Annotated in this window: 61 protein-coding genes, 1 pseudogene and 1 other annotated feature (2 of these 63 only partly in view); of the genes and pseudogenes, 12 read left to right on the top strand and 50 right to left on the bottom strand. The window is 44.7% G+C overall.

The genetic code is table 11. The features are described 5' to 3' along the window. Positions 1–264, top strand: partial view of a cation diffusion facilitator family transporter gene (locus OHJ21_RS05215; RefSeq protein WP_486019432.1) — the 3' portion only. 606 nt of this gene lie to the left of the window's left edge; the window shows 264 of its 870 coding nt (coding positions 607–870); the start codon falls outside the window, past its left edge; its stop codon occupies positions 262–264. A 330-nt stretch (positions 265–594) separates the two neighbouring features. On the opposite strand, the gene OHJ21_RS05210 is transcribed toward OHJ21_RS05215, so the two are convergent. From OHJ21_RS05210 to OHJ21_RS05190, 5 genes are all read right to left on the bottom strand, one after another. Then, complete coding sequence (locus OHJ21_RS05210) at positions 595–2145, bottom strand: hydantoinase/oxoprolinase family protein (RefSeq protein WP_326112674.1); 1551 nt, start codon at positions 2143–2145, stop codon at positions 595–597. Then, positions 2138–3241 (bottom strand): S-methyl thiohydantoin desulfurase family protein, encoded by a 1104-nt coding sequence (locus OHJ21_RS05205; protein WP_100536629.1) that lies wholly within the window; start codon positions 3239–3241, stop codon positions 2138–2140. The genes OHJ21_RS05210 and OHJ21_RS05205 overlap by 8 nt, the downstream gene beginning before the upstream one ends. 395 nt (positions 3242–3636) lie before the next feature. Continuing rightward, on the bottom strand, positions 3637–5169 hold the full coding sequence (locus tag OHJ21_RS05200) for a PucR family transcriptional regulator (protein ID WP_486019429.1): 1533 nt from the start codon (positions 5167–5169) through the stop codon (positions 3637–3639). 594 nt (positions 5170–5763) lie between these two features. Further along, the gene (locus OHJ21_RS05195; RefSeq protein WP_486019428.1) at positions 5764–5922 is read right to left on the bottom strand and encodes a DUF6809 family protein; all 159 of its coding nucleotides are present in this window, start codon (positions 5920–5922) and stop codon (positions 5764–5766) included. After that, complete coding sequence (locus OHJ21_RS05190) at positions 5919–6044, bottom strand: DUF6809 family protein (RefSeq protein WP_486019427.1); 126 nt, start codon at positions 6042–6044, stop codon at positions 5919–5921. Before OHJ21_RS05190 ends, OHJ21_RS05195 begins: the two co-directional genes overlap by 4 nt. Positions 6045–6114: 70 nt before the next feature. Here OHJ21_RS05190 and OHJ21_RS05185 point away from each other — a divergent pair, with 70 nt between their 5' ends. Then, on the top strand, positions 6115–6348 hold the full coding sequence (locus tag OHJ21_RS05185) for a helix-turn-helix domain-containing protein (RefSeq protein WP_481856485.1): 234 nt from the start codon (positions 6115–6117) through the stop codon (positions 6346–6348). A 411-nt stretch (positions 6349–6759) separates the two neighbouring features. Then, positions 6760–7629 carry a stalk domain-containing protein gene (locus OHJ21_RS05180; RefSeq protein ID WP_394056547.1) on the top strand — a complete coding sequence of 290 codons (870 nt, stop codon included), beginning with the start codon at positions 6760–6762 and terminating at the stop codon, positions 7627–7629. Positions 7630–7711: 82 nt separating this feature from the next. On the opposite strand, the gene OHJ21_RS05175 is transcribed toward OHJ21_RS05180, so the two are convergent. The 28 genes and pseudogenes from OHJ21_RS05175 to xerA all read right to left on the bottom strand — a co-directional run bounded on the left by OHJ21_RS05175 (position 7712) and on the right by xerA (position 26895). Next, positions 7712–7921, bottom strand: coding sequence for a GNAT family N-acetyltransferase (locus OHJ21_RS05175; protein WP_243390633.1), 210 nt, complete (start codon positions 7919–7921; stop codon positions 7712–7714). A gap of 293 nt (positions 7922–8214) precedes the next feature. Further along, complete coding sequence (locus tag OHJ21_RS05170) at positions 8215–8781, bottom strand: hypothetical protein (protein ID WP_486019426.1); 567 nt, start codon at positions 8779–8781, stop codon at positions 8215–8217. Positions 8782–8997: 216 nt separating this feature from the next. Next, positions 8998–9453, bottom strand: a complete 456-nt coding sequence (locus OHJ21_RS05165) for a YdcF family protein (RefSeq protein ID WP_486019425.1) — start codon at positions 9451–9453, stop codon at positions 8998–9000. A 416-nt stretch (positions 9454–9869) separates the two neighbouring features. Then, a complete protein-coding gene (locus tag OHJ21_RS05160; RefSeq protein WP_486019424.1) occupies positions 9870–10322 on the bottom strand; it encodes a VOC family protein in 453 nt (150 codons plus the stop codon). Between the two features lie 110 nt (positions 10323–10432). After that, a complete protein-coding gene (locus OHJ21_RS05155) occupies positions 10433–10600 on the bottom strand; it encodes a hypothetical protein (RefSeq protein WP_486019423.1) in 168 nt (55 codons plus the stop codon). A 9-nt stretch (positions 10601–10609) separates the two neighbouring features. Next, positions 10610–11116 carry a P-loop nucleotide/nucleoside kinase family protein gene (locus OHJ21_RS05150; RefSeq protein WP_100536621.1) on the bottom strand — a complete coding sequence of 169 codons (507 nt, stop codon included), beginning with the start codon at positions 11114–11116 and terminating at the stop codon, positions 10610–10612. A gap of 437 nt (positions 11117–11553) precedes the next feature. Next, positions 11554–11648, bottom strand: a pseudogene (gene comI / locus OHJ21_RS05145) (competence inhibitor ComI). Positions 11649–11997: 349 nt separating this feature from the next. Next, positions 11998–12108, bottom strand: a complete 111-nt coding sequence (locus tag OHJ21_RS05140; protein ID WP_486020995.1) for a hypothetical protein — start codon at positions 12106–12108, stop codon at positions 11998–12000. A gap of 32 nt (positions 12109–12140) precedes the next feature. Beyond that, positions 12141–12659 (bottom strand): DUF3885 domain-containing protein, encoded by a 519-nt coding sequence (locus OHJ21_RS05135; protein ID WP_486019422.1) that lies wholly within the window; start codon positions 12657–12659, stop codon positions 12141–12143. Between the two features lie 222 nt (positions 12660–12881). Beyond that, positions 12882–13544: a lysozyme inhibitor LprI family protein gene (locus OHJ21_RS05130; RefSeq protein ID WP_486019421.1), complete on the bottom strand. Its 663-nt coding sequence runs from the start codon at positions 13542–13544 to the stop codon at positions 12882–12884. Between the two features lie 274 nt (positions 13545–13818). Beyond that, positions 13819–14073, bottom strand: a complete 255-nt coding sequence (locus OHJ21_RS05125) for a hypothetical protein (protein ID WP_243390632.1) — start codon at positions 14071–14073, stop codon at positions 13819–13821. 236 nt (positions 14074–14309) lie between these two features. After that, positions 14310–15080: a nucleotidyltransferase domain-containing protein gene (locus OHJ21_RS05120; RefSeq protein ID WP_486019420.1), complete on the bottom strand. Its 771-nt coding sequence runs from the start codon at positions 15078–15080 to the stop codon at positions 14310–14312. Between the two features lie 432 nt (positions 15081–15512). Then, positions 15513–16058, bottom strand: a complete 546-nt coding sequence (locus OHJ21_RS05115) for a dihydrofolate reductase family protein (protein ID WP_486019418.1) — start codon at positions 16056–16058, stop codon at positions 15513–15515. Positions 16059–16342: 284 nt separating this feature from the next. Further along, on the bottom strand, positions 16343–16762 hold the full coding sequence (locus OHJ21_RS05110; RefSeq protein WP_486019417.1) for a hypothetical protein: 420 nt from the start codon (positions 16760–16762) through the stop codon (positions 16343–16345). Between the two features lie 287 nt (positions 16763–17049). Continuing rightward, entirely contained in the window at positions 17050–17517 is a 468-nt protein-coding gene (locus OHJ21_RS05105) for a GNAT family N-acetyltransferase (RefSeq protein ID WP_486019416.1), read from the bottom strand. Between the two features lie 151 nt (positions 17518–17668). Further along, the gene (locus OHJ21_RS05100) at positions 17669–18283 is read right to left on the bottom strand and encodes a hypothetical protein (RefSeq protein ID WP_341174323.1); all 615 of its coding nucleotides are present in this window, start codon (positions 18281–18283) and stop codon (positions 17669–17671) included. 323 nt (positions 18284–18606) lie between these two features. Then, on the bottom strand, positions 18607–18972 hold the full coding sequence (locus tag OHJ21_RS05095) for a hypothetical protein (protein ID WP_486019415.1): 366 nt from the start codon (positions 18970–18972) through the stop codon (positions 18607–18609). A gap of 225 nt (positions 18973–19197) precedes the next feature. Next, complete coding sequence (locus tag OHJ21_RS05090; RefSeq protein WP_486019414.1) at positions 19198–19674, bottom strand: hypothetical protein; 477 nt, start codon at positions 19672–19674, stop codon at positions 19198–19200. A gap of 191 nt (positions 19675–19865) precedes the next feature. Beyond that, complete coding sequence (locus OHJ21_RS05085) at positions 19866–20675, bottom strand: DUF6602 domain-containing protein (RefSeq protein WP_486019413.1); 810 nt, start codon at positions 20673–20675, stop codon at positions 19866–19868. Between the two features lie 264 nt (positions 20676–20939). After that, positions 20940–21209 carry a type II toxin-antitoxin system RelE family toxin gene (locus tag OHJ21_RS05080; RefSeq protein ID WP_394056568.1) on the bottom strand — a complete coding sequence of 90 codons (270 nt, stop codon included), beginning with the start codon at positions 21207–21209 and terminating at the stop codon, positions 20940–20942. Continuing rightward, positions 21193–21417, bottom strand: coding sequence for a hypothetical protein (locus OHJ21_RS05075; protein WP_394056570.1), 225 nt, complete (start codon positions 21415–21417; stop codon positions 21193–21195). Before OHJ21_RS05075 ends, OHJ21_RS05080 begins: the two co-directional genes overlap by 17 nt. A 345-nt stretch (positions 21418–21762) precedes the next feature. Then, entirely contained in the window at positions 21763–22194 is a 432-nt protein-coding gene (locus tag OHJ21_RS05070) for a GNAT family N-acetyltransferase (RefSeq protein ID WP_100536609.1), read from the bottom strand. Between the two features lie 214 nt (positions 22195–22408). Further along, positions 22409–22888, bottom strand: a complete 480-nt coding sequence (locus tag OHJ21_RS05065; RefSeq protein WP_044478964.1) for a DinB family protein — start codon at positions 22886–22888, stop codon at positions 22409–22411. 246 nt (positions 22889–23134) lie between these two features. Further along, a complete protein-coding gene (locus OHJ21_RS05060) occupies positions 23135–23704 on the bottom strand; it encodes a YdeI/OmpD-associated family protein (protein ID WP_486019412.1) in 570 nt (189 codons plus the stop codon). 249 nt (positions 23705–23953) lie between these two features. Continuing rightward, a complete protein-coding gene (locus OHJ21_RS05055) occupies positions 23954–24253 on the bottom strand; it encodes a cupin (protein ID WP_486019411.1) in 300 nt (99 codons plus the stop codon). A 335-nt stretch (positions 24254–24588) separates the two neighbouring features. Then, positions 24589–25050 carry an NUDIX domain-containing protein gene (locus OHJ21_RS05050; RefSeq protein ID WP_486019410.1) on the bottom strand — a complete coding sequence of 154 codons (462 nt, stop codon included), beginning with the start codon at positions 25048–25050 and terminating at the stop codon, positions 24589–24591. 272 nt (positions 25051–25322) lie between these two features. Then, positions 25323–25658 carry a ribonuclease E inhibitor RraB gene (locus OHJ21_RS05045; protein ID WP_486019409.1) on the bottom strand — a complete coding sequence of 112 codons (336 nt, stop codon included), beginning with the start codon at positions 25656–25658 and terminating at the stop codon, positions 25323–25325. Positions 25659–25782: 124 nt separating this feature from the next. Beyond that, positions 25783–26895 carry a site-specific tyrosine recombinase/integron integrase gene (gene xerA, locus OHJ21_RS05040; protein WP_486019408.1) on the bottom strand — a complete coding sequence of 371 codons (1113 nt, stop codon included), beginning with the start codon at positions 26893–26895 and terminating at the stop codon, positions 25783–25785. 780 nt (positions 26896–27675) lie between these two features. On the opposite strand from xerA, the gene OHJ21_RS05035 reads away from it, so the two are divergent. Together OHJ21_RS05035 and mraY are read left to right on the top strand one after the other, a co-directional pair. Beyond that, a complete protein-coding gene (locus OHJ21_RS05035) occupies positions 27676–28260 on the top strand; it encodes a TetR/AcrR family transcriptional regulator (protein ID WP_486019407.1) in 585 nt (194 codons plus the stop codon). A 140-nt stretch (positions 28261–28400) separates the two neighbouring features. Then, on the top strand, positions 28401–29351 hold the full coding sequence (gene mraY / locus OHJ21_RS05030) for a phospho-N-acetylmuramoyl-pentapeptide-transferase (RefSeq protein WP_486019406.1): 951 nt from the start codon (positions 28401–28403) through the stop codon (positions 29349–29351). A 94-nt stretch (positions 29352–29445) separates the two neighbouring features. Here the strand turns inward: mraY and OHJ21_RS05025 are convergent, their stop codons facing one another. Together OHJ21_RS05025 and OHJ21_RS05020 are read right to left on the bottom strand one after the other, a co-directional pair. Then, positions 29446–30381 (bottom strand): phosphotransferase enzyme family protein, encoded by a 936-nt coding sequence (locus tag OHJ21_RS05025; RefSeq protein ID WP_486019405.1) that lies wholly within the window; start codon positions 30379–30381, stop codon positions 29446–29448. 196 nt (positions 30382–30577) lie between these two features. After that, a complete protein-coding gene (locus tag OHJ21_RS05020; RefSeq protein ID WP_100536594.1) occupies positions 30578–30892 on the bottom strand; it encodes a DUF1904 family protein in 315 nt (104 codons plus the stop codon). Between the two features lie 237 nt (positions 30893–31129). Here OHJ21_RS05020 and OHJ21_RS05015 point away from each other — a divergent pair, with 237 nt between their 5' ends. Beyond that, positions 31130–32041 (top strand): aminoglycoside phosphotransferase family protein, encoded by a 912-nt coding sequence (locus OHJ21_RS05015; protein ID WP_486019404.1) that lies wholly within the window; start codon positions 31130–31132, stop codon positions 32039–32041. A gap of 108 nt (positions 32042–32149) precedes the next feature. On the opposite strand, the gene OHJ21_RS05010 is transcribed toward OHJ21_RS05015, so the two are convergent. Further along, on the bottom strand, positions 32150–32551 hold the full coding sequence (locus tag OHJ21_RS05010; protein ID WP_326112711.1) for a hypothetical protein: 402 nt from the start codon (positions 32549–32551) through the stop codon (positions 32150–32152). A 222-nt stretch (positions 32552–32773) separates the two neighbouring features. Between OHJ21_RS05010 and OHJ21_RS05005 the strand changes: the two genes are divergently transcribed. Further along, entirely contained in the window at positions 32774–33994 is a 1221-nt protein-coding gene (locus OHJ21_RS05005; protein ID WP_394056582.1) for an RNA polymerase sigma factor, read from the top strand. 211 nt (positions 33995–34205) lie between these two features. Here the strand turns inward: OHJ21_RS05005 and OHJ21_RS05000 are convergent, their stop codons facing one another. The 3 genes from OHJ21_RS05000 to nirB form a co-directional block, all read right to left on the bottom strand. Further along, positions 34206–34688, bottom strand: coding sequence for an HIT family protein (locus tag OHJ21_RS05000; RefSeq protein WP_100539328.1), 483 nt, complete (start codon positions 34686–34688; stop codon positions 34206–34208). Between the two features lie 47 nt (positions 34689–34735). Further along, positions 34736–34961, bottom strand: a binding site (T-box leader). Positions 34962–35037: 76 nt separating this feature from the next. Then, the gene (gene nasC, locus OHJ21_RS04995) at positions 35038–37176 is read right to left on the bottom strand and encodes an assimilatory nitrate reductase catalytic subunit NasC (RefSeq protein WP_486019403.1); all 2139 of its coding nucleotides are present in this window, start codon (positions 37174–37176) and stop codon (positions 35038–35040) included. A gap of 33 nt (positions 37177–37209) precedes the next feature. Further along, positions 37210–39378 (bottom strand): nitrite reductase large subunit NirB, encoded by a 2169-nt coding sequence (gene nirB / locus OHJ21_RS04990; RefSeq protein ID WP_100539327.1) that lies wholly within the window; start codon positions 39376–39378, stop codon positions 37210–37212. 442 nt (positions 39379–39820) lie between these two features. On the opposite strand from nirB, the gene OHJ21_RS04985 reads away from it, so the two are divergent. After that, positions 39821–41047 carry a nitrate/nitrite transporter gene (locus tag OHJ21_RS04985; RefSeq protein ID WP_486019402.1) on the top strand — a complete coding sequence of 409 codons (1227 nt, stop codon included), beginning with the start codon at positions 39821–39823 and terminating at the stop codon, positions 41045–41047. 154 nt (positions 41048–41201) lie between these two features. On the opposite strand, the gene OHJ21_RS04980 is transcribed toward OHJ21_RS04985, so the two are convergent. Together OHJ21_RS04980 and OHJ21_RS04975 are read right to left on the bottom strand one after the other, a co-directional pair. After that, the gene (locus OHJ21_RS04980) at positions 41202–41744 is read right to left on the bottom strand and encodes a VanZ family protein (RefSeq protein WP_486019401.1); all 543 of its coding nucleotides are present in this window, start codon (positions 41742–41744) and stop codon (positions 41202–41204) included. Continuing rightward, positions 41741–42643 (bottom strand): M15 family metallopeptidase, encoded by a 903-nt coding sequence (locus tag OHJ21_RS04975; protein WP_100536587.1) that lies wholly within the window; start codon positions 42641–42643, stop codon positions 41741–41743. The genes OHJ21_RS04980 and OHJ21_RS04975 overlap by 4 nt, the downstream gene beginning before the upstream one ends. Positions 42644–42829: 186 nt before the next feature. On the opposite strand from OHJ21_RS04975, the gene OHJ21_RS04970 reads away from it, so the two are divergent. Further along, complete coding sequence (locus tag OHJ21_RS04970; RefSeq protein ID WP_486019400.1) at positions 42830–44566, top strand: ABC transporter ATP-binding protein; 1737 nt, start codon at positions 42830–42832, stop codon at positions 44564–44566. Continuing rightward, entirely contained in the window at positions 44559–46403 is a 1845-nt protein-coding gene (locus OHJ21_RS04965; protein ID WP_486019399.1) for an ABC transporter ATP-binding protein, read from the top strand. Before OHJ21_RS04970 ends, OHJ21_RS04965 begins: the two co-directional genes overlap by 8 nt. A gap of 666 nt (positions 46404–47069) precedes the next feature. Here the strand turns inward: OHJ21_RS04965 and OHJ21_RS04960 are convergent. From OHJ21_RS04960 to OHJ21_RS04945, 4 genes are all read right to left on the bottom strand, one after another. After that, positions 47070–47882: a sugar phosphate isomerase/epimerase family protein gene (locus OHJ21_RS04960; protein WP_486019398.1), complete on the bottom strand. Its 813-nt coding sequence runs from the start codon at positions 47880–47882 to the stop codon at positions 47070–47072. 77 nt (positions 47883–47959) lie between these two features. Further along, complete coding sequence (locus OHJ21_RS04955; RefSeq protein ID WP_486019397.1) at positions 47960–48535, bottom strand: GNAT family N-acetyltransferase; 576 nt, start codon at positions 48533–48535, stop codon at positions 47960–47962. A 53-nt stretch (positions 48536–48588) separates the two neighbouring features. After that, the gene (locus OHJ21_RS04950; RefSeq protein WP_486019396.1) at positions 48589–48807 is read right to left on the bottom strand and encodes a hypothetical protein; all 219 of its coding nucleotides are present in this window, start codon (positions 48805–48807) and stop codon (positions 48589–48591) included. Positions 48808–48916: 109 nt separating this feature from the next. Continuing rightward, a complete protein-coding gene (locus OHJ21_RS04945) occupies positions 48917–49534 on the bottom strand; it encodes a LysE/ArgO family amino acid transporter (protein WP_100536582.1) in 618 nt (205 codons plus the stop codon). Between the two features lie 142 nt (positions 49535–49676). Here OHJ21_RS04945 and pdxR point away from each other — a divergent pair, with 142 nt between their 5' ends. Continuing rightward, positions 49677–51125 carry a MocR-like pyridoxine biosynthesis transcription factor PdxR gene (pdxR, locus tag OHJ21_RS04940; protein WP_486019395.1) on the top strand — a complete coding sequence of 483 codons (1449 nt, stop codon included), beginning with the start codon at positions 49677–49679 and terminating at the stop codon, positions 51123–51125. Between the two features lie 97 nt (positions 51126–51222). On the opposite strand, the gene OHJ21_RS04935 is transcribed toward pdxR, so the two are convergent. From OHJ21_RS04935 to OHJ21_RS04915, 5 genes are all read right to left on the bottom strand, one after another. After that, on the bottom strand, positions 51223–52326 hold the full coding sequence (locus tag OHJ21_RS04935; protein WP_165789610.1) for an ABC transporter permease: 1104 nt from the start codon (positions 52324–52326) through the stop codon (positions 51223–51225). Then, on the bottom strand, positions 52326–53606 hold the full coding sequence (locus OHJ21_RS04930; RefSeq protein ID WP_486019394.1) for an ABC transporter permease: 1281 nt from the start codon (positions 53604–53606) through the stop codon (positions 52326–52328). Before OHJ21_RS04930 ends, OHJ21_RS04935 begins: the two co-directional genes overlap by 1 nt. 16 nt (positions 53607–53622) lie before the next feature. After that, the gene (locus OHJ21_RS04925; RefSeq protein WP_394056602.1) at positions 53623–54555 is read right to left on the bottom strand and encodes an ABC transporter ATP-binding protein; all 933 of its coding nucleotides are present in this window, start codon (positions 54553–54555) and stop codon (positions 53623–53625) included. 189 nt (positions 54556–54744) lie between these two features. Then, positions 54745–55377 carry a response regulator gene (locus tag OHJ21_RS04920; RefSeq protein ID WP_100536577.1) on the bottom strand — a complete coding sequence of 211 codons (633 nt, stop codon included), beginning with the start codon at positions 55375–55377 and terminating at the stop codon, positions 54745–54747. Further along, positions 55374–56321 carry a sensor histidine kinase gene (locus OHJ21_RS04915; RefSeq protein ID WP_486019393.1) on the bottom strand — a complete coding sequence of 316 codons (948 nt, stop codon included), beginning with the start codon at positions 56319–56321 and terminating at the stop codon, positions 55374–55376. The genes OHJ21_RS04920 and OHJ21_RS04915 overlap by 4 nt, the downstream gene beginning before the upstream one ends. A 705-nt stretch (positions 56322–57026) precedes the next feature. Between OHJ21_RS04915 and qoxA the strand changes: the two genes are divergently transcribed. Further along, positions 57027–57671, top strand: partial view of a cytochrome aa3 quinol oxidase subunit II gene (gene qoxA, locus OHJ21_RS04910; RefSeq protein ID WP_486019392.1) — the 5' portion only. The gene runs 360 nt beyond the window's last position; the window shows 645 of its 1005 coding nt (coding positions 1–645); its start codon is at positions 57027–57029; the stop codon falls past the right edge of the window.

Genomic DNA, 57671 nt, shown 5'->3' with positions numbered 1-57671 from the left:
GATGCCTCTCATCATTTAACCGATGGCTTCGATGAGAACATTGTCAAAGACTATAAAGAAACCGTAAAACAAGTGGTTGGCGTTAAGGGAGTCAAAGACATCCGGGCAAGGAATTATGGCAGCAACACGGTTGTCGACATCGTCATCCTGGTCAGGTCGAATCTGGATATCCGGGTCGCCCATGATATTTCTGACCAGGTGGAGCATGAACTAAAAGAAACACACGGCGTTTATGACGTACATGTTCATATTGAACCGAGTTAAGCCTCCAACATTACCAAGTGACATAAGCAATGAAAAAGGTCCGGCCACATTCCTGTTGGCCGGACCTTTCACTTTATTCAATTTACTTATTGCTCCGCTATATGTTCTAGGATTGATTTATTCTTCAATTGAAGCTTTTATCATAAATCCTTTAACGTTCTTGTATTCATGGCGTCCGACACGGTCGGATGCGTCCGGCAGATTCTACTTCCCCGAAATTAGCGTTCATATAGAATGAGTGAAATCTCTTTTCCATTCATCACACTGCACCTCACCGATAACGAAAAAGAGCCTCACACAAGTTGTATAAACTTATGTGAGGCCTCTCTCCTACTTCATGTTTCCTACGACTTTCACTCTCAGTCTTGTCGCATTTCCCGGATGATAAGCCAGCGGGGTTTCTTCCACTTCCACGAGTTCCACCGTAGCCGGATCAGCGCCAGCCAGCACCGCCTGCTTCACGGCTTTTTCTTGCGCATCTCTTAAGGAATCCTCACGGGGCTCTGTAGAATAAATATAAATTTGTTCATATTGTCCACTGATTTGAGCAATACACGCACCAATGGCGTTGGCTACGCCCCCGTTCTCAGGTTTAATCATATGGGATACCCCGCGAATCGTGTCCGGTATAACGACACTGCCGCCGCCTACCAAAACAAGCTCAACGTCTCCCGACGATGTCTTCATTTTATCAATGGCCTGCTCAAGGATGGTTCCAATTTCAGTTTGCACCTTTTTAGCGAAGTCTTCATCCAGATGCGCTACCAAGCTCTTATCCCCGACATCCGCGAGTCCCAGCCGAACGGCAATGTCTGTTGTAGTCAGCGTATGCCCGCCAAAGACCAGCGCTTCCTGTCCAATCTTGTATCCTACGCTGTCAGGGCCAACCGTAATTTTGCCGTTCTCCGAGCGCACGATGCTTCCGCCGCCCAGCCCAACGGAGATAATATCCGGCATGCGGAAATTCGTGCGGATATCGCCAACCTCGACCGCAACCGAAGATTCTCTTGGGAACCCGTCCTGCAAAACCCCGATGTCCGATGTCGTCCCTCCCACGTCGAGAACCATCGTATCTTTGATCTTCGCCAAATAAGAGGCGCCGCGTATGCTGTTCGTTGGCCCGCATGCAATGGTCAGGATCGGAAATTGTTTGGCGTAATCAATCGACATTAAGGTACCGTCATTCTGGCATAAAAACACCGCTGCGTCTGTGATGCCTTCATTTTTTAACGCCTGCACAAATCCTTGGGTTGTCGTTTCAATAACCTTGCACAATGCTGCATTGAGTATGGTCGCATTTTCCCTTTCTATTAAACCGACCGAACCGATCAGGGAAGAACAGGAAACAGGGAATCCCGGTCCATATACTTGATGGATGAGATCGCGAACCTGAAGCTCCTGATCATTTTTAATGGATGAAAACACACCAATGACGGCGATGGACTCGACACTGCTCCCCCATTCCTCTAAAAGAGCTCTAATTTCAGCTTCGTCGACTTCTCCAAGCACTTGGCCGTCATATTCATAACCGCCATGAACGAGAGCATATTTACCCGACAGTTTCTGAACCATATCCTCAGGCCAGGACGTGTAGGGAGCAACGGAAGCCGTTGCCGGGTAACCCAGACGAATGACGCCGACTTGGGCCAGCTTTTTGCGCTCAACAATGGCATTCGTGCACTGGGTTGTACCTAACATGGCATGCGTGATTTGGGTTTTATCTCTATTCGATTCCTTTAGCAAATTCCGGAGCGAGGTTTCAATACCCGTTTTAATATCTATAGTTGTTGGTGTTTTCACCGCATGAATCAGATGATAATGCTCATCCAAAATGATGGCGTCTGTGTTGGTGCCGCCTACATCGATCCCGATTCTATACATTCTGAGCCACCGCCTTTTTCACCATTTCCTCAATAGGAACATAATCGTAATCATATCCGAAGCATCTTGGTCCTGCCGTCTGGATTCCCTTTTCCGTTCTCCACTTTTCATGAGCGGGCAGTCCAATAACACGTACGCGTTTACCGTATTTCAGGCTCTCCGTGGTTACAGGCGACAAGGTTTCGTAATCAACCAGACAGATCAAATCGGGGGTCATCGCTACCACTTGACCGTTCTTTACAGCAATCAGGTTTTCATTTTGAAAATGAACCTTCATCTCTCCGCCTTTAAACGCCTCGATTCCTTCGAGATGCATTCGACCGAGGTTAAATCCTCCCTTGGTTTCCCGGATGACATCCACGATTTTGCCTTGGAAAAGCTCATAGCCGGACACCAGCTTCAGCAGTTCTTGAAGCTTATCGCCCGCGTCCCGATTCTTCGATGTAATGATTTCTCCAATCTGTTCGGAGAGAGTCACAATATGATGAACGCCGCTTTGCTTCATTTGAGCACCCGTTGCCGGGTACAGGCTTACTAAAGCACTGGCGCCCATTTCAACCGTGGCCGCTCTGGCGAGCCGTTCCGTCCATGTATTATCAATGGTTTCAAAGATGCCGATGTTCCCTTTTTCATCCGAAATCGCCATCGGTGTCGCCGGAATGCCGTCCAGGTTAAACGTCACCATTTGAAGCTCCGGGAACGCCCTCCCCATACCGTCACAGTCGATCAGAGGCAATCCCAGCTGCGCCGCAACGACGATCGGAATCATGGAATTGACGCCTCCCGCTTCCATCGGAAACGTGCCGGCGATTTGTTCTTTTCCCAAGTAATTCGCTAATTTTTGAAAAACCTTAACAAACTCGTCCCCTTTAGGGAATTTCTCCACTAATACGGAAGGCGCCCCCATCATCGCGGCTGGAATGAAAAAGTCCTCATCCTGAATCTCATCGACAGAGCATAGTTTTACAGGTCCAAACTTCTCAATGGCCGAGAGAGCCATCAATTTCCCGATGTAAGGATCTCCCCCTCCGCCGGTTCCTAGAAATGCTGCGCCGACGGCGATGTTTTCAACAGCTGCTTTATCTAAATATCTCATTCATGATTCCTCCAATATAACGGTTTTCTGATCCGATAAACGATAGTCTGTATAATACACGACAAAAGAGATGACAATCCCGATCAACGACTGATTCGGTACCTGTGGCAAGCTTGGGAACAAGGATCACACACCGTCGTCCTTCCTTATTCAGTGCTTTAATTACCCCTGGAAAATCATGAGCAGCACACTCATGGAGCAACCTGCTAACGTAACAAGCAATGCCTTCGATAGCCCCATGCATGCAATAAGCACATTCCCTACCGACAAACTCGGGATGCTGATTATTCGAATACTTTTTCCTTATTGTAAAAGATGAAGGTGGTCAGCGTCTTTTTCAGAAAACAAAAAAAAATCCGATGTTTTTGTCTGATTGGACAAAACATCGGAACTTTTTAATTATGGATGAGACGGTAGACCATGCAGGCGGTATAAACATCGTACGATTCCGAGTTTATGGTCACATCATATCCGATGAGCTCACAAATTTTTTTAATGCGATATTTCACCGTATTTTTGTGGACGAACAACAGCTTGCTGCAGTCATCCATATTCCCCTTCGCATCCAGAAGAAAAGTCATCAGGGTTTTCAATGCGTCAGGGTCGTCCATAATCGGCTCGATGACGGACAAACATTCTTCCGTGATTTCTTCCCCTTGTTTACTGAGGTCTATGGCCCGTTTCATGGAACGGACTTCAGCCGCGGTAAATAGTTTGCGGTTATGATAGATGCGGTGAACCTCTTTAGAGACACCGTTGACGAGTTGGTACATTCGGCGTACGTCCTGTGTATTCCGCATCCTTGGAGAATAAACGATGCTTGATATTTCGGCGGTGTGACTCGTGGTTTCGATATATTCGGCTGCGATTTCAAACTCATTGTATTTATATGAACAATTCCCTAGCAACACGACAACGCAGTGATCGATCGTTTGAATGACCGCGGTTTTATAATATTGCGAGAGATGCGCTTTTAAGTCTTCCCTTATCCTTCTTTCCTCCGACAAATCCCGAATGTAAACAAGCCACATCATTTGGATGGCGGAAACGTCAATATAGAGCAAACTGGCCAATCTGCGCATTTTTTCGCTTTCATCATTCACGATGGCTTTAACCAAAGCGTATTCGCTGACCTCGTTATGCTTGTCTCCCCACAAATTAATGGCCACCTGCACCACCTCGCTGATTTGATCCATCGTCTTCGGAGGCAGCTTCGTATTCTCTTTAATGAGAAACAGGTAGAGGACCTCCCCGTTTTTTTGGTGAACACGTTTGTATTCAACAAAGCAGGACGAATCCAGCTCTTCTCCTTCTCCCACTCTACCGTTCAAAATGGAAGGCGCCATGGACCGGATTAGACTCGCAACATCGAGTGATGAATTACGCGGCCACATGACACGATTGATGATATCCAGGTTGCTGTTTGTCAGAACGATGTTCGCTTTCATCCGGTCCGACAGCAGTTTAAGGGTAATTTCCACGCTCCGCAAATGTTCCGGCAGCAGCGAGACCTTTTCCAGTGATTCATTCACGAAATGCTCATTCACATTCTGATTGCTTACGATTGCCTCCATGACTTCATAAATGACTTCATTATACCTAAGAGAGTAATCGTTTCTCGGCATGCAAATGATAATAAAATTCAGAGATTCGGCCAGCTCGAGCACTTCATCGGCTATATCTGGCATGACAATGCCAACATAGTACAAAATCAATCCCACTTCTCCAAGGTCATGCAAATATTGCACCGTTTTGCATTGCTGCTCCACGCTGTCCTTAATGGAATAAAAAGAGCTAATGACCATTTCTTCGGCATACCACTCTTCTTGAACGGTTTGAATAATTTGCGAGAAGAAATTGACATCCGCCACCTCTAACACAGATAAAGAGGAGACGGTCTGATGAAGCCTGCTTGTTCCAGTGACCACCTGAGCTCCTCGAAATGAAGGCAGCTGCAGTAAATCTTTAACGGTTACCCCAATTCAACCACCACTTTTTTGTTCGATTCATGCTGCTCCTATTGTTCAATCTGAACATAATTTATATCTATTATAGATTTTTTTTCATCCAGAAGGAGCTTCTCTTCGTAAGAGCTTGTTAAAACCAGGCTATGATGGCGGCATAACGAAGCAGCCTAAGATAGCCTTCATTATATATTAGTATAACCCTCGCTATGAAAAGTAACCAAACAAGTAAGTTCCTTGGCCAACGATGAAATTTTTTGCATACTCGGCCTGGCCTACTAAGATGCTGAGTCCCATTCGACTCGTACCCATATTCATCTCCTGTTAAGGATTTCTTATAACGTTCCTGTATTCACGAAATGACCCAGCCTTAGATAGCACTTATCTTAGGCCGGGTCGAGTGTTGCTGAGCTTCTTCCATGATTGATTATACATCTGACAACCAAAGGGCGTGCCGCAGCGTGAATGGATTGTTAACTGAAATCAACGACCTCTTTGAACAACTATATCCATGAACTAAAAAATACCCTTCATACAAACTTTAAATGTTTATAAATATCAATTAGACAATTCTCTATTAGCAAACACTTCAGTAATCATTTGAGCACCCATTTTAAAACCATAGATGAAAACTTCTGTTGAATATATTGAGACAGATCTGTTAAGTAAATCAAATGTTTTTTCAAGAAGTTCCATATCATTTTGTGATAGCTTCATCTAAGGTGATTCTTCGAGTTGGAAATTTCGTTATTTATAGATCTGTACTCAAGATTCTTTGGCACAATCATTTCTTCAGGTTTAATTTCTCCAAAATATAATTGCTCCAATATACTGTTCATTCCCTACCTCTCCCTCCAATAAGTTAATCACAGAATATTTTAGCGAATAACTCGCTAGATTATCTTGGTTATGGAGGTGTTAGGCATGTACCAAAGAATCCGAAGCCTACGCGAAGATAAAGACTTGACGCAGTCACAAATTGCTGCTTATCTAAACTGTTGTCAACGTATCTACAGCAATTATGAACGCGGTGAAGTTGACATCCCTACGGCAATACTAATTAAACTTGCCGATTTCCATCAAACCAGTACGGACTATCTTCTGAACAGAACCAACATCAAGAAGGCTTACCCTACTGATTGAAATAAGCGTCAATATGATTCTTAATACAACTTTCGTTGATTTTCGCTTAACGTTTTTGTATCTACGAACCCGAGAGGCTTAAGGCGAAAGCGCCGGGTCCGACGGACTTAGCCTCGCAGGGTTGTTCGCTGAGTCTTCTCCTATGCTCACTACATATTGAGAACCAAGGGCAAAGACCGCAGCGTAGATACAGTGTTATCTGGAGTCATAGCCCTCAACTCAAATAACTAAACATTTTTATGACAGAAATATGTATCTGCAGTATAAAAAATAGCCATCAGTTAATTCCCTATTATTCGATATGTGCAATTATACCTACTCAACACGTCAAGCCATATAAGACTATATACTCAGTCGGGTGAATATGTTACTATTGTAATTGTCAAATTTAACCTACGGGGGTTTATAAACATGAAGAAGAAGTTGTATCATTTTTTAAGTTTCGTATTATTGCTTTGCTTGGTCTTCCCTGCAACTGGACATGCAGCATCTAAGTTTCAAGTATTTTTAGATGGAATACTTGTTAATGCAGAAGTAATAGAAAAAAACAAAGTAAATTATTTAGATATCAAAGCTCTTGCAGAGTCATCTGGAATTACATACTCATATGATGCAAAAGCAAAGAATTATACGGTTAAGAAAAATGAAAATACTATTAAATTCAAATTGAATGATAAGACATACACCCTAAATGGAAAGAAAAAACAAACTACTTACCCTGCTTTCTCAAGTAAAGGTAAGACTATGGTATCCACGCAATTCTTCACGGCAATAACTGGTAAGGAATTCAAAGTGTCCAAAGAAGATAAAATTTTTAGTTTCGGTAACTACTCTCCAACGGAAACTGGTAACATCAAGGGCTCAATCACCTGGCAGTACAATCAGTACATTGGAACAAAACCGGATATCGGTGCTAAAGTGGCGCTTATCCCAACAACCACGAACAACAAAATAAATAGTCCTTTTTTTGCATTAACCAACAAACAAACTGAAGAAGACAACAACAATATTCATACAGCAGTTGTGGATGGCAATGGTTACTATAATATCGACGATGTACCAGCTGGTAAATATTTTTTATATATTTATTCCAACAACACAAATAGCGACATGACAGTCGATAGTTATGATTATGCTCAATTTAGTAAGATATTTGATCATGAAACCATGGAAATCCTTGAGAACCATCTGAAATTGCAGAAGTATAAACTTAAAGAAGTAACGATAAAACAAAACAAAACGATAACTGAAAGCCATGATTTCGGTTATACTTACTTCTGATTTACCTTCCCACTTAACCAGTGGGATTTTTCTTTGAGTGGGCTTTGATTATTCCAGCTTTCGTTTCTTGATTCTCTGTTGACTAGCAATGAAAACCGCATGTCCCGATACGTTCATTATTCTCTTTATTAAATAACCCATATCTACAGCCTGAATCGTGTATATGGAAAGCAATAATCTCCTCTGCCTCTCGCAAATCTTTACATACCTCAATGTCCATAAATCTTGTTACTTCTGGAAATGAAAAATGTTTATAAACTGCTTCAACATCATCTAAATTTAGTTCTCTCATGAACAGTCTTTCGGTTTCAATATTCGGATAAATCACTATAAACTACACCCTTTTTTTGGTTTATTCCTTTAGTTATTTATTAGATTTACGGTAAATTCATATAACGTTACTGTATTACCGACGTCCCACCGACTTAAGGACCCGCCTGGGTTGGATGCGATGCGGTTAGTCGGTGCGGATGTGTCCGCCTGAATCCACTTCCTTTCCAATCCCCTTCGGGCGGATCGAGGAGCCGTCAGGCTCCGAAGCGTGGATATAATGTTATCGGGAGTTTCCCGCTTCCTCGAATCACCCTAAAATGCCTTTATCTTATCTAATACATCTATAATAAAGAAAGACAAAACTCCATTAATAATACTTAGAAACAAAATTGATATTGATATAGAATTATCTTTTAAAAAGGTAGATGTTAAAAATTTAAACTTCGGCACTTTAAAATCATCCTTCACCTGAAATAAACAATCATTAATATCTATTAGAACCTCTAAGTATACAAAAAAGAATGCTGAAAGAATGATCCAGACATTCTGTTCGAGCTGTTCCATTGAAGAAAATTGAACAATTATTACAATCCAAACCGTAAACATTATCTTTAATAATGACTTCACTAAGACAATAAAAAACTTTAAATTCATATAACAAAGACCCATAAATAAACCAACAGCCATTAAATTTATTGTAATAATAGTATCCAGCAAATCGTAATAAACAGTTCCACTAAGTGACTTTGTCCATAATAAGATTGAAATCATATATGCAAAAAGGCTGATAATCAGGAAAAATAGCATTCTAGGTATACCTAAAATTTGCTTTTGCAATTCTTTTTTTCTTTTTTTATATTTTTCTACTCTTGTTTCCACGAACTAAAAACCTCTTTCATGGGAAATTTCCGATAACTTTTCAGTATTCACGACGTCCAACCGACTTAAGAGACCAACGGGAGCGGCCGCGATGCGCTTAGTCGGTGCAGGTTGTCGCCTGGTTCCACTTCCTCGAAATGCCTCTCGGCGCCATGGGGCAGCTTTCTGGCACCCAGCTTGAATGAGTCTTTTATGATGGGAATGCCTTCTTCGAGTTTAAGACAATTTCTTTACCCAGTTTGGTATGTGATGACCAAAGTATTTAGTAATTTTCTCAGCTTCTGTTAATACATACTTGATACCTTGGTCATTTAAAAACCAGTTATTCTTGCTTATTCTAAAATCATCTTGCTTTACTTGGAAAACGATATCTGACGGGAATACTGTTTGATAAGTCATTAATGCACGTCTTGAGAAAAATGATTTACAAACTATAATAGCTCGAGTGACACTAATGTTATGTTCTTTTAAGACTTGCCATGAGTTTCTTGCATTATCGAATGTGTTCTTAGCTTGATCCTCTTTAAGAATTGCCTCTTTAGGAATTCCAAGTGACAAACCAATGTCTCTTTGAAATTCCCATTCAGTGATTGCTAACTTAGGATTATGACCACCGGATGGAAGTATATATGGTGCTAATCCAGATTTATATAAATCACATGCAATCTTCATCGGCTTTGTATGACTTCCTCCGGGAACAAGGATGACATCTGCCGGTAAAAAGCTCTTCTTCTTTTACAAATACTAGTTGAGTAATGCAATCAAAAGGATATTGCTTCAAGGTGACACCTCCAAATATGCATTCCTTTCATATAACGTTCTTGCATTTACGCCCCCTCACTGCCTTAAGTGACCGAAGGGAACGGCCGCGAACCCGTTAGACAGTGCAGGGTTGTCCGCCTGATTCACTTCTTCGAAAACCCTCGGGAGGACCAAGGGGCGACAGCCTCGCAGCGTGAATCGGGTATTATATGACGTAATTGGCTTCTTCGAGTTACTTTCACACTGCTTATCTGTTTCAATTTATACTCCAGCCATGTATATTTCAGTAAAGGCTTTTATAATTATGAAACGTCATTTGCAGCTGCTTATTTGTTACCGAGTTGTTCCGCCAAACCGATTAGAAGTCCTTCGGTTCCACGAATGTAGCAGAGCCGATACGAATCTTCGTACTGAACCACTTCGCCAACGAGCTGAGCACCATGCTTAGTAAGTCTGGATACCATCTCGTCAATGTTTTGAACTGTGAACATGACGCGTAGATAACCAAGGGAGTTTACAGGAGCCGTCCGGTGATCTGATATCGTAGGTGGAGTGAGAAATCGCGAAAGTTCAAGTCGGCTGTGGCCATCCGGGGTTACCATCATAGCAATCTCTACACACTGAGAACCTAGTCCGGTTACGCGACCAGCCCATTCACCTTCGACAGTGTTTCGCCCTTCGAGGTTCAAGCCAATCTCCTCGAAGAAAGAAATTGCGTCATCAAGGGATTCTACAACGATGCCGATATTGTCCATTCTTAGTAATTTATTATTTTCCATAGTTTTTTCTCCTCGTGTACAAATTTCTCACCTGATTATGTTCAAGATTATTTCATTAAAGAATGGGTTTTCGGGTACATAACGTTCCCGTATTCATGAACCCGAGAACCTTAAGCCCAACGGGACGGCCGCGCGCGATTAGGTTCGCAGGTTTGTCCAGTCTGATCCACTTCCTCGAATGCTTCGGGCGGACCCAGGGACGGCGTCAGCCGGCCCGCCGCGTGAATATAATGATATAAGATGTACTTGCCTTCTTTGAGATGCCAACAATATTTCATTTAATTTTTTCAAGATTTCACTCTATCTTCTAATTGTTTAAATAATGTATTTAAGCTTTCTTCCACAGTTTGATGGGCTGTATCTATGACTATGCGATCTTGGTCCCAAACATCATACTCTCGATTTCTGACCTGCTCCCATGTCGGAAGAACAAAGCCTGGAATATCGGCTGCACGGGTTTCAATTCGATGCCTATGTTCATTATCGTCAGAGCAAATCACTTCTATTTCCACATAAGGAGTTCCAAGAGAATCCGCCACGTTGCGCCATGCATGGCGCGTAATCTGAATGGGGTTAACTGTGTCTGCAATCACGTCTAGGCCCAATTGGAGATTCTGCGATGCAATTGCATAACACACAATGTAGCCCTCAGGTCCTTCGATTCTCTTTCCCGAATCCCGCATAGCCTGCTCCACGACATCGACCCGAAGATACGTAGCACTTATTTCTCGTGCTAAAGCTGATGATAATGTGGTCTTACCGCTACCCGGCAGTCCACTAAATATATAAAGCAATAACCTCATCTCCTTTCGATTTTAATTTTTTTGTATTTGCGCTGATTTCTTATGACGCTTGTGTATCGACGAATCCGAGAGGCTTAAGGCGCGCCGCGCCGGGTCCAACGGACTTAGCCTCGCAGGGTTGTGAACTGATTCAGCTTCTCTGACTACCACTTCTCGCGAACCAAGGGCCGAACGGCCCGGAGCGTAGAGACGATATTATGTGATGGGGATGCCATCTTCGAATAACTTTCAATATCAGTCTATATGCCTCTTCAACAATGTTTTCTAACTCAATTAGTTCTTTGATTCTTTTCAAGTATGGTATTATATATTTAATAAAGACCAAGTGCGTTAACACTTGGTCCATACAATTGGCTTGGATGGGTAATCCCTTCTTAGTCATTTACGATCGGAAACCCACCTTCGGCGGTCAACCTTAGGGTGGGTTTTTACTTTCTCTTGTTATTATTATTAATGTAAGTTAAAAGTGCAAGAATGAATGATCCAAATAGGAACATATCGTTAGTGTATCTTTCACTTCCATGGCTTCACCTCCTTTCGAAGGGAAACCATGACCGCCCAAGATTCAATTGTAGTTATATTTTACCTTTATTTACATCTGCGTACAAGCGTTCTTATTATGAGTTTGGTTTTTCGATTCTAAATATGGATTTAATACAATTGGCTGCCCTTGCATATAACGTTGTTGTATTCACGACGTCCCACCACCTTAAGCCACAAGGGCGGGCGCGATGCGCTTAGTCAGTGCGGAAGTGTCCGGTTGAGTATGCTTCCCCGTTACTGAAATACCTCTCGAATCACATCTAACTTCTGCGGACCGAGGGCCGAACGGCCCGAAGTGTGAACATTGTGTTATATGCTGTGGCTAGCTTCTAGAGTTTTCCTTCAAATATCTTCTTTATTTCTTCTCTATCATAGTCTAGGATCCATTCATTGAACTTAATGTATATATCCTTTAACTGTAAAATTGAGCTTGAAATCACATCACATCCACGATCATCATAAATATGAAAAATCAAACCTTTGTTAATACTTTGTTAATATTGATGAAAAAAACATCATGATGTATTGAAGGTTTTATTCCTACATCTTGATTGCAGATAGCTTTGAGTAAACTTAAGTTGTCTACATCGCTTACTTTACAATTTATAATATATCGGTACGTATTATTTTCTTCGTTAGGCTCTTCATCATCTTCAGCATAAATATCAGGAATTATAGTCAGTTTTAAATTCTTTAATACCTGTTTGTTTCTAATGTATCTACTATAAAGTTTCAACTTCTTAACCTGATATTTATATCTATAAGCGAAAATGGCATTGGTAACAATAAAGATATCATCATCTTTCATGAACAGTGCTCTAAATAATTCTGTTGTTCTACTATAGACCTGTTCCATGTAATGACTTACATCCAGATCATATAAATGTGGATCACCAAGTTCAAATCGAATACCAGTATTCCAATTATAAAGTAGCGGCGGTCTCACAATCAGATTAGGAAAATAATCATTAATAAATTTATCAAATGTCATTTGATTTCTCCTTTAATTCGGGTTTCCAGCCATTGCATATAACGTTCTTGTATTCACGAAACGACCCAGCCTTAGATAGCTCTTATCTTAGGCTGGGTCGTTTGTTGTCTGAGTGTTCTTTCATGATTATACATCTGACAACCAAGGGGTGGTAGCCCCGCAGCTTGAATACATTGTTATTGCACCGCTACTGTCTTCGAAGCATCACTTGAATACCTTTGATCAAGATTCCAACTCTAATTTGCTTTGGTATAAAAACTCAACTTCACCATCTAGCAAATATCGATATTCAAATAATTGCATTGTTCTTTCCCTTATTCTCTCCATTATAACCGTGGCTAGGCTTACCGATCCTTGTGATCCAAGGTAACCGTTATTAATAAATGTCTTCTCTACAAATTTTGTTTCCCTTAAGTGATACTGTAACCATTCTTTCTGCGATTCAATTAGTGCTTCTCTTGGTTCTCTATCCAACTTAGAAAGAAGCTTTTTATATATTTGGTTCAACTCTTTATCCCAAATCTCTGTATATTTGCTTTCCAACGCCCCCCATCCAAATGTTGAAAACTCTTTGGAATTTTGAAATTCATTAAATTCCACTTCATAATCATGATCTATAGGATTTCGAAGCATTTCATCATAAAATTCTCCAGTCAAATCATAGTTCCCAATGCTCATGGATAACACTTCATTGTTAGAAGAATCTGATCGACCTTCAGTTATTTCTTTCGATTCTGTTCCATTACCCGTACTCACTACATCAGGAGGCAGTTCAGAATTCATTATTGATTTAGTTTCGCTGTTCATGGTAGTCGATTGACTAATATTTTGACAAGATGACAACACTATCGTAATAAAAAATAATAAGAGTATCTTACCTTTCATAAATTATCTCCTTAAATATTATCTTTAATATTTACCGGTAATGGCGCATAACGTTACTGTATCCACTACGTCCCACCGACTTAAGCGATCATCGGGAGCGGCCGCGATGCGGTTAGTCGGTGCAGATGTGTCCCGGCAACGACTTCTCCGACTTATCATCTGGGACCGAGGCAGCTCGTCTGCCGATGCGTGAACACATTGTTATATGATTGATCGGCCTTCTTGATTTACTTCAACAATTAATGTTTTTATACGTTTTGTTAGTCGGTTTAATCTACGAATAATAGCCACCATCTAATAAATAAGTTCTTGTCTCTTTATAGTGTTTGTAGATCTTACTAAATGCCCTGTTTGCTTTATGCTGATAATCTCCATCACTTAAGCATGGTTTAATTACTTTCACTACTTGGCTCATGTTTGTATCACCTGGAATCTCGCCAGATATTAATTTTTCTAAATCTAGTTCAAATATCCCCTCAAAATTTTCCGAACAATCCCCATATACATATATTGCTTTTGTATCATTCATTTTAAGTAATTTGAATTCGATACAGAATGCCATAGAATTACCGTCTTTCTTTGATTTGATTATTTATTTGCCAATCTTTCATATAACGTTTTGTATTGACGACGTCCTGGCCCCTTAGAGTCGATGCTTATAGTTGTGAGGCTTGCCGAACACCTAAAGCAGTGACGTCCCGACGGGCTTAGGGGGCTGGATGTGGTCACTCGCTTCTCAGAGTGACCCGGAGCGTCAATATGGTGTTAGTCGAAGGAAGTTCTGGAAGCAGCCATTGCATTTAACGCGTTCTCAAAATAGCTATATACTTCATCTGCAATTCCCAGAAACTCTTCAACAAGTACATTATTACTATCCAAGTAACAAGCATACAGATAATCAACTAAAGCGGAGTCAATCTCACAATAGTTTAATATGGCATTCTTCATCTTAATAATGTCATCTTGCCATACGCCTGTATCTTCTAAAACCAAAGAGTATAATGCACGAATTAATCTCTTAGAGTAACCTTTAATATATCTAATTTTCATTGTGTTATCACTAGCATTAGTAAGTAAACTATGTATACGATCTACTTCCTCCTTCGTCTCTGTATTTAAGTCTAAAATGAACTCTGGAGAAATAATTATCGGTGGTACTTTTTCACCAACGTCATGACCATATATACAAACACAAATTATCTTAACCCAAAAACCCCACTCATTCGGTTTACTTAATAAATCGTCAATCGAGCAAATTGTCGTATCAATCTTAGTTAATACTGGATATTCTTTCAAAAGACTGTCATTAATATTTGACAATCTTTCGTAATCAATATCTTTGGGATTTACACATACAATAGTAAAATCTGCATCTGACTTAAAAGGTTTAGCAGTTCCTTTTGGAATCGAGCCACACATATAGATGCTATGAATCTTACCTTTAAATTCGGTAAGTATATTATCTATATACTTATCAACAAAACCCTTATATTCACTTTGTATTACAATTCTATTTATAACTTTTTTTAATATCATATAGACTCCTCCTAAACTAAGAACTTCTTTCGGCTAACGATATTGTATTCACGACGTCCCACCGACTTAAGGCTCCCTCAGGAGCCGGTCGCGATGCGGTTAGTCGGTGCGGATGTGTCCGGCTGAATCTTCTTCCCCGCTACTGAAAATCCTTCCCCGAATCCACTTCTAACTCCTGCCGGACCGAGGGCCGTATGGCCCGAAGCGTTAATATGATGTTAGACGAAGACCTGACTTCTTGAATGACAATACAATACTTCGGATATCCTCCAACTCAAAAGGACCATCAGGCGAACTTCCCTGACGCCTATTTATATGAATATCTATACAGTTCAAGTAAGTAACTGGAATTAATCTTCAGACCGTCAGCACCACATAATGTTGCCGAAAGACAGTTTTCCCGCAACCTCGTAGTTGATTTCCTGATCAATCTTATCTATCCGGAAGATAAGTCAGAACAACTACGCCTGAACCGAATGTCTTTGTTTCCGCCAGTTTCAACACTATCTTATCGATCCCTTCTCCAAAGAGACGCTTTCCGTTTCCAAGCACAACTGGGAAAACCATGAGCCGATATTCGTCGACGAGGTCAAACTTGATCAGTGTTTGAACGAGCGCACAACTGCCAAATACCAAGATATCCTTACCAGGCTGCTGCTTCAGCTTGGATATTTCCTCCGTGATATTGCCCTTGATCAGCGATGAATTGTTCCATTCCACTTTTTCCAGGGTTGTTGAAATCACGTGCTTGGGGTAACCGTTCATCATCCGGCCATATTCCCCTTCTTGCTCAATCATATTAGGCCAAGCCGCTGCAAATTCAACATATGTTTCACGTCCAAGCAGAAGAGCGTCGCTTGCTTTCAGTTCATTGAACTTGAATTGCTTTGTTTCCTCACTACGAAATTGGATCGTCCACTGCGGATTATCCATGACGCCATCCAGCGAGACAAACTCAGATACAACTACTTTTCTCATTTTCATTCTCCTTTAGTTTCTTTCAATACTATCCGTCTGTCAGAGCTTAATGATTCGATTCTTCATTTTCAAATTCTGTATTTGATAAATGACTCCTTCAAAGCGTATGAAGGAGTAGCAATTAATTTTATTTAAATATATTGCATCAGCTCATCAGGAATTTCGTCTATCGTTGTTGTATACACGACCCAGCGCATGCTGGGTGTCCAGCGACTGCCGGACCGAGGACGTATGTCCGATACGTGAATATTATGTTAAGTGATGTTGCTTCTTCCTCGACTACTCTAATAGAATTTACTAAAATCATTCACAAGGTACTTATCATATCTTTCTTTGGCATATTCAATTCTTTCCTTAGTGATTTTGTCCGTTTTTGAACCATTAAACTTAATTGATCGCTTACCAATGTTCTTCCCAGATTTATCTAAGACTGCTTCCTCGATATAGAATACGAAATAATAGTTATTTCTATCTTTATGAGTTATAGCTGCAAATAAGGCAGCATCTCCTGGTTTAACATCAAGAGATCTAGCTTTAATTTGTATTTCAATATAACTGCCATCTGCCTTTTTTATTATTGCATCAATTGCATTGTCATCAACTAAAGGGACATAGACATCTATACCTTCTTTAAGCATTAAGCCTATCAAATAGTATTCAATTCGTTTGCCGAACCCAGCAGAATGCCTAAATGGTATACTCATTTTGGAATCCTCCATTTATATAGCTTCCAAGCAATTTCACTTAACGTTCCGCATTCACGACGTCCACCAATGGTGGATGTGTCCCGGCAATCGCTTCCTCGCATTCTGCTTCCGGGACCGAAGGTCGACGAAGTCGGCCGAAGCGTTGAATGTTATGTTATAGGATTACAGTGCCTTCTTGAGTTACTTAATCAAGTATTCCATCCCCACCCGCTTTGATTTTCACATATCTAATGAAGGAGTTTTCCAGGCGTCGTTTCAATAATTATCACAAATGATTCTTACAATCACTTTTTTGCATAGCCCACAATAGTCATTTTTTCGTTGATTATTGTTTGTGCTCCTGTACGGCTATATCCCATTTTTTCATAAAAGTAACAATCTCTAGACTCTTGTAAAACCGTAGCTAATTCCCAACCATGTTTACCATGAATTTCTTCTACTGATTTCATTGCAAACTGCCCGTATCCATTATTTTGAAACCTCGGAAGTATGAATATGGGACTGATCTTTTTATTACTACTATCATTTTTATCAACAACTCTCACTGCTCCAATAACTTCGTCATTTATTCGAATAAAATAGTAATATGTATCATCTTGTTCTAAACGATATTTTACTTTCTCTAATGACTCATTTGCTGGATTAGTATCAAAATCTTGATACTTCTTTAAAAGCTCATCAAAAGCTTCTTTCTGCATACTCCATATCTTCTGAGCATCAGCTACTTGCGCTCTAACCAGTTCAATATTCATGCATCATGCTCCTTATCATCATAATTTTCCTAGATTCACTATATGTAGTAGCGCTGATTTCCTATAACGTTCCTGTATTCACGACCCAGCGCATGCTGGGTGTCTGGCGACTGCCGGACCAAGGACGAATGTCCGCAGCGTGAATATTATGTTATCGGATGTTCCGATTTGCTAATGAAAACAATTTTAAAATTTCATTATCTAGTTTTTTCTCTAAGTTTTTCTCTAAAAATTCACCCGTCGATTCTTCATTTACTTCATGAAAGGTTTTTCTAATATGATTCTTAAATTGCTCTCCTAATATGTGAAGTGATATATATTCACTATTATTTTTAGTGATTTCTATCTCTTTAAATCCATCAAATTCTTGCACTATCAAAAACGCTTTAAACTGGTTAGGGCCCCAAATATTAATGTATGCTCCAAATCGGTAATTAAGAGTTTTGCTCATCCAATGTTCTTCAATTTTTTGTATATCTCTTTGTTTATCTCTACGATTTTTTTTAGCTTCTACTACAAGGAAATTAAAACGATTGCTCGCTCGTTTGTGAAAAATAACATCAGGCCTCTTTCGTTTGTACTCTAATTTTGTTACATCCAATTCATGATTAAGCCAAAAAATATACTTACTGAGTTCATTAGAGACATGATGGGTTAAATTCCATTCTGTCATGCCTGTTTGACTTGTATACTCAAAAAAGTCGTTCTCATTCTGAAAAAAATTTTGTATTGATGAATAAATCAGATTTCTTATCAATGTTTCCATAATGTCTCTCCTTTAAGGAATTTCCGATAACGTTCCCGTATTCACGACGTCCCACCGACTTAAGGCTCCGCCAGGAGCCGGCCGCGATGCGGTTAGTCGGTGCGGATGTGTCCGGCTGAATTCACTTCCCTGCAGCTGAAATGCCTCGCCGATTCCACTTCTAACTCCTGCCGGACCGAGGGTCGAATGGCCCGATGCGTGAATACTTTGTTATCCGATGCCTCCGACTTCTTTGATATACTTACACAATTCGTCCTTTATCGTCTTTATTCATTTTTAATTTTAATTCTTGAGTATCCTTTTCGTTCTTTTGAATTTGATTATTATTTTGTTCTTTGATTCGAAAGAAATTGATTAAGTTCATTTAAATTGTCTGTTCGATATAATTCTTTTTCTGTATCAAAAACAATGTACTTTGGTACATCATCAATGTTTAACATTTGTAGTTCCTTATCATCTGGATTTCCGGTTTGATAATAACCACTAAGAATCCTTATGTTTTGGTCAAACACTTCTTGAAATTCAAGATTTTGTTCATCAGTGGTACCAATTGCCGTGATATAATACTTTCCCTCAACGTCAGAAAAGAAAGACGATGGAATTGACGAATGGTAAGTTTTATTATTATCTGCATTGCAACCTGAAAGGATAATTATAACTACTATACTTAATAATTGTATTAGCTTCATGTAAGCCTCCTTTAATTAAGGTTATTCCTTTGCTAATCGGAGGTTTCGGATAACGTTGTTGTATCTACGAATCCGAGAGGCTTAAGGCGCACCGCGCCGGGTCCAACGGACTTAGCCTCGTAGAGTTGTTCGCTGAGTACACCCCTTTGCTTAATACCTCTTGCGAACCAAGGGCAAAGCCCGCAGCGTAGATACTATGTTAGGCGAGGTATCTGCCTTCTTCGACTACACTTTCCTAATAATGATCCCTTCTTCAAACTCTTCTATATTATTAATGTTTATCCAAGTCTCTTCTGATTCTCTTAATCTATGAAAACGTAAAATTGTATCATCATCATGATAAGTTAAGATAAGGATAAATTCATACTCTGGAAAATCAATTTTTAGTTTAGTGGACCACATTTCTAATAGCTTCTTTGCAAAATTTAATCCTTCTAAAGGATGTTTTTTAAAGGTAATTGATATATCTATCATATGAACATGACTTTCACTTGCTTCAAATCCAGTTCGATCCCCAAACTGGTGAATAATATGTTCAATATTAATTTCCACATTATTTTCAGTGTTTTTCTTTATTACAATGCAACCTTCTACCTCCACAAAGTCTGGCCATACTACATCAATTAATTCAGATTTATCATGATATTTGAGATAATGCTCTTTCTTAAGAATTTCATTGATTTTATTATTTGATATTTCCATCGAATCAGTCCTTAAAGATTTATTACTGCGGATATTTCGCCTAACGTTTTGTATTCACGAACCCTCACTGGCTTAGATAGCTCTTATCTTAGCCAGTGCAGGGTTGTCTGCTGAATTTTCTTCTTCGTAATTCTTCCAGCAGACCAGGGGCGAATGCCCCGTGCGTGAATATTTTGTTATGCGATGTTGACTTAATAATTTTGTTGTATACTCCCCATTTTATAAACTTCTTTCCCCTCAGATATTGGGTAATAGATTGATTGATAATGTTCTTCAAGAGGATTAGTATAGTTATTCAATTGTCTGCGAAGTATGAACTCTTGAAGATTAGATAGAAAATAAGATATTCCTAATCCATCATATAAATCATAAAGAGAATACTCAGCATAGAATGATCCATCAGAATTCATTTTATGTGGCCATAGTTTTATAAATGTGTTTTCACCTAAAGAAATCTGATTTACACAGCTACTTAATCTGCTTGGTAAAATTTCATTCCAATGTTTCTTCTCTACTAATTTCTTCATGTCGAATCTATTTAATGCATTTATAAAGCTATCGTTTCTTTGATTGATACTATAAGAAAATATCCCATTGAATATTGAGATATTACGATCACCAGAAATAATCAATCCATTTCCATTAGCCTTATCTATGATATCTAATAGATTGCCAGTTGTAATAGTACTTTTTACTTCGATAATCCCGACAACATTTTCTGGCGTTGTTATAATGAAATCTCCTTCTGAGAAAATTGGTGGTATGCAATTCTCATAAATAATGATATCTATTTGTCTGGAAATTAAATCCCTATTTCTAACAAAGCCAGTCACTACAGAAAGATTTTTTGGAAGAATTCTTTTTAAATAATTTATTAGAATAATCTCTTTATATCTTCCCTCTTCCCCCCAATTTGCATCATCAATTAAATTTCTTACTCGATTTTCATATGCTTTAAATTCATTTGAAATTGACCTTTGGTACTCTAAGTAATTTGGCATTTTTCCTCCTATGCATATTCAATTTCGCATAACGTTCCCGCATTTCTGACGTCCAAGCGGCTTAAGGCACAAAGTGCCGGGTCGTTAGACTTAGCCGATTGGATGTGTCGCCCGATTCTACTTCTCTGGCATACTTTTGGCGACCAAGGAGCGTCAGCGACGAAGCAGAAATGTATTGTTATAAGATGTTGGCGTCTTCTTGAACATCTTACATAACCATTTTCAAACAAAAATAGCCCTAACTTTATTGCTAGGGCTCTGATGTTATTTATATATGTCTCCTCTAGGTCCTATACGAACTACAAAAACGATTAATTCATTATTAAGAACCTCATAGATTATTCGGTAATTCCCCACCCGTAATCTATAGATGTTGCCTTCTTTACCCTTCATTTTCTTCGTATTCGGGTTGTTAAATGGGTCATTACATAATTGCTCAAGGGCTACAAAGATTCTTCTTGCGATGGTTCGGTCTATTTTCCCTAGGCTCTTTTCTGCTTCACTTGAAAATGTGGCTTTATATTTCAAGTTCACGTTTTAGGTCCTCCAAGGATTTAGTCTGACCATTTTGAAACTCAAGGCGTCCCTGTTCTATCGCCTGAATATCTTCTGGAGTCAAACAGTCATCTTCCTCATCAAGCTGTTTCTCAAGTAACCATGATAAAAAGCTCTTTGCGACAATCTTATTCTTATCATTTAAGTTTTCTAATATGTTTTCCAGTTCATCATTCGGGACACTCATCAACTGTACCCCCTTTTATTTAATCATTCTTATTATACGCCAATATATAAGGATGCTCCAGACATTGCTTTTTTTATACTACATCGAAGTATTAGCCTTCACAAATCCGCTCTTACGCCAATTTCTTATAACGTTTATGTATTCCCGAACCCGAGAACCTTAAGGCCCGAAGGGCCGGCCGCCGCGCGGTTAGGTTCGCAGGGTTGTCCGCCAACGCTTCCCTGTACCTCTGAATTCGCTCCGTAGTGAAATCCCTTCGCTCTTGGCGGACCAAGGGGCGAACGCCCCACTGCGGGAATATGGTGTTATGTGATGTCTGCCTCATCTTCGAAAAACTTTCAAAACTTATAAGTACTTCTTAAAGGCTTTACTCGAATCACCGTCATAACCTAACTTTGTATAGAACTCGTGTGCTTGCTTCCTCGAAGCTCCGCTGGTTAAAAAGACCTTAACACAATCCCTTGAAATACACAGATCTTCAATATGCTTCATAATGAGCGATCCATAACCTTGACCTTGTCTGTTTCCAGATACAATTACACGTTCTACAACCCCAAAAGGTTGTGACTCTATCAACGCATCTAAACATAGATGCAGATGTGCAGTTGCAACGATCTCTTGGTCTACTTCGCAAATGAACAAGAAACTATTAGGATTTTGTTTAATTTCTTCTATTCTATCTTCCAACACTTTTATTTTTGTGTTGTTTGGAAGCAGCTCTTTATATAGTCGTTCAATAGCTTCGGTGTCATTTGTTTCAGCTTCACGAATTATCATTCACATTCTCCTCTGTATTTAGGCTGATTTCACATAACGTTCTTGTATTCACGAACCCGAGAACCTTAAGCCCCCAACGGGGGCGGCCGCGACGCGGTTAGGTTCGCAAGGTTGTCGCCTGAATCCACTCCCCGAAATGCCTCTGGCGACCCAGGGCCGTAAGGCCCGCCGCGTGAATGCATTGTTATGTGAAGGTTCGGTCTCCTTGAGTTGCTTACATGTTCTTCAATTTATTAAAAATGTCTCTTCCTATAAAATTTGAACTGATTGGTTCTATTCCTAATTCCCTTGCCCAAATTGATAATTGTCCAATATGATGAACTTCATGAACCAATATATGTCTAAAGATTTCGCCTTTTCTAAATGATTCTTCCATCCAAGAAGGTTCTACCCTGTCATTCTCCAAGTTATCGTTCCATTGATTTATATATTCTTTGATTTCAACTCTTAACTGATTAGATAATTCTAAAACTTCTGGAAGATCCTTGTATTCATCTAAATTTATCGAAATATCTGGCTTTTTATTCATTGCCCTGATCCAGCTATATTCAACATCTATAATATGCAATAATGTCTTTATAATCGTCCCAAGCCCTGCATTTCGGTCTTTAAACAATTCCTCTTTTGACAAGCTACTAAAAGCTTTTATATATTCATCCCGAACTTCCCAGTTATACAAAATGAGACTTTTCATGGCTTCGCCCCTTAAATCTTTCAGATTTTTATTTAGAACTACCGAACTTTCACATAACGTCTCTTGTATCTGCGAACCCGAGAGGCTTAAGGGAGCGCAGCGAACGGGCCGACGGACTTAGCCTCGCAGGGTTGTGAGCTGAACTTACTCCACTGCCTACCTCATCTCGCGAACCAAGGGCGTATGCCCGCAGCGTAGATACTTCGTTATAAGATGTCCCCGCCTTCGGCGCTGATCCCGCAGCACTTACTTCTTAAGGTCTGTCAATCTCTTCTCTATGTTCTTTCTTCTTGTCTCTGGGTTTTTAAAGTGGCTTATTCCATATATGAATTTTGATCTTTCTGGATACGATAAGTTCTGAAAAAGCTCGTATGCTACTTTATCTTTCTCAAATGCTTCTTTAAAATCTTGTGGAATTTTTACTATTATTTCTTTGTTCTTATAGATTTCATCAATGTAAAGCTCCATAAAATGCGTAATTTCCCCATTAGGTTCGTACTTCGACTCAAATACACCAAATTCCGGATCATAATAAGTTCCATCGTAGTAGAGCACACTATGTGTATATGTCGGAAAGTTAACGAGTATTACGCAAAGTGGTGGAAGTTCATCAATCGTATTAATATGACGCCAACTCAAGTAATCAATCTTATATTTTTTTAGAGCTTTATAAAAATCTGAAGTCCCTGAACCTTCCTTTCCTCTCATCACAGCCATTGCTTCCTCAATAGGAATTTGTGCTACCATTGCTAAGCACGCTTCATCGCACGATGAAAAATCTGGCTGGGGAACATAATTAATCTTAAATTTATTCATCTTCCAGCACCTCATATAATTGTCGTTTTTAATTATTTTGCGTGGATTTCTTATAACGTTCGCGCATTACCGACGTCCAAGCGGCTTAAGGACCGTAGGTCCGTGTGGCACTGCCACTTAGCCGGTTGGATGTGTCACCTGAATTAACTTCAACGATACTTCTTCTTGGTGACCAAGGGAGTGTAGCGACCGCTGTGGTAATGCAATGTTAGATGTTGTCGCCACTTCTCCGAAATGCTTACATATAATTTAATTGGTTTTCAACCATTCTTCCTCTTTCATCATTAACTCCAAAGATATACCTTCAATAACAATAGCAGTTAAGCCTGTTTCTGTTTTTGTTTCATGCCATTCTTCTGTTTCCCAGTAGGCTGCACATCCTGCTCTAATAAGAAATTCTTTATCCTCTTTACCCTTAACGATTCCTTCTCCACACACGACTAAGAACAATTGCGGTACGGTCGCTTGATGAAGACCAATGATTCCATTTCCTTCAATGTACATACATCCAACGTGAGTGTCTTTAGTTTCCTTTAAAATTTTTGTCATCATCAAGTTTTTACTATTAAAGGCTTCAATCTTCTTTCCTGTCTCACTACCGAAGTTATAGATTTCATGATTTTATGCCCCATTCTTGTTTCTATAATTATTAATGTTTTGTGTATTTTTACCATTTTGGAGATTTCATCTAACGTCTGTGTATTCACGAACCCTCACTGGCTTAAGGCGCACAGCGCCGGGTCCGATGGACTTAGCCAGTGCAGGGTTGTCTGCTGAATCTTCCTCCGCGTAATTGCATCTTGCAGACCAGGAGCGTTAGTCCCGTGCGTGAATATTATGTTATACGAAGACTTGCTCTTCATCGAAATTTCTTCCACAATATCTTAAACGTCTTTAAAAGTGCTTTCAAAATAGGATCCTGACTCTTGATTGATATAATTTTGTATTATAGTTCTTACTGGATAAGGTTGAAGATTATTCGCTTCCATCTCATCAATATGTATCCAATAGAATTCTAAATGCTTTTCTTTCGATTCAGGATTTCGCAAATGATTTATTGTTGGTATACCGGTTTTAAATAAATGGTTAATCTCTTGATGGTATATTTCTTCAAGATCGAAATCTGCTTCCACAGCACCTAGATATTCCTTTACTTCACTTTCTAAGCCAAGTTCCTCTAATATTTCTCTAGTTAAAGTTGTCCTTATTCCTTCTCGAAACTCTACGTGACCACCAGGTAGAAATGTATTATCCATTCCGATACAATGAGCAACTAAAATATACTTCTCCGACAAAATAACACCTCTTGCTAGTACATGGTACTTTTCATGCTTTTCCGATGGCATCTTCGAATTCCCCCGGGTTTATAATTTTTTCTAACTATTTTACAAGTTTTCATATAACGTTCCCGTATTCACGACGTCCCACCGACTTAAGGCTGCATCAGCAGCCGGCCGCGATGCGGTTAGTCGGTGCGGATGTGTCCGCTGAATCCACTTCTCTGCCGATCGCTTCTCGCGGACCGAGGAGCCGCCAGGCTCCGATGCGTGAATATAATGTTATACGCAGTAACTGACTTCATTGACTGACTTATACATTTCATAATTAGTCTTTATTCTTATTCAATCGGGAAACCATGTCCGTCATACCCAACGCTATATTCTTTCGCATATTTTTCACTTTTAATGTCTTCATTATTTATTTCATCTTCATTTATTTCTTTGCTTGAATAAAAGTACCATTCATTTTTCCCTTCATGTTCATATGATCTAAAATCATTTATTTGATATCCTTCTGTTATTAATTTATCTGCTAGCTTTTTTAGTTCTTCCTCTTCTGTAGAGTAAAAATATTGTTCAATAATCATAGGTTTATTTGATTTAATATTTGTTTTCTCAGCTTTGCATCCACTCAAAATGATTAATAATACAAACATGATACTTATGTATTTCATTTAAGTTCTCCTTATAGAATTTAATCTTCAGTTATTGCGTATAACGTCTTTTTCACGAACTTCGCAAAAATATCATCTCTTGAGGTGTTTATGAACTTCGTGAACACATTTTCAACATCCAAGTTTACGACTCCTCTTCCAATTGATCTAACGGACTTTTAATTCTTCTTATGTCCTTCACACTCACATGTGTGTACCTTTCGGTGGTGCGTACACTTTGATGACCGAGCAACTCTTGAATGAAGCGAATGTCAATTCCACCTTCCAATAGATGTGTAGCGAATGAATGGCGCAAAGCGTGAATACTAACCTTTTTCTGGATTCCAGAAGCAGCACGTGCTTGTTCGAACACTTTTTGAACCGTTCGTTCAGTCATATGGCGCTCTGGGTGTTGACCTGGGAACATCCACTTCTCAGGCTTTTCTTGTTGTAAATACGGTCGAACCATATCCATAGCTGTATCGGAGAATAGCGTAAGATGATCCTTTCGACCTTTGCCTTGAGAAACTCGAAGTGTTTTTCGCTCGAAATCAATGTCTTGAATTTTCAACCGGACCACTTCCCCTACCCGTAATCCTGAAGAATAGGTAAGGTATAGGATCGCACGATGTTTCAAATTTTGGAGTGCTTTTAAGATCAACATCACTTCGTTCATCGATAACACATTCGGCAACTTCTTTTCTTTCTTGGGGCGAACATAAGAGACTGTTTCCTCAAGCAATAATACTTTTTGAGCATAGAATTTGATCGCGCTGAGCGCTTGATTAACATAGGAATGGGAACATTTCCTATGGAGTAAGTGTAATGAATAACTCTGAATCATTTTCTCGTGGTCCATCCCATTATTTTGCTGCTGTACAAAAGCATGAAATCGATGGACTTGACTACAATAAGCTTTTATCGTTTTTTTACTATAACCTCGAAGCTGCAGTGCATGAACGAAAGACCTTTTTATCGACTCATTCCATGAATAGATTGGAATGTGATCCTGTATGTGAACTTCATTGTTGAACAAGCTGCACTCTTTCATCAACATGCTATCAACATGAATCTCCGTTCCTTCAAAAAGTGTATACAACTGTTGAATGGATTCGGGCGTAAATGGAATCATCCAGACCTTTTTATCACGGACCCATTTCCTTCCTGAAATTTCTCGAATCTTCATCACCATTTGTTCATCATACTTAAAACGAACATATAAGGAACCTTCATCATTTCGAGACACCCATATACCCACGTCGTTCCCACCCTCTCATTATAGCAGTAACCTAATTATTGGAAAGCAAAAAGAACTCACAATCGCCGCAATCGACGTTGTAAGCTCCCGATACTTTCGGTGCTATCCATCACCCTTTATAATCTAGCCGCATTCAATTCAGTAATATTACGCTTAGGGTTTAAAATTCTTATAGCCATTAAATAGATTAAACCATAATCAAGGCAGCCATGGCTACTTCATTTCTCACCTTACTTCAAGCACGAAAATGTAGTGCAAGCGAAATCTTCGTACTGCACTTCGTGTGTAACATGATGACGAGTAGCGTAGCGAATCGGTCTTGATGTTTCACGCCTCTTCCGAGTAACTCACATTATCTTTTGCTACGAATGCACCAGTACCGTCAACGCGCCTTACTTCTATCCAATAAGCTGGAACATTTGACTCTTAAGATATATAACCATCTGAGTTTGGTGGCGATTCTTAGATTATACTTGGATGTAAATACTCGTGGAATTAAATATAATATCGGTGACTAATGTCCCAAGAAAGCAAACTATTAGACTTGTAGCAGCGTTATGTAAACAGGCTGTATAGTGGAGTATGCACTAATTCAATCTATACAGGGTCAATGTACCGGCTGAGCCGTAAACTACTCAAAAGACTGAAAAATAAGGTTAATTAAATCGTTATGAATCCAGCAACAACAGTTGCAGCTACTGCCCGGATTCAGTACATAATGATGTTTTGTATATTAGAGAGATACTTATTGTGGAACTGCGAAGGAGTGGAACTATCGTCATGAAACCGGAGTTAGATCCGAGAGAAATCAGAACCCTGCAAAAAATAAAAAACGCTCTCCTACACATGATGGCTTCCCGAACCGATCCCATATCCATTACGGATCTATGTACCGAGGCACAAGTGACACGCCCTACCTTTTACAAGCATTTTAGCAGTGTAGCCGAGTTAATGGAGGTTATGTCCAAGGAGACAATGGAAGATTTGGAACGCCGCATCGTGATCGAGAAAAAAATATCCCTTCAAGAGGTTGATTACGATGAACTGCCTTCCAATATGGTAGCTTTATTCAACCATGTGCTGGAGAATCGGCAGTTTTACGAAGCCTTCATCTTAATCCATCCGGACACCCCATTTACGCGTTATTTCAAAGCCACGCTATACCATTTTGTAAAGGTCGGGCTTGAAGCTGCCATCGAGACAGGCACCGAGATCATCGTCCCGTCCGAAGTGGTCATCAACTTTATGACGGGTGCGTTTCACGAAACCATCTTGTGGTGGATATTGAATGGATATCCCTACACTCCACAGGAAATGACGGCTATGGTATTACGATTATCCATTAGCGGCCCCTATCAATTCTAGAATATTAATAAGAGTAACGTCTCTCCGTCGAGAATAGGATACGTTACTCTTTTGTCAACTTCTACCTAGAAGGAATATTTGTCCATTTCATCGAAATACAATGTACTAACACGAAATCGATAGAAAGAGATGTGTATGAGATGAATGGAATTCTGGGTGTATCCGGACTATCCTTCTTGCTGGTGACACTGTTCACGCCGCTGCTTATCTGGGGCTTGCGCACGTTAAAGCTTACGCAGCCGATCCGGACCGAGCTGCCTCCCGATCATCAGGCCAAACGCGGGACGCCGTTAATGGCAGGTCTTATATTGCTGATTGGCGTTGCCATTTCACTGCAATTTCAACCTACGCCGCTTACCGTTTTTTTATGCGCGACCTTCCTCTTGTTCAGCTCGATCGGGTTTATGGATGACTTCAAAAAAGCTGCGTGGCAGGACCCGTCCGGAATCTCCGGTCGGATGAAGCTTGTATTTCAGTTCCTGTTTACCGGCGCGTTGCTGTATGTACTGTTCCATTCCTTTTCACTGACAAGTGAGATCCGACTCTTCAACGACTTCCAGCTCCATTTGCCGGTTAGTGTGTACGTCATCATCATGCTGCTGTTCATTGTGGGTTCGGCGAATGCCATTAACTTTACCGACGGTTTGGACGGACTGTTAATCAATGTAGCTATACCTACCTATTTTTTCTTCTTTTTAATCTCCGACAAACCGGAAGTGCAAATGTTCTCGCTGGTCATGGTCGGCTGCCTGCTCGGCTTGCTGCTCTACAATATTCATCCAGCCCGGGCTTTCATGGGTGATACGGGATCTCTCGCCATTGGCGGCTCCCTTTCTTTCTTAGCGGTGATTGAGAAGGTCGAAATCCTGATTCCGCTGCTGTTCATCATCTATTTGGCCGAGCAGCTCTCGGTCATACTGCAGGTATGGTACTACAAACGCACCAAGCTGCGTCTGTTCCGAATGGCACCGATCCATTTCCACTTCAGTCTCAAGTACGGCTGGAGCGAGAACAAAATCGTGATGATTTTCGGTTTTGTCTCCTGGTTTATGGCTCTGCTCTGTTGGTTACTTGCCAAATACGTGATGTGAACCATTGGGATAAACAAGCAAGGAAAAGCCTCCTGGTAGATGTCCGGAACTCTACTGGTTGGCTTTTTTACATGTTGAGACCCAGGCTTTGGACTTACGGCGTAATCCCTTCCAGCTCTTTTTTTAAATAGTTAAGGGTCGCTTTTCGATCCGCGTCCGCCTGAGTATCGTAGAGGAGCTGCTCCATGAATTCCCAGACATCCTCCAGCTTGCGTCTCCCTTGATAAAATGCAAGCGCCTCAACGTTTACCTCATACTGACCATGCATTTCTTTATATACCCTCATGAATTCAGCAAAGTAGGGCTCGTCGGCAAACGACATCATATCGGCTTCGACCGGTGCCAGCTTCAGTCCCTCCCAATCAATCAGTTTCAGGTGCTGCCCCGTAAACATCAGATTCCATCCATGTACGTCGGTATGGCATAACGCCATTCGCAGATCACGATTCTTCAGCGCTTCGGACAGCTCTTCAATTTTAAGCATTAATTTCTTCAAGCTATCGATATGATGAAGCAGCACTTTCCCGAGGTCATACGGCAACTCCCCGTCCAGGGTGCTCCTTAGCTGTTCAAGAAACGGCACCGTGTAGTTTTCCGTCATGGCACCTGTCACCAGCGGAAAATCCTCTCCATAGCGGTGGAGCTCTCCGATCATCTCTGCCAGTTGCCTCACTTGATCCTTGGTCAGCTCGGTATCGGCGATTGTATCCCCGGCGATGTATTCATATAACAGATAAATCCCTTCGTCATCCTCGCATTGATAGCGGCCGTCAGTCGTAAGAATAGGCATAGGAATCTTACCCTTTAAACGACTATGCTCCTCAAGCCACAACAGGACAGGAACGTAATCATCAATGAGCGCAGTCCATTTGGGCGTGGAAGCCCGGCTCTTCTCATAAACCTTCAGGAAATAGGCCTGTCCATCCATCTGCACTTTATAAGCGAGCGCTGCCCAACCACCCTTCTGTGGTACAACGACGGTATGATCCAATCCGTAATATTCCTTCAATATGCCTTGTAATTGATCCATGGGTCCTCCTATCAACCTTCTTATAAATCTTGGTGCTCCCTTTCACTTTATCATAACGATCGTGCAGATAAGTTATAAAGTCCATCATTCATGACAAGATGCTCATATCAGCTAAGAAACATTGAGCCTGTTTTACCTCATATAAAAAAACAAGGATGCATCTCCTGCATCCCTGTCTCGCCTGCAATGTCTTATTTTATTCTAACGGCCTGCCTTCTTTATAATAAAGACTCCGCTGAAGAATCACGAAGAAAATATGTACGTTCCGGTACCCGTGTTCCGACAAGATGTCGTGAATGCGGGCTGCAACAGCATCATGAATCTCCTGAGATCTCTGGAACATGAGGATTTCCACGGATAACGGCGTATTGGTTATGATCTGATAAGGAAGCAGTTCGATCTTCACAATTTCCTGCGGTATTTGAACAATCCCCGCGAATTCGGCAACGACCTGTGGTGTGATTTCTTCAAGAAAAACTTCGGTAAATCCTTTAAAGCGTAAATATGGCACTCTGATCCCTTCATTTCGTCGAATTATTGTCTTATAGATGTCCTCAAGTGACTTTTATCTCTCTTCTACTATACAATATTGTTATTGTGAAAGGAATCACTATGATTCAGATACACACTTTCGCTGGTCATTTTCAACTATAGTTATCTCTTCGATTGCCTGTACGGAGCGCTTCCGTTAGACTTGATAACATCCGATACATCTTACGAGAAATTCATTATGGAGGTGAAGGTCACCATGGGACGAAATCTATGGGATGCCGAATGGGAAGTAACCGAGCCGTTAGTGCGTCTACTGCTTACCCGTCAATTTCCCCAGTTGTCCGCTCTCCCGATCCAGGAAATTGGCAACGGATGGGACAACACCGTTTATCGCGTTGGCGATGCGTATGTATTTCGTTTTCCCCGAAGAGGTATTGCCATATCTTTGTTAAAAACCGAAGCAAAAATCCTCCCCAAGCTTGCGAACTACATAACGTTACCTTACGCGAAACCCCTTTTCTTCGGAAAAGAAAGCGAAGACTATCCTGCACCTTTTCTGGGGTATACCTATCTTCCCGGAAAATTTCCGATTGGAATTTCAGATGAAATGCGGATGCTTTCGGCGTCAACGCTCGCCCGCTTCCTGAAGAATCTGCATGCTTTTCCCGTGGAGTTAGCGCAGCAGGCGGGAGTATTGTCTGACCAGCGTAATCTGACCGATATCGCCGGCCGCAAAGACAAAATGCTGAATCTCCTCTCCAGTCTTACCCTATATATTACGCAAGATGAATTAAATGAGATCGCAGACTATTTGCGGAGCATCCAGTTAGATCGGGCCAGGCATCGACACGTTCTTATCCACGGCGATCTCCATTTTAAAAACATGTTGGTCGACGATGCCGGCAAGCTTTCGGGCATTATTGATTGGGGTGACGTCAACATCGGCCATCCAGCCTGTGACCTGAGTATCGTTTACAGCTTCCTGCCACCGGCCTCCAGGGAGGATTTCTATGACATCTATGGCGAAGTGGACGACGAAACTAAGATTCTGGCACGGATGATCGCCGTATATATCCCCATGTTAATATTCATGCAGGCCATCGACGATAAAGATGAAGCCATTGCACTGGAAGCCAAATCGATTATTCAGCGTGCCATCGCCATGTAATGATTCGATCGTTATGGCGGAAGCATATCTCATATAAAAAAAAGAAGCTTGAAAAGCCTTCAAGCTTCTTTTTCTTCGTTTCGTGATTTGCCAGACGTTGCAGCAACGTTATATTTTTAACATTCCCATCAATGGCATAATGGTTTTTATCACATTCATGCCCAGTTTAATGTGAGGCACGATTTGTCCCAAAAAGCCCAAACCGCCTACAGCCGCAACTCCCTCTCCTTCCTCAGCCCCTTCGGCTGCCGGAGTGCTTGGAGGACCTCCAAACAAATCGCTTAAAAATCCGGAAATCTGCGCTTTATCCCCGCTCCGAGCAATCGAAGCCGGCATTTTTTGGTTAGCACGAAGTCCGGATAGCGTCACTTCCCGGCCTTGAATCTGATTCAGTTCTCCGATATAGTAGCTGCCGTCCTTCAGAACAACCACGACCGGTTGACCTACCCAATGCTGCGGAGGTCTCGATTTTGAAGCGGTTCTGGATTTCCTTGCGCGTTTCGAAGACATATTAGGATCACCTCGCTTCCCTATTCATCATGTAGACATCATATGCAGAGCCGTCTTTCATTCTTGTGCCTTTATAGGATGATTGATATAAATGCGTCAATAACCTAGATTTCAAGCCCAGTCAGCATATGAAAAATGAGGAGAAATTATTTCCGTCGAATGTGGCTTTTTACATCCCTCCGGTGTCTAATAAACTGTAAGGTCAAGAGGAGGTTCTTATTCATGTCAAGAGCTCATGACAATCTCCCTGTTTATCCGGATAACCAGGGAACCCATCGTACATTTGAAGAGGTGTATGATGAATACCGCCTGAGGATTCGCCATTATCTCGCACTGAAAGTGAATCCGATGGCTGCAGATGACTTAACACAACAAGTGTTCTTAAGGGCAATGGAGAACCTCGATAAGTTTAACGGGAATTCCAGTCTGTTCACCTGGATCTTCAAGATCGCCCAGAACACGGTTAAAAACGAATATCGAAGTATATCACGTAAACATGAGATGCCTTATGACTTTACAAGTTATGAATCACAGTCCATCTCCCTTGATTTTGCCAGATATGTTGATATTCGAATCGATATTAGCACGGCACTCAAGCAGCTGAATGAGCTTGATCAACAGATTGTATCCTTACGATTTTTCGTGGATTGTACGCTGTCGGAAATATCCAGGATCGTGGGCATGCGCGAGAGTGCGGTGAAAAATCGATTGTACCGGTCCTTGGAGAAGCTAAAGAAAGAATTAAAAGAATGGGGTGACATCACGATTATGTCAATTCTGGATTTGATATCCTTTGAAAGCAAAAGTGAAGTTAGTCATCGTCAGAGCAAAGTGCATCAGGACCTGTTTGAAGAACTTAAGAACAATGTAGAACAGATTGCAGCGAAATATAATCATCAGCCTTCACGTAAAATCGTAATAGAAATCTATCCCGATCTGCCAACATTCCATCAAGCCGTTGGAGAATCGGATGCACCGGATTGGTTCATGGGCACGTTCGATAACAACACGTTAAAAATCGTCTCACCCTTAAACCCGGGGCCCGAGCATACGTATCAATCGATCCTCCGGTCCACCCTGCACTTGTATACCATGTGGTTGATCAGCGACATCAACCCCCTCGCCCCCAAATGGATCCGTCAGGGCATCGGCGGGTACGAAGCGCAGCAAATGTCCGAAGATTTCATTCGAAGCACCACTTCGGAGGCCATCAGCAATCGGGCAGTTCCAAGTTTCGAGGATCTCAATGATGATTCCTGGGATTTTGGCAAAACGGGATTTCAGTTCTCCTATCTGATCGTTGAGTTCATCATTAAAAAATACGGGTTAGGCCCATTAAATCAACTCATCCGCAATCCGGATGGTTATCATGACATTTTCCAGCTTTCCGAAGAAAAGCTTCATGAACAGTGGGCGAAAGCCCTCCAAGATCAGCTTGTTTAGGTCAAAAGAAGAGAGCGTCCCAAAAGATCTTAGGATCTGGCGGGATGCCCTCTTTTTTCTGTGAAGAAACGCACCGTGTACGAATCGTTCCCTCCCATCGCTGAGGATTCCGGCTTTTACTGCTTCGCGGGCTATGTAAAGTGAGCCTGGAGTTCGGATGGCATCGCTTCCCCATAATCCAGGTATATATTAGAGCTTCCACCACATGAATCTACGGGGCTTTATCAGCAGCCTCATCTCCCCTCATAAACTTCCTGATTCGTGAACACACCTCTTCGATCTGAGATGCATCACCACGAGGGGCATCAGGCCATCCGCTAATTTTGAATCCCCAGAAGGACGAAGGCGTATTCGGATAACGGGGGATCAGATGAATATGCAGGTGCGGAACATGGTCCCCTAATACAAATGAGTAAATATGTTCTGCGCCTACACAGGCTTTTAATGCTCGGCTCACCCGCGTAAGCATCCGTCCAACGGCAGCCGACTCATCGTCTTGCAGCTCTGCCAAACCGGGTACATGACGCTTCAAATCCACGATTAAATATCCGAGATACGCCTCTCCAGAATCCGATGAAATATGGCCTACGTAGAGCAGCTCATCCTCATAAATCGCTCCACCGGAAATTTCGATCTCTCCTCGATGCTTTCGACAGATAAAACAGTCTCTCTCTTGTTCAAACGGGTTAACCATAACAAAGCCCTTCCCTTCGATAAAATATAAAAAGCCTGCCATCTCCATGAAGAGACGACAGGCTTAACGCCCTCGCGGTACCACTCTACTTGATCCGGTATGCATCGGATCCGCTTTTACGGCCAGATCACGGAGGCCAACCGTCGGAACATACTTCGCTTTCTGTCCCACCACTCATGGGCGAGCTTCGGATTTTTCATGGACTGCATTTCACCATCGCTGCAGCTCTCTGAACCATGATCGTCTCCTACTACTCCCAGTTATCGTGTTTACCTTATGATTAAAATTGTTATTATTATAAATTTCCATATTCATCCTGTCAATGAAGAGTTAGCTTAAGAGTTCGACATTACTCCTGCCTCAAAGGCCTTATCCGGACAGCGGATGTCTTGAACCCGGGCATTTTACAGAACGGATCGAGTTCCGGCCGGGTCGCGTAATTGACATTCTGCACGCCGCCCCAATGCATGGGGACGAACAAGGTGTCTTCTCGGATATGGTCTTTGATTCTGCTTCGAACGGTAAAACATCCATGCTCCGACTGAATTTCTACCCACTCACCGTCCTGAATTCGGTGACGCTGAGCGGTAATCGGATGGATCTCCACGAAATTTTCCAGCTCGCGTGCAAGCAAAGAAGGACTCCTCCTGGTCTGCACGCCGGTCAGATAGTGGGACAGAACACGACCATTGGTCAGAATGAGCGGATATGTCTCAGATACCCCTTTCCATGGATCCCCTTCCGTTACAGAGAACACGGCCTTCCCGTCCGGATGGGCGAACGATTGTTGGAACAGGAGACCAACCCCTGCCTCTTCTGGTGAGGGGCACGGCCAATATACGCCCTTCTCCTGGCGCAATCGGTCATAGGTAATACCGTAGTAGTCCGCAATTCCACCCTTGCTCGCAAGCCGCAGTTCATTGAAGATCTCCTCAGGCTCGTTAAAGTGAAAATAATGCCCCTTCCCCAGCATGTCTGCCATGGAGCACAGAATCATCCAGTCATGACGCGCCTCACCAGGCGCCTTGCGCCCTGCCTCTCGCAGAAGAACCCGTCCCTCCAGATTCGTCAGTGTTCCTTCATTCTCCATGTAGGAGGTGACCGGCAGAACGAGATCAGCTAAATGAGCCGTTTCGGACATAAACATGTCGGCAACTATTAGAAAATCAAGCTTCTTCAAGCCTTCCTCCACAAGCCCGGCATTCGGATTCGACACGATAGGATTGGAGCCCATTACAAAGAGCGATTTAATCACTCCCTGATGAATCAGCTCCATCATCTCATAGGCCGAGACGCCTTTCCCGGGCAGGCTTGAAGGATCCACACCCCACACGGAGGCAATATAAGCCCGATCCTTTTCATTCTCGATCGACCTGTAACCCGGCAGCTGATCGGCCTTCTGTCCATGCTCTCTTCCCCCTTGTCCATTCCCCTGACCGGTGATGGCTCCGTATCCGCAGCCTTCTCTCCCGATTTTCCCCGTAGCCAAGACCAGGTTCAGAAAATGACGAACCGCCAGATGGCCATCCGTCTGCTGCTCCACCCCTCGCGCAGTCAGCACCATGCCTGTATCCGACTCACCATAAGCTAAAGCCGCCTCCCGGATATGCCCCGGCTCCAATCCGCATATACCTGCAGCCTCCGAGAGATCGAAGCTGTTCAAATAAACTCTAAGCTCATCGTAACCGTTCGTTCTTGCTTGAATGAAGGTCTCATCGATGAGCCCTTCATCCATAATGATCTTAAGCATCGCATCCGCCAGTACGGTATCCGTTCCCGGTCTGATCGGCAAATGCATATCGGCCATTGTGGCGGTGGCTGTTTTCCGCGGATCGATGACAATGATCCTCGCCCCATTCTCCTTAGCCTGGTTGAAGTAAGGCAGCAGCGTAGGCTGGCATTCCGCTATGTTGGTGCCGGCCAGCACGATGCAGCGGGCCTTAGGAATATCAGCCAATCGGAACGTCAACCCCCGGTCGATCCCGAAGGTTTTGCTCCCGGCAGAGGCTGCGGCAGACATACAGAAGCGGCCGTTATAATCGATATGGCGGGTACCCAGCGCCACCCTGGCAAATTTCCCGAGCAAATATGCCGTTTCATTGGTCAGCGATCCACCGCCGTATACGGCATTGGCATCAGGTCCATACTGCTCTAATATCCCCTGCATATGTTGACTGGCCACGGCAAAGGCTTCATCCCATGAACATGGAACGAGCTCACCTTTTGAACGGATTAATGGATGCGTCAGGCGCTGCGAATGGACTGCATGCTGATGCGCATGCATGCCTTTGACGCATACCCTGCCCTCCGAAGCGGCGTTCGGAACTCCTTCCACCTTATATTCAGCCCGGCGCTGACCCGGAATGCCGTTCTCACCTTCGGTAACCGTCATCTTGCACTGTACACTGCAGAAAGGACATTGCGTCTCGATTACGGGAGCAGTTCTTGTCGCTTCAGCAGTTGCTTCAGTACGATCCGATTGAAGCATATCCAGACCACCTCTTCCTATTATTCACCTGTTTTAACCGACTTGGGCCTCCCATACATGGCGAGACAGCTTCTCTGCAAGTTCTCTTCGCAGATCATCGTCAAGAACATTCTCCCGGATCGCCGTCACGCCTGTACGTTCCACCCACCTCCACAGCGGTTCCTCATACATGCTGTTCTGACGGTACCACTGCAAACAAGCAGCTACGAGCTGAACGACATCGTCCTCGCGTTCCGCAACACCGATCAGCTGCCCTTCACGGACAGGATGCTCCGCATGTCCGCCGAGATAAACCTCCCAGCCCGCGGGGGAAGCAGAGATTCCGATCCCCTGGACCAGGATGCTGACGGACGATGCCGTGCCATCAGACACTCCTGCACGAACCGGGGAAGGCAGAGACACTTCTCGCCAGGCACTGCGAAGCCATTCTCCGATTCGAAGAATGCCTGCCGCCTCCGGGTTAGAGCCTTCTGTGTCTCCAACCCATACCCTGACCCCTTGATAAGAACCTGAGCCCCCAAAAGAAACATCGTCAAGGGCTTTAATTGCCAGCGCCCGTTCATCATCGTTAACTACACCCGTCATTTCCATTTCAAAATAAAAGCTTAAGGCTGGACGGCACACCTCACATCCGTCCCGCTTCTTCCAGCCCTGATGTAACATGAATTCCGAAATGGAATAACAGCCTTGATCCACGGCATGAACAACCGCTTGCTTCAGTGAAGATTGACCAAGCACCGTGCATTCACATACAGGAACCTCAACTTGCGTTCTGACTGCCGTATGTGTGCCCTCTTTCTTTTTGCCGCTTCGCGTATATTTGACAAGGGCATCCACCATAGGCCGGCAGCCACCGCAGGAACCGGATGCCCTGGTAAACGCCTTCACTTCATCCGAGCTTTCCAGATGATGTTCGGTAATAGCCCGCATGATCGCCGCTTTGCTGACACCATTGCAAGCACACACCGTTTCATCGTCAGGCAGCGCCTCCGCAGCAGATTCGGCTGTGCTGGCGGCTCTGCTTTCAGAAGGTATAAGCTCCGACACAGCCGCACCCTGCTGCACCAATGCCAGCAGCGAGGACCCCTCATTCGTATTTCCGAACAGAATAGCACCCGTTACCCTGCCTTTGCGCATGGTCACTTTTTTATATGTGCCGCATACGGCATCGTAATGCTGAATAGCCGTTTCAGCATCTTCTCCTGATACCAACCCGGCGGAAAATACATCCACGCCCGATACTTTAAGCTGGGAGTAGGGAATCGACCCGCAATAAGGTTCAGCCTCCCGGCCGCAGATGACACGGGCAAGCACCTTCCCCTGCTCATACAGGGGAGCGACCAGACCATAACTAATGCCCCGGTGTTCCGCGCACTCTCCCACGGCATAAATGTTCGGCTCGCTTGTTCTCATGAAGTCATCCACCAGAATCGCCCGCTGCGTTCGAAGGCCGCTTCTTTGGGCAAGCTCCACATTAGGCTTGATCCCTACAGCGAGTACGACTACATCCGCATCAAGCCGCGACCCGTCCATAAACCGAAGGCCTTGAGCCCGGGTACGGCCAACAATTCGCGTGGTGTCCTTTGATAAGTTAAATCGCATCCCCTGAGCTTCAAGTTCCCGCTGCAGCATCATCGAAGCCGTTCGATCCAGCTGTCGGTTCATGATGTAAGGAGCATTATGAACCACTTGGGTTTCCATCCCGAGATGGAGAAGCCCGCGGGCAGCCTCCAATCCCAGTAATCCTCCGCCAATGACAGCCGCCTTAGCGTACATCTTGGACATGTCGGCCATTTGCATACAGTCGTCCACGGTCCGAAACGAAATAACTCCTTCCTTATCCGTTCCGGGGATCGGCGGAATGAAGGGGGATGAGCCTGTTGCTAGAATTAAAGCATCATACGTTTCCCGTATACCGGAGGCTGTCTCAACAGAGCGGGATTTGATATCGATATGACGAACGGTCTCCCCCGCCAACAATCGAATGCCATGCACCTCATACCAGGACCAGTCGTTCAGAATGATATCCTGAAGAGAATGTTCACCTTGAAGAACTTTGGATAACAGGATCCGATTGTAGTTGGGACGAGGTTCCGCACCGAATATCGTAATATCGAAGAGCTCCGGGTCCAGCTTGAGGATTTCCTCTACACATCTTATCCCCGCCATCCCATTGCCAACGACAAGTAGTTTCTTTCTCATCATGAATTCCCTCCATTCCCGCCATGTCATTTTCATGTGAGAAAATGACAAACGCCCTTCCCCCGTGATCAGGGAAAGGGCGTCATTGCCTCGAATTCGGCACATCATTGTGCCGGATTTCAATACTTATAATACATTCAGATTAGTTGATGAACAATTAAATGTCAATATATATAACACTAAATTAATTCTATTGCTGGATAAATAAATTTTCAGATAAATTATGTAAAGTATATTGACATTCATTTAACCTCTTCTCTATAATGTGAATCATCAAAATCATATGTTATTTTACGGACGGGGACACAATGCTGTGTCTTTAGTCTTGGGCAATGAGGCCGCAAATCGTCTTGGCAAAGGGCGAATTGCGGCCTTTTTATGCCTGCAGCTGTGCGTCGACAACGATTAGAGAAAGTACACATTTGGATAAGGAGCGATAACCATGGAGAGAAAAGGATTTTGGCAAAGCGGGCATAAGCCCTCGCTGTTCGGTGCTTTTCTGTATTTTGATATCAGCTTTATGATATGGGGCATGCTTGGACCCCTTGCGGTGGTCATTGCCGCGGATTATCCGATGGACCCGGTGCAGAAGGCAAATCTGGTGGCGCTTCCCGTTCTGGGCGGCTCCATACTCCGACTCGTATTAGGTTTCCTGGCGGATCGCCTCGGCCCCAAACTAACAGCCCAAATTGGAATGGTCGTTACGCTCCTCCCTTTATTATTAGGCTGGCTGTGGGTCGATTCCCTGGATCAATTGTATGTCGTTGCTGTTCTGCTAGGGGTTGCTGGAGCTTCGTTCGCCGCAGCTCTGCCGCTGGCAGGACAGTGGTATCCCAAGGAACATCAAGGTTTGGCGATGGGAATTGCCGGGGCCGGTAACAGCGGCACCGTTCTCGCAACCCTCTTTGCCAATCGGCTCGCCCAACATTTCGGAAGCTGGGAGATGGTGTTCGGACTCGCCATTATCCCCATTGTGTTGGTCTTCATCTATTTCTCGCTGTTTGCGCGCAATAGTCCGAATCGTCCGGCTCCCAAAAAATTATCCGAATATGGAAATGTCCTTAAGCAGCGTGATGCCTGGGTATTCTGTGCCCTGTACTGCGTAACGTTCGGCGGCTTTGTGGGACTTGCCAACTATTTGACGATCTTCTTCAACACCCAGTATGGTCTCTCAGCGGTTCAGGCGGCGGACATTACCACAATCTGCGTCATAGCTGGGAGCTTCTTCCGCCCTGTGGGCGGCTTTCTGGCTGATCGAATCGGAGGCTCGCGGATGCTGATGTTTCTCTATGCCGGGGCGTCCATCATGCTAATCGGCGTCTCCTTCTTGCCTCCCCTTTGGCTGGTTGTCACGCTGCTGTTTATCGGCATGATGTGCCTGGGTGCGGGAAACGGTTCGGTATTTCAGCTCGTCCCTCAGCGGTTTGGTGGCGAGATCGGCCTGGTTACCGGCATTGTCGGGGCCGCCGGAGGTCTGGGCGGTTATGCTCTTCCGCTTATTCTTGGCCGGTTGTACCATGCGACAGGCTCATATACCGCAGGTTTCATCATCTTAAGTTTCATTGCCGCGACTTCGCTGGCGCTTACGGTCGTGATGCAGCTGAAATGGCGGCGAAGCTGGCTTCGCAGCGTGTCAGCAGGCCCGCAGGCCGGTTCAGCCAAGATCTAGATGAAAGACGCTCAGGATATAACCCCGTCAAACGATATGAAGGTTAAGAACATGTTATGCTGCGACCATTACCCGGTATAATACTGGGTAATGGTCATGCGTTCTTTCTTTATTTTTCAGATACCCTTCTATCCAATCCACTTCCATTCCCTACTTATTCGTTCCCAGTTAAAGGCTTATCCGTTCTTCTTCTTCTCTCGTCAATAGGAAGAGTTGTTCCCGCTAAGGTTAGTTTTAGCATGAGAAACACGCCGTATCCGAGCACCCCACCGGCTGTATTCAGGATTAAATCATCCACATCAAAACTTCCCATTGAAAAAACGAGCTGGGAGCATTCCAGTCCCAGGCTCAACCCCAGGGATGTCGTGAAGGAGCCGATGAATCCGAAGAACTTGTTCCTAAGCATAAAACCGACGAATATGCCATTGGGCATAAATATGGCGATATTCCCGAAGAGATTGATCACGTCATGCCCGCTTGATAGGTGCTTCATATTCATTCGAATGGATTCAAAGGGCGTGAAATTGGCAAATTGCAATCGATTCTGTAGATATTCCGGGATCTCGGTGGCTCGATGCAGCTGCTGCCACAAAACCGATAGATCTACGGAACCAAACTTGAATAAAATCACCTTGAGTAAGACATAGAGATACAGCGCATATAGTAATACAAGCATCCATTTATACGATATTTTCATTCCGCATCATCCTTGTTTAGCCGTACCGTCACAATGATTCCGTCGATATTGTTTCCGGATATCTCATACTCGCTTCCTGCCGGTATCTCAATCTCCATATCTTTGGACGTCACGGGTACATACTTTATTTCGTATTCCTTCCCCTCTACGGTTGTTCTATAGCTGGATTGTTCCTTCAGGTAATCCAAATATTCCTCCAATGTAAGATTCAATTCCTTCATGATCATGCTGTGCGGCTGCCCAACATAACGAAAATGCCACGGTTCATACTGAATGCCTGTAATCTCTGTTTTGTCCTGGGGATAGCGAAGAATGAAGCCGTGCGCCCATGCATGCTCCTTCAGCCACTTCCCTTCAGGCGATCGGTCAATCGATTGCTGCGTCGATCCGATATCCATCGAGAGCCCGAGATTATGCTCGCTGTAGCCTGGAGGCAAGGCGTAATCGGAACCTTTTTCACGATATAGCTGTTCTTGCTCGCTCTCATTCCGATACCCGCTGCTGATCATAAAGTGATTGACTCCGTCTTGTCCGGCGGCTTCAATCATATCTCCGAAATTCTCCGCCACACTGCGCGATAACCGGATCGTGTTGTCCAGAACCACATATCCATACATTAAGTCGTTATACTCAAACAATGTTACGATATCCTTCGGCACCGCTTCCGGATCTAGCGGATGATCCTTATTGACCAGGACCAAATTTCCACGTGTCACTTGTTCTTCCGATACCCGGATCGTCTGCTTAGCTGATGGATAATTCGATGGCATGCCGGAATCCGTTTTTGTTTCCTGTCCATCTCTACTGTCCACCCTATCCTTCACGTTCGGCGTCTCCGTCAGAATGGACTCGCATCCGACCAACAGAAATAAAACGAGCATGATTAAACCCTTTTTCAACTTCAACAACTCCCTCTAGCTTGGTCTATCCAGATTAATGAATAGAGTTTAAGGAAAAGTAGGAAAAAGTTAAAGTTTTTCTTAAGAGAGGTGAATCGCACCTGTCCCTTTTCCCTTTGACAAGATTGGAGCCTATGGCTTAACTTGGTATTTAGACTAAAAAGAATAAAGAAGGTGCCATTATTCTTGCTCAAATTATTTCGTTATTTACGTCCCCACTGGGCTGCGGCCCTGCTTGCACCGCTTCTTATGCTGCTGGAGGTTGCCATGGATTTGCTCCAGCCCATTCTCATGGCCAGCATTATTGATCAAGGCGTCATGCAGAACGATACTTCACACATTCTCCATACAGGTCTCATCATGCTGGGTGCGGCTGCCATCGGGCTGCTTGGAGGTCTCGGATGTACGATCTATTCTTCCATTGCCTCGCAGCGTTTCGGTGCCGACCTGCGCCGGGATTTGTTCCGCAAGGTTCAAACCCTCTCGTTCCGTAATTTGGACGATATCTCAACCGGTTCACTTATCACTCGACTTACGAGCGACATCGTTCAGCTTCAGACCATGATCCAGATGCTGCTGCGCATCTTCGTCCGGTCTCCATTTCTCGCGATTGGAAGTATCATTATGGCGGTGATCATTAGTCCCAAGCTCGCCATCATTCTGGCCATTGCCGTTCCGTTATTGTTCGTTGTGATGTTCTTCCTGATCCGGGCCACCCTCCCTTTATTCGCCACCGTTCAGAAGAAACTCGATAAAGTGAATACGGTCCTGAAGGAGAATTTCGCCGGCATCCGGGTATCCAAAGCATTCGTGCGAGCCGGGTATGAGCAGGATCGATTCCATCAAGCGAATACCGATTTCACGCAAGTTTCGGTTAAAACACAACGGATCGTTGCGCTGAATATGCCTATCCTGACCATGATATTGAACATCAGTATCGTGATTGTCCTATGGCTCGGCGGGAAGAACGCGATTGATGGCTCATTTGAAGTGGGAAGCCTGATAGCCTTTATCAACTATGTGACACAGGTGCTGTTCTCCGTTTCCTCCGTGGCGATGATGCTGGTTCGAATCTCTACAGCCAAGGTTTCCGCTGATCGTATCCAGGAAGTCATGCATACAGAATCCGAGATCGTGAACGTTGTTCATCCGACGATGAACGCATACAAGCAGGGAGAAATCGTATTTGACCAGGTGACTTTTTCCTATAAACCGGAGATTCAGAAGCCCGTTTTACATCATGTCAGTTTCAAGGTTCGACCGGGGCAGACCGTCGCGATTATGGGGGCAACCGGTTCGGGAAAAACCTCTCTGGTATCCCTGCTCCCCCGCCTGTATGATGTAACTTCCGGGCAGATATTCATCGATGGAACCGATGTGCGACAATACGATTTATCGGCGTTACGCGAACGAATTGGCATCGTACTTCAAGAATCTATCCTCTTCACAGGCACGATCCGGGACAATATCCGCTACGGAAAAGCGGATGCTTCCGATGAAGAAGTGATTGCAGCAGCCAAGGCTGCGCAGGCGCATGAATTCATTTCGTCCATGCCGGATGGGTACGATACGATCCTTGGACAAAGAGGCGTGAACCTCTCCGGCGGCCAGAAGCAGCGGATCTCCATTGCACGGGCATTATTGCTTCGTCCCGCCATTCTTATTCTTGATGACAGTACAAGCGCCATCGATATGGGTACGGAGTCCAGGCTTCAGAAAGAGTTGGCCCGGCTGATGAACGGCCGCACCTGCCTCATGATTGCCCAGCGGATCTCTTCTGTAATCGATGCCGATCTTATATTGGTGCTGGATGATGGGAAATTGGTAGCGGAGGGTACGCACAGCGAGCTGCTTGCTTCCTGTGAGTTATACCAGGATATTTATCAATCGCAATTCGGCAAGGAGGTGTCTTCCCATGGCTAAACCGGATCAGGGATCAAAGCATGTCCATGCGGACGCTCCGGATCTGAGCATGCGCGGCGGCAGCCCCATGCGTGGAATGACGATGGCCAAGGCCAAGCCCAAAAATACGATGGGAACGATACGCCGGATCTGGAGTTACATTCAACCATTTAAAGGCGGTATGATCGCTGTTTTCATGTTCACGCTTATCACAACGATTCTGTCTCTGGTTGCTCCTTACCTGCTGGGAAATGCGGTGGATCATTACATCATTCCCGGAGATTTTAAGGGACTCATGGGGTTGTGTGCGGTGCTTCTTGCGGTTTACGCAGGTACCGCACTCACGGCATGGCTGCAGCAGCATGTCATGGTTAAGGTCTCCCAGCTGTCTATTCAGGCTATGCGGAGGGATATTTTTGCAAGACTTCAAGTCCTTCCGCTGCGATTCTTTGACAGCAAGACGCACGGCGAATTGATGAGCCGCACAACCAACGATATCGAGAATGTCTCCGGGACATTGAATCAGAGCGTAACCCAGCTAATCTCAAGCGTACTGTCCCTGGTTGGATCGCTTGCCATCATGCTGTACCTCAATGTATGGCTGACGCTGCTCAGTATGGTGACCATTCCGCTTGTCATGCTGTTCACAAAGACGGTAGCAAGCCGGACAAGGAAGCATTTCTCCAAGCAGCAAAGCACGCTGGGTGAGCTTAATGGCTTTATCGAGGAAACCGTCTCGGGTCAGAAGGTCGTACAGGTATATCGCCGGGAGCGGCATGCCGCTGCGCAGTTCGATGTCATGAACAAGAAGCTGACCGATGCCAGCATTCAAGCTCAGATCTACTCGGGTACCGTCGGTCCGGTTATGAACGTGCTGAATAACGTCAGCTTTGCTTTAATAGCGGCGGTTGGCGGGTACATGGCATTCAAGGATTTTACTACCGTTGGGGTTGTCGTTGCATTTCTGAACTACTCGAAGCAGTTTCAACGGCCGCTGAACGATTTGGCGAATCAATTCAACCTGGTGCAATCTGCTGTGGCGGGTGCTGAACGGGTCTTTGAGATTATCGATACCGAGTCCGAGTACCAAGACAATCAAGACGAGAATACAGCAGATGACATGTATGGGGAGGTACAATTTGACCGAGTCTGCTTCAGTTATAAGGAGGGCGTCCCGATCCTGAAGGATGTTTCACTTACCGCTCGGCCGGGTGAGACCATTGCGCTCGTCGGTCCGACAGGCGCCGGCAAAACCACCATCATCAATCTGCTCACCCGTTTCTATGAAATCGATTCTGGCGTGATCACCATTGATGGGGTCGATATCCGACTGCTTGATAAGGACAATCTGCGGAGCAAGCTGGGAATCGTGCTGCAGGATGCCTATGTATTCTCGGCATCGATTCGGGAGAACATCCGCTACGGCCGGCTTGATGCCTCGGACGAAGAGATCGAAACTGCCGCCAAGCTTGCCAATGCGCATGACTTCATTATGAAGCTGCCCGAAGGCTATGATACGCAGCTTCTCTCGGGTGGAGGCAACCTGAGCCAGGGCCAGCGGCAGCTCTTGACGATCGCGCGCGCGGTGCTTGCCGACCCGGTCATTCTGATTCTGGACGAAGCTACCAGCAGCATCGATACGCGGACGGAGATGCATATTCAGACCGCCATGCGCACCCTGATGCAGGGCCGAACGAGCTTCGTCATCGCTCATCGTCTAAGCACGATCCGTGAGGCTGACCAGATTCTCGTCATGAATCAAGGCGGTATCACGGAGCGCGGCACACACGAAGAGCTGCTGACCAAACGCGGCTTTTATTACGAGTTATACAACAGCCAGTTTAAGTTAAGCGGTTGAAGCGGCCTTGCTTACAGGCTGCTGACAACAAACAAGAGAGCCGGTTCATGAAACCGGCTCTCTTGTTTTCTGCTATAAGGATAAATGATCTGCGTACAAAAGCGCAGTCTACCACACAGCTTCCTTCCCCTTATAACTGAAGGGGGCAGATGCAGACCAAGATAAAGCATCTGTACCAATCCAAGACTAATGGGGATGAGACTCTTACCATTAAGCACGCCGGACCCAAACACCTCTATTTTGATCACCCCAGCACTTTTCGCGAATCGAACAGACACTAGGCGCCTTCCTTTCGATCAAAATCGCTGAATTCGCCAATCGAGCGGACACTAGGCCCCTTCATTTCGATCAAACCTGCTCAATCTACAAATCGAGCGGACACCAGGTCCGTTATTTCCATCAAAACAGCTCATTTCGCAAATCGAACGGACACCAGGTCCGTTATTTTAGTTAAATAGGGCGATAATCACACTTTTACGGCGAATAACGTATCTCATGTCCTCTAAACTAGTTAAATTCATCTTTTTTAACTAAATAACGGAAGCTCAGTCCGTTAGCAAAACTAATGCAATACAAATGCAATACAAATGCAATACAAATTCGATGCAATTCACGGCAATGCAATGCATTTCAATTCAATGCAAGGCAACCATCCCGTCGATTTCATCATTCCAACTCAACCCGACTGGCATTACTCACGATCCGTTTCACAGCCCCGATAATCCATTCCATCTCCACATATTGGTTGCGCGGCGCATTGTATTCGACGCCCCAGTAACCCTTGTATCCGCCTGCGAGCAGGCTCCGTACCTTCTCCTCCGCATCGGGATGAACCGCTGTTTTCGCGTCAAAATGAGTATGTACCGTCCATGGGGCAACCATCTCATCACCTTCAGCCTCATCAGCCTTCCATCTACCAAGATGAAGCAGAAAACCAAAAGCCGGATGATGGACTTCCTCGGCAAGCCGTTTCATTTCTCGCGGAAGCAGCGATGCGCCCATATGATTTTCCGGACCAATGGTATAACCGCCATCCGCTGCACGATTCGCATATTCCCGATAACGTTTAACGGTATACTCGAACTGTTCGCAAGTCATCGGCTCCGATCCCTTATAACTGCCGCCGGTGTCGATCCGCACGGTTTCGGCGCCCAGGATTTCAGCGGCATCCAGATGAACCAGCGCATTCTCATACAGCCTCTGCCGAATATCCGGGTCAGGATCCCATAGGTGCGCTCCGTCCACAGCAAAGTTGACCACCCTCATCTCTTTCTCATCCAGTGCCTCTCTGATTTTCCGGATGTAGCTCTTATCCGCAAGCCTATATTCGCTGTCGCCCCGATCGATAAAAAAACCGTTCCACAAATCAACCGCATCCATTCGGTACCGGTACTTCACTGTCTCCAAATAACCGAACACATCCATTTTGCCTTCCAGAAACGTATTATAAAAAGAATAACCGCCAATCGAAATGTTCAACTGAATACCTCCTCAGAGAATGGATGAAAGAACTAGCTTCCGTTTATCACACTTCCAAAACACCTACGCATCCTATCTTACTCGATGGTGTATTTAAGATGATGATATTCCCCGCCGGAGTGAAAACCTTTCTTCCTATACAACTGCTCCGCGAGATTTCCCGTCGTTACAAAAAGACGCAGCACAGGATAATCAGGCTCCAAGACGGTTAACGCCCTATCCAGCATCGCGCTCGCCAACCCCATTCCTCGATGTTGGGGTAATACTGCGATACTATAGACGAGTGGCAAGCCCTCCCATAAAGAGATCAAACATACGCCGACGATTTCTTCCGTTGTTCGGTCATATACTACGGAAGATGCTCCCAACAGCTTGGAGGGCACTACGTCAAAATATCGTGCCGCATCATCAGCATAAACCCCGACTTCCCGCTCATCCGGGCCATTAGCATATGCTTCCTTAAACACCTCTGCAATCTTAGACCTATCATCTATTGCCGGTTTTCTATGCAAATAATTGAGACTCATCGATGCGTCCAGCTCTTCGGTAGGCCGCATCATGCATTGCCTGGATTCAACCCGAACGAAACCCGTTTCACGAAAAGCGATCTCCTGCTCAGCCAGAACGTTATATGCATGCAGATCCTCTGTCAAATTCCAAGATTTGATGAGATGCCTCTTGATGTCATCGATCATCTTGGTGGTAATTAAATAGGGGGGATGCCAAATACAAGTCCGATGGAGTTGTCAGACAAATAAACCCCAGCCGCTTTATCGTCACCTGAGATAACCCAGTAACCGTCGTCCGAAGCCGATAAAACCTTGGTTAAATCACCCCAGCTCGGTCTAAACCAATTATTCTTATAATAGGTAGCAAAATATTTCGAGAACACCTTGCGATCCGCCTTTACTAATCTGTATTCCATAACTCCCCCTCCTTATACCCTTTTGAATTAGGCTCATTATATAGGTTGGAAGAAAAGTGGGCAAAGGGATTTATCATCTATAATAAAAAAATCAGGCATCGTGTCCAAGCTAAGATAGAATCAAACGAACCCCCAGGTATACAGCTGTTCCCCACATAATCAACGCTGATATTCGGTTCAACGTGGACAACCATGTCCCTGATGGATCCATCCTTCCCGCTGCCCTGCCTGCTATTCCAAGGCCCAAGAACCACAACCATGAAACTGCGATGCATACAACGGCAAAGACCACTTTATCCATCCCGGCATATTGGAGCGAGCTTGTGCCAATGACCCCCATCGTGTCCAGGACGGCATGCGGATTTAACAAGGATACGGACATGGCAAAAACAATCTGCTTCTTCGAGGTAAACGAACGAGCCTCTTCTTGCGCTTGACCCGAAGGTTTACTCTTCCAGGTCACGATCCCCATATAGACCAGGAAACAGATCCCCAATGAAAACAACACCGTTCGGATCCACTCGTATTCCAGAACAACAACGGATACTCCCAGAACCGCTAATGAGATCAGCAGCGTATCACATAGCGATGCGGTAATCATGGCGGGCAGTGCCTTGACGAAGCGGGCTTGTACCGCTCCCTGATTAAATACAAACACGTTCTGCACGCCCAAAGGAAGAATAAGACCTAAAGCTAGAATGAATCCATGTACAATGACACCTATCATATGCAAACAAACCTCCAACAAATATTTTTACCATTGTAATGGAGGTTTTTGCTTGCGTCTCCAACCAATTGGTTGGCGTTTGACCCAACCAATGAGTTATACTGAGGCATATTCCTACATGAAAGCGGGTTTACCTCTACCTATGGCTGAAGATTGGAAATTGAATAAGCACTCCGATGTGCCGCTTCATCAGCAAATTTATGATGATATCAAGCGCAGAATCATGAACGGGGAATGGCCGGTCGGAACCCGGATTCCCACGCAGCGTGATCTGGCTGCCAAATTTCAAGTTAACCGCAGCACCATTGTGTATGCGCTTGGTGAGCTCACCGCAGACGGTTTAATCGAATCCCGCGTGGGACAAGGGACCGTAATTATCAACAATACCTGGAGTTTACTCGCTGCGACACCTCCGCCTGATTGGAATCAATATGTGAAATCCGGCTCCTATCAGCCCAACATCCATATGATCCAGCAAATCAATCGTGCGGAAACCGATTCGGACATGATCCGTCTCGGAACAGGCGAGCTCTCGCCTGATCTCCTTCCGACTGACCACATGCGGGAGACGTTTAGCGGCAAGATGTCCGGCCGTTTCACCTTGGGCTACTCGGAACCGAAAGGGAGCCTGTACTTAAGAGAGATCATCAGTGAGCATCTGAAAAAGAAAGGGATTATCGCCTCCCCTGCTTCCATACTCATCGTCTCCGGCGGGCTGCAAGGCTTACAGCTGATCTCGCTGGGGCTGCTGCATCACGGCTCCTCCATTTTGGTGGAGAATCCCTCTTACCTGAACTCGATCCATGTGTTTCAATCCGCCGGCATGCATTTGCACGGCATCCCTATGGATGAGAACGGAATCCGAACGGAAGCCATCGGAAGACTCAAGCGCCAACACAGAGCTGCCCTGCTTTATACCATCCCTGCCTTTCATAACCCTACCGGAACGCTGATGTCTGCCGACAGGCGGGCAGAGCTGCTTCGGATTTGCGCACAGGAAAGGCTGCCCTTAATCGAGGATGACGTGTATGGGGATTTATGGCTAGATTCCCCCTCACCATCCCCTCTGAAGGCTTCGGATCAACAAGGCCTGGTGCTCTATATGGGCAGTATGTCCAAAACCCTGGGTCCCGGGCTGCGCATCGGATGGATCGTCGGGCCTGAGCCGGTAATCGACCGGCTGTCCGACATCAAAATGCAAACCGATTACGGCTCCAGCTCACTTTCCCAGCATGCCGTCGCCGAATGGCTCTCCAGCGGGTTATACGAGAATCATCTCGATCATATCCGGGCAGAGCTGATGAGACGCCGAGACTTTACCCTAGCGTTATTGGAGCAATATTTCCACGATATCGCACACTGGAATATCCCTCAAGGTGGATTCTATATTTGGCTTCGCATCAAGAACCTCCTCTCCATTCGCCCTTTATTTGAGCAGGCGCTGAAGGAGAGCATTCTGCTTAATCCGGGAAATATTTATGATCGTAACGACCAGCAGCATCTGCGCCTATCCTATGCTTACGCCTCGTACGATCAGCTGGAGAGCGGGCTTATCCGGCTTGCGGAGCTTATCCGACTCCATGCGTTGTAATGAAAAAAAGGGCGCTCCCGAGGTCTTTGGTCCACAGGGAAGGCCCTTTCCTTTTATCAGCGTGCCCGCTCCATAATCTCTAATCTATACCTGTCACCTACACATGACGCCGTTCCATCAGATTAATGCCTATGCCCATGCACAATACCCCAATGAGAAGCAATTTGGAAATCGGGATCCAGAGATCCGCAATGCCATAACCGTACACAGCTATTCCCGTTAATGCTTTCATGGCATGAGTCAGCGGTATGACTTCCGCGATGCCAAGCAGAATCGGATTGGTGATCGTGCCTGGCGGCATATATACCCCGCTGATAAGCGGCAGGATCGGAATGATGGACGGAAACAGCGTCCCAAATTGCTCGGGCGACTGCAATAGGCCGACGAAGAGCATGGATAACGCGACGATAGTCAGTATATAGATCACAATGACCAGCAGCAGCAAGCCGTAATGGTCTCCAAGGTCGAAGCCGAAACCATACCGAAAGATAAGCAGCACGATGATGATCTGCAAGACGCCGATCAAAGAGCTGTATAACAGGTGACCCATATACATCTCCGTTTTTCGGACAGGAGACAGAATCAGCCGATTCCAAACGCCGGAGGTTTTATCCTTCGTAATCGTGTTCACCTTGAAACCAACCGTAAACATGACTAAGAATAACGAAAATCCAAACAGCAGCTGAAGTCCCATATCATGACGAACGAGTTCTCCCCCACCCTGCGACTCGGATTGGAGACGCAAGGGTGGTTTCTCCATATAAGCATAAACGTGCTCGCGGAATTTCGCTTCATCTTGCACGTTTGCCGCTGCGGCCCGAAGCTGCTGCTCTCGTTCATATACCGTACGGAGATGCTGGTCAGCCAGCTGGACGTATGGGTTATCCATTGCGGCTATGATGCGATAATCGTCAGAGACCAGCTTCACGGCGAGATCCGCGCGTCCCTCGCGCACTTTTTTTCTTGCCGCCTGTTCATCCTGAATTCGAAATTCGAACGTATCGTTTTGATTCAGCAATTCGATCCACTTGGCCTCAGACTTTTCCACCGCCCCGTCTTCGGTGAAGATGTCAATCTTGATCTTGCTGTCAACGCTCCCTCCGAACATAAGCGTAGCTAATATGCTCAGACCGATGAACATGATGATCATCCACGGATTTCGCTTTTCTTTCATCCATTGCGATAATAAGATGGGAGCCATCAGATCCGCCCCCTTCTTGGAAAGATCCATAAACTCGCAGCTAGAATAACGATGAAGAATACCCCTTGGTACAGAATCGGCAGCCATAGCTCTTGAAACGGACTGCCCTGAATCCACTGAATCATGGACATTAAGGCCAAGCCGTTGGGGGTTACGCTGCCGATGTTCATGAGCCAATCCGGCAAAATATAGATCGGCACCAGATTCCCTCCGATGACGCCGAGCACAACAAGCAGTATGAATGAAATGCCGGTTGCCACATCAGCGTCCTTCATTCGGAACAGCATCGCTGTATAAAGCGCGGATAACGCCGCGACCGTTAGGCACAGCATGAAGATGAGGAGGGTCAAACCGATCCAGAAGATCAGGGATTTCCCCGGAAAAAGCTGAAACAGAAAGTGTGAGACCATGATCAGTACCCAAGATTGAAGCAAAGACATGCACAAGGTCGACCCAACCTTGCCGGACAAGTAGCGAAATGGATGGGTTCCGGCAAGAAGGAGACGCATAAATACCATCTCACGCTTTTCCGTGATCGATTTGGACGCCGTTGTTGTGGAGACGGACAGCGCAAAAAATATACTGACCGCCAGTGCGTAATATTGGAACGAGGTGATCATGTCCACACCTTCGATTTGTTCCAATCCGCCGACAGGGCTGTTCGCCAGTGCAAGCTCGCCCTCCCCCTTGCTTTCCTGTCCTTCCATTCCGCTGTCCAGCGCAGCCTGATAATTAACGGCACCTAAAAATCCATCCAGCATATTTTGCAGAATATTCACTTTCATCGAATTCTCTAGCGCCGTTAAAGTCAGAACCGCACCGTCCCCCTCATGCAGGAGAAGCTTGTTAAGTGCACCCAGCGTATATGCCTCAGGAATGGTTATGATGGCCTCCACTTTCTCTTCCTTCAGCTGTACTTGGGCAGTCTGGTCATCCAATGCAGCAACTTGAAGAAATTCTTCAACCTCATCGTCACCGAACATATTCATTAATAGGGCTTCCGGTTGGAAATTCGCGGCTGCTTTACTCAGTTCGTTCTTCTCTTCCGTACTGATCGACATATTCTTTAGGCTTTCTTGAAAGGCATGGACTCCCTCTTCATGTCGATCCTTCACGACCAATGCGACGCTCATCTCAAGGGATTCATTCGAATTCTCTACCCAATTCGGCAAGGCAAATCCGAGAACCAGGATTAGCGCTAATGGCATAAACAAAGCAATCAGCATCTCTTTCCGGTCTCTCCAATAGACGAGAAAGTCTTTTTTGAAAAATACGCCCAAACGTCCGTCCCTCCTCTCAATCCCGAAGCTTGCGGCCGGTCAAATGAAGAAATACATCCTCGAGACTTGGCGACTGGATATGAATATTCTGAATCTGTACCCCAAGGCGTTCCGCAGTCTGCACGATCCCGGACAGAATGTAACTGTTCTTCATGACAATGAGCTTCAGGCCATGTTCCGTCTCCTCAACCTGCCTGACGCTTTCAATGGATCGAAGCTCCTCGGCCAGCTCCGGATTTGGGCGATTCAGCTGGATGATCAGCGTATCCTCACCGGACAAGATGTGCTGCAGCTCCTCCTTCGTGCCTGAAGCGATAATCCGCCCGTGATCCATGATGTACATCCGGCTGCACAGCTGCTCTACCTCTTCCATGTAATGGCTTGTGTACAGTACCGTTGTCCCATTGTCCCGGTTTAAACGCCGGACGGTTTCAAGAATATGATTGCGGGACTGCGGATCAATGCCTACGGTCGGTTCATCCATGATGACGATTTGCGGATCATGCAGCAGAGCAGCTGCGATATTGATCCTCCTCTTCATGCCTCCGGAATAGGTTCTAATTAACTCCTTCTGGCGATCCCGAAGGCCGACCGTCTCAAGCAGCTCCTGAATTTTTATCTCCAATTCCTTTCCGTTCAATCCATATACGCGCCCGAAAAATTTAAGGTTTTCATACGAGGTCAATTCCTCATACAAGGCAATTTCCTGAGGCACCACGCCTAATACGGTGCGAATGTCCTGCGGATGCTTAAGCACGCTTTTGCCGTTCAGGCGTACATCGCCGCCCGTCGGTTTCAGCAAGGATGATATCATGGAGATGGTTGTCGATTTCCCGGCGCCGTTCGGACCGATCAATCCGACGGATTCCCCCCGGTCCAGATACAGGCTGACTTCCTCCACAGCAGTCTTGCCCTTAAACACTTTTCGAAGTTCTACGGTTTCCAGCATCATGTCTCCCCCCGTTCTCGATATGAACACCTAAGCTGTCTTGGTGCCCTTCGTTCATATCGTCCACAGCTACAAGTGTATATGCAAAAAGGCAGTGCCATCACTGCCCTCGGTCATTGCTTTGATTCCGAACCATGACTTCCGTCATGTTAGATTCGGATTTAACAGGGTATCGCCTTCTCTCGCGAATCAAACCACATTGTGCCGTATGGCATAAATCGCCAGCTGCGTCCGGTCTCTTACATCAAGTTTGTCCATAATCTGGCTGACGTGATTCTTGACCGTTCCGATCGACAAACCCAGCTCGTCTGCGATTTCGCGGTTGCTGCGCCCTTCCCCTACCAGACGTATGATGGACAGCTCCCGCGGGGTAATCGAAGCATCAACGACGGGTGCTTTCTTCTCTTCCAGAAGTTTAGGAATCACCTTGGCCGCCACATCCTCCTGGAGCGACAACCCGCCGCTCAAGCAGCTTCGAATCGAGCGAATCAACGCCTCCGGCTCCGCCTCCTTCAGCATGTACCCGCTAGCCCCGCTCTTTAGCGCCTCGACCGCATACTGGTCGTCGTTAAACGTCGTCAGCATCAGCACTTTCGTCTTTGGCCATCGTGAACGTATGATGCGAGCAGCCTCCAATCCGTTCATCTCCGGCATTCGGATATCCAGCACAACGACGTCAAAGATATGGTTTTCGCATAATGCTACAGCCTCTTTGCCGTTGCCAGCTTCACCGGCAACCAGCATATCCGAATCGCTTTCGATCATCATCTTCAGACCTTGACGAACCATGGCCTGATCCTCTGCCAATAATATACGTATCAGCGGACTCCCTCCTCTATGAACTTGGACATGAATAACGTTCCGCGAACGATAAATTGGTTGTCGTACTGAGAGATTTGAAGCTCGCCCCCAGCCTCTTCCATTCGCTCTCGCATCGCTTTTAAACCATAGCCCTCCCGGTATGTATCGCGTCTCCGGTGATACGGATTGCTTACCTCAAAACGAAATATCCCGCCTCCAGGCGCTTCAAACATGATATGCACTTCTCGAGTGCTCCCATGCTTCATCGCATTGGTCATGGCTTCCTGAACCGCACGGTATACCGCAATGGATTGGATATTGTTTAAAGGCACAGTAAGTGCTCCATGCCGCGCCGTTAGCGTTACGCGCATAAAGCTCTCGGATTCCAAGCGCCGGAGAAGTCCAATGATCGCGGGCAGTCCGCTGGTCTCCTGCTGTTTCATGGATTTCACCGCATTCCTGGTCTCCTCCAGACTTTCCTTGGCAAGGGCTTTGAGCCCCTTCAGAACCTCGGCGGTTTCCCCGTCTGCCTGCATCCGGTGCATCTCCAGCTGCATGAGCAGCGCCGTTAATTTATGCCCGACGGAGTCATGGATATCGCGCCCGACCTGAGCCCGCTCCTCCTGCCTCGCATGCTGCTCGTCCGTTATAAGACGACGTTTCATATTACGGTATTCACTGAGCAGCGTTTCATTTCGAACAACCGATTCTTCATAACGGGACCAGGTGGTGCGAAACAGGGTAAGAGCAATCGCGAGAATAACAGAGTAAAGCGCGAGAAACAGCCATGGTAATCCGGAGTATCCTAACAAGCCGGGTGCGATGGCACCTGCGGTCAGGACTAATCCTATGCAGGCGGCATGAACGGCGGAGAGCCGATACACGGCTTTTCCCGCAAGAATGGAATAAACCAGCAGAATATACGGGTCAGTTGCATTCGTAGTGGTAGGCCATAAGGAGATCACGGAACATATTGACGCAATGAGCAGTGTGATAAATAGCATTGCAGGCTTGGCGCGGTATAACGGCGATAAAAAAAAGCCAGTGAAGAAAATGGCGCTGCTCCCCAATCTCCAAGGCAATTGATCCGGATTAACATGCTGGAGTACTGGAATGAAGGCGCATAGCCAGCTTAAAAGAAGAAATAAAAACCATATCCAGAACGACCGCACATGCTCTCCTCTCTTTCCTATCAAGAGTTTCACAATTTACAATAAAAAATACCGTTCCAAATTTTAGTTATATCATATCACAAGCCTATTCGATACTTTTGGGGAAATAAGTAAATTGGAAATAAAAAATCGCTTCGATATTATTGTGAAAAAATATACATACAGGCCTAAACCCTTATCAATACTGGGATTTATTCGACAAGCTCAGAGGGCAATCACAGCGAAAAACAGGCCTAAAATTGTGACGAAACTGGTAACTCTCGTGAAAGTTTGAACAATGTATGAACTGCCCCGAAACCGCGCCACTACAATGATTTCGCTCACAACCATCCCCTTTTGTAACAATTTGAACACATAAAATTACATACATTGACACGAATATGGATTTATCTGTTAATTATACAAGTTTATGTGTTTTGCAAAGCCGACCGGAACTTTCTACTATAGATGTGTCAGTAACATTGAATCGAACGAACGTTTCAAGGAAAGGGGTACATCATGAACAAAAGAGGGCCGTTATTTGCATTGTTTTTAGGCTTTACCTTGCTCTTATCGGGATGCAGCTCGCTCACGGTATTAGATCCCAAAGGACCGGCTGCCAGAACCCTATCCGATACAATCATATTCTCCATTCTCATGATGGTCGGAATTCTAGCGGTAGTTTACGCGCTCTATATCTACATGCTCACCAAATACCGAGCCAAGAAATCCAACGAAGGTTACGAACCGCCTCATGAAGAGGGTAACAAATGGCTGGAGATTCTGTGGACTGCCATACCGATCCTGATCGTTGCCGTGCTATCGGTCGTAACCGTCAAAACGACGGTGGCCGTCGAGAACGTGCCGGAAGGTTATGAGAACCAAGAGCCTTTGGTCATTTACGCTTCCTCTTCGAACTGGAAATGGCATTTCAGCTATCCGGAAGAAGGAATTGAGACCGTCAATTACGTCAACATTCCAACCAATCGTCCGATTGAGTTCAGACTGTATTCATTCGGTCCGATCACGAGCTTCTGGATCCCTCAGCTTCACGGGCAGAAGTACGCGATGAGCGACATGATCACGAAGCTGAACATGGTGGCCGACGTACCGGGTTCCATGATGGGCCGTAACGCGAACTTCAACGGCGAAGGCTTTGCCCAT

This window comes from Virgibacillus sp. LDC1, from assembly GCF_025792345.1.
Classification (GTDB): Bacteria; Bacillota; Bacilli; order Paenibacillales; family Paenibacillaceae; genus Paenibacillus_AQ; species Paenibacillus_AQ lautus.
This window is presented reverse-complemented; position numbering and strand designations above follow the sequence as displayed.

Bases quoted from the DNA above. Each gene is read 5' to 3' on its own strand.
- OHJ21_RS05210 (WP_326112674.1), bottom strand. From the start codon at position 2,145: ATGTATAGAATCGGGATCGATGTAGGCGGCACCAACACAGACGCCATC.
- nirB (WP_100539327.1), bottom strand. From the start codon at position 39,378: ATGAGAAAGAAACTACTTGTCGTTGGCAATGGGATGGCGGGGATAAGA.
- OHJ21_RS05095 (WP_486019415.1), bottom strand. From the start codon at position 18,972: ATGAAGCTAATACAATTATTAAGTATAGTAGTTATAATTATCCTTTCA.
- OHJ21_RS05015 (WP_486019404.1), top strand. From the start codon at position 31,130: ATGGGACGAAATCTATGGGATGCCGAATGGGAAGTAACCGAGCCGTTA.
- OHJ21_RS05075 (WP_394056570.1), bottom strand. From the start codon at position 21,417: ATGAGTGTCCCGAATGATGAACTGGAAAACATATTAGAAAACTTAAAT.
- OHJ21_RS04985 (WP_486019402.1), top strand. From the start codon at position 39,821: ATGGAGAGAAAAGGATTTTGGCAAAGCGGGCATAAGCCCTCGCTGTTC.
- OHJ21_RS05160 (WP_486019424.1), bottom strand. From the start codon at position 10,322: ATGGAAAATAATAAATTACTAAGAATGGACAATATCGGCATCGTTGTA.
- OHJ21_RS04950 (WP_486019396.1), bottom strand. From the start codon at position 48,807: ATGGAATACAGATTAGTAAAGGCGGATCGCAAGGTGTTCTCGAAATAT.
- OHJ21_RS05025 (WP_486019405.1), bottom strand. From the start codon at position 30,381: ATGGATCAATTACAAGGCATATTGAAGGAATATTACGGATTGGATCAT.
- OHJ21_RS05010 (WP_326112711.1), bottom strand. From the start codon at position 32,551: ATGTCTTCGAAACGCGCAAGGAAATCCAGAACCGCTTCAAAATCGAGA.
- OHJ21_RS05035 (WP_486019407.1), top strand. From the start codon at position 27,676: ATGAAACCGGAGTTAGATCCGAGAGAAATCAGAACCCTGCAAAAAATA.
- OHJ21_RS05120 (WP_486019420.1), bottom strand. From the start codon at position 15,080: ATGATATTAAAAAAAGTTATAAATAGAATTGTAATACAAAGTGAATAT.
- OHJ21_RS05190 (WP_486019427.1), bottom strand. From the start codon at position 6,044: ATGAACAGTATATTGGAGCAATTATATTTTGGAGAAATTAAACCTGAA.
- OHJ21_RS05000 (WP_100539328.1), bottom strand. From the start codon at position 34,688: ATGGTTAACCCGTTTGAACAAGAGAGAGACTGTTTTATCTGTCGAAAG.
- OHJ21_RS05195 (WP_486019428.1), bottom strand. From the start codon at position 5,922: ATGAAGCTATCACAAAATGATATGGAACTTCTTGAAAAAACATTTGAT.
- OHJ21_RS05135 (WP_486019422.1), bottom strand. From the start codon at position 12,659: ATGACATTTGATAAATTTATTAATGATTATTTTCCTAATCTGATTGTG.
- OHJ21_RS04945 (WP_100536582.1), bottom strand. From the start codon at position 49,534: ATGATAGGTGTCATTGTACATGGATTCATTCTAGCTTTAGGTCTTATT.
- OHJ21_RS05045 (WP_486019409.1), bottom strand. From the start codon at position 25,658: ATGAAATACATAAGTATCATGTTTGTATTATTAATCATTTTGAGTGGA.
- OHJ21_RS05090 (WP_486019414.1), bottom strand. From the start codon at position 19,674: ATGGAAATATCAAATAATAAAATCAATGAAATTCTTAAGAAAGAGCAT.
- OHJ21_RS05125 (WP_243390632.1), bottom strand. From the start codon at position 14,073: ATGAATGATACAAAAGCAATATATGTATATGGGGATTGTTCGGAAAAT.
- OHJ21_RS05100 (WP_341174323.1), bottom strand. From the start codon at position 18,283: ATGGAAACATTGATAAGAAATCTGATTTATTCATCAATACAAAATTTT.
- OHJ21_RS05050 (WP_486019410.1), bottom strand. From the start codon at position 25,050: ATGCCATCGGAAAAGCATGAAAAGTACCATGTACTAGCAAGAGGTGTT.
- OHJ21_RS05005 (WP_394056582.1), top strand. From the start codon at position 32,774: ATGTCAAGAGCTCATGACAATCTCCCTGTTTATCCGGATAACCAGGGA.
- OHJ21_RS05110 (WP_486019417.1), bottom strand. From the start codon at position 16,762: ATGAGTATACCATTTAGGCATTCTGCTGGGTTCGGCAAACGAATTGAA.
- OHJ21_RS05205 (WP_100536629.1), bottom strand. From the start codon at position 3,241: ATGAGATATTTAGATAAAGCAGCTGTTGAAAACATCGCCGTCGGCGCA.
- pdxR (WP_486019395.1), top strand. From the start codon at position 49,677: ATGGCTGAAGATTGGAAATTGAATAAGCACTCCGATGTGCCGCTTCAT.
- OHJ21_RS04935 (WP_165789610.1), bottom strand. From the start codon at position 52,326: ATGGCTCCCATCTTATTATCGCAATGGATGAAAGAAAAGCGAAATCCG.
- OHJ21_RS05155 (WP_486019423.1), bottom strand. From the start codon at position 10,600: ATGAAATATTGTTGGCATCTCAAAGAAGGCAAGTACATCTTATATCAT.
- OHJ21_RS04925 (WP_394056602.1), bottom strand. From the start codon at position 54,555: ATGCTGGAAACCGTAGAACTTCGAAAAGTGTTTAAGGGCAAGACTGCT.
- OHJ21_RS05065 (WP_044478964.1), bottom strand. From the start codon at position 22,888: ATGAAAAGTCTCATTTTGTATAACTGGGAAGTTCGGGATGAATATATA.
- OHJ21_RS05180 (WP_394056547.1), top strand. From the start codon at position 6,760: ATGAAGAAGAAGTTGTATCATTTTTTAAGTTTCGTATTATTGCTTTGC.
- OHJ21_RS05085 (WP_486019413.1), bottom strand. From the start codon at position 20,675: ATGCCAAATTACTTAGAGTACCAAAGGTCAATTTCAAATGAATTTAAA.
- OHJ21_RS04980 (WP_486019401.1), bottom strand. From the start codon at position 41,744: ATGAAAATATCGTATAAATGGATGCTTGTATTACTATATGCGCTGTAT.
- OHJ21_RS05070 (WP_100536609.1), bottom strand. From the start codon at position 22,194: ATGATAATTCGTGAAGCTGAAACAAATGACACCGAAGCTATTGAACGA.
- OHJ21_RS04965 (WP_486019399.1), top strand. From the start codon at position 44,559: ATGGCTAAACCGGATCAGGGATCAAAGCATGTCCATGCGGACGCTCCG.
- OHJ21_RS05060 (WP_486019412.1), bottom strand. From the start codon at position 23,704: ATGAATAAATTTAAGATTAATTATGTTCCCCAGCCAGATTTTTCATCG.
- OHJ21_RS05185 (WP_481856485.1), top strand. From the start codon at position 6,115: ATGGAGGTGTTAGGCATGTACCAAAGAATCCGAAGCCTACGCGAAGAT.
- OHJ21_RS05165 (WP_486019425.1), bottom strand. From the start codon at position 9,453: ATGAAGATTGCATGTGATTTATATAAATCTGGATTAGCACCATATATA.
- mraY (WP_486019406.1), top strand. From the start codon at position 28,401: ATGAATGGAATTCTGGGTGTATCCGGACTATCCTTCTTGCTGGTGACA.
- OHJ21_RS05130 (WP_486019421.1), bottom strand. From the start codon at position 13,544: ATGAAAGGTAAGATACTCTTATTATTTTTTATTACGATAGTGTTGTCA.
- OHJ21_RS05115 (WP_486019418.1), bottom strand. From the start codon at position 16,058: ATGAGAAAAGTAGTTGTATCTGAGTTTGTCTCGCTGGATGGCGTCATG.
- OHJ21_RS05175 (WP_243390633.1), bottom strand. From the start codon at position 7,921: ATGAGAGAACTAAATTTAGATGATGTTGAAGCAGTTTATAAACATTTT.
- nasC (WP_486019403.1), bottom strand. From the start codon at position 37,176: ATGCTTCAATCGGATCGTACTGAAGCAACTGCTGAAGCGACAAGAACT.
- OHJ21_RS05105 (WP_486019416.1), bottom strand. From the start codon at position 17,517: ATGAATATTGAACTGGTTAGAGCGCAAGTAGCTGATGCTCAGAAGATA.
- OHJ21_RS05055 (WP_486019411.1), bottom strand. From the start codon at position 24,253: ATGACAAAAATTTTAAAGGAAACTAAAGACACTCACGTTGGATGTATG.